This is a genomic window from Rhizobium sp. SRDI943 (genome assembly GCF_057653695.1).
Window position 1 is genome coordinate 563,099 of record NZ_CM172787.1, and the last position, 56,198, is coordinate 619,296.

Consider the following 56,198-nt stretch of genomic DNA (forward strand, 5'->3'; position numbering starts at 1 on the left):
TCGAACGTCTGGATCACCATGGGTCTTCGCGAAGGCAAGAACCGCGAAATCAAGAACGTTCTCGGTGCGCTCGGCCTCGACGTCAATCGCCTGATCCGCATTTCCTATGGCCCGTTCCAGCTTGGCGACCTGCCGGAAGGCCATGTCGTCGAAGTGCGCGGCCGCACACTGCGCGACCAGCTCGGCCCGCGCCTCATCGAGGAAGCCAAGGCGAATTTCGACGCGCCGATCTACAATACGACGGCGGTCGCTGCCGAGGAAGAGGCAGAGCCGGCAGCACCGGAAAAGCGCGAGCGTCCGCGTCGCGACGAGGACAAGCGCGAACGGGCGCTGAGCCGTCTCGATACGAAGCGCGACGACCGCCACGGTGGGGCGCGCAAAGAGGACGATCGCCGCGACGGCGGCCGCAGGGACGACGAGAAGCCGAAGCGTCCCCAGCCGCTCGGCCAGCGCCGCAGCGCCAATGTCTGGATGGCGCCGGGCGCCCGGCCGCTCGGCGAAAAGGCAGCGGCGAAAGCCGCCAAGAATGCGCAGACTGCGCGCCGGCGCGGCGAGCAGGCGCCGGCAAAGAATGATCGCATCGAGGATCGCCCGCGCACGCAGGTGAACCGCGTGCGCGAAGAGGATGGCGAATGGATCCGCTCGAGCGAGCAGCCCCGCGGCAAGGATGAGGGCGAAGGCTTCGGCCGCAAGCGCGGCTTTGGTGATCGCCCCGCCCGCGAAGACCGCGGTTCTGGCGACCGCCCGGCGCGCGGCGACCGGCCGTTCGGTGATCGTCCCCCGCGTGGTGATCGGCCCTTCGGCGACAAGCCGCGCGGCGATCGCAAGCCGCGTGCGGATGGCGACGAGCGTCCTCGTGCCGCGAGAAGCCCTGCCGGTGAGGGCCGTTCTGAGCGTCCGCGCGGCGACCGCCCCTTCGGCGACCGTCCTTCGCGTGGAGACCGCCCCTTCGGCGACAAGCCGCGCGGTGATCGCAAGCCGCGTGCGGATGGCGACGAGCGTCCTCGCGCCGCCAGAACCTCCCCCGGTGAGGGCCGTTCTGAGCGTCCGCGCAGCGACCGCCCCTTCGGTGATCGTCCTTCACGTGGAGACCGGCCCTTCGGTGATAAGCCGCGTGGCGATCGCAGGCCGCGCGAGGACGGTGATGAGCGTCCGCGGGCAGCCAGAAGCTTTGCCGGCGAGGGCCGCTCCGAGCGTCCGCGCGGTGACAAGCCTTCGGGTGACAGGCCTTCTGGAGACAGGCCGCGCGGCAAGGGCTTTGCGGCCAAGCCCAGCGGGGCGAAACCTGGTGGGGCCAAGAGTTTTTCCGGCAAGCCGAAAGGCACCAAGCCGGGCGGGGACAGACCGGGCGGCGACAGGCCTGCGGGCGGGCCGTCCAGAGGTGGTGCTAAAGGAAAAGGAATGACGCGCGGTGCGGATCGTCGGCGGTGAGTTTCGCGGACGGCCTCTCGCCGTGCCAAAATCCAACGAGATCCGGCCGACCGCCGACCGGACGCGCGAGAGCCTGTTCAATATATTGAGCCATGCCTATCCGGAATGCGTCGATGGCACCCGGATTCTCGACCTTTTTGCCGGCACCGGCGCCGTCGGCCTCGAAGCCGTCTCACGCGGCTGTCGCCATGCGCTCTTCGTCGAAAACAGTGTCGAGGGCAGGGCGCTGCTCTGGGAGAATATCGATGCGCTCGGCCTGCATGGTCGAACGCGCATCCTGCGCCGGGATGCGACCGATCTCGGCAGCGTCGGCAATCTCGACCCCTTCGACGTGCTCTTTGCCGACCCACCCTATGGCAAGGGTCTCGGTGAGAAGGCGATGGCTGCGGCGGCCGAGGGCGGCTGGCTGCGGCCAGGCGCAATCGCGGTGCTCGAAGAACGGGCCGATATTGTCGTTTCCGTCCATCCTTCCTATGTCTTCCTCGAAAGCCGCATCTTTGGCGATACGAGGGTGCATTTCTTCCGATATCAGCCGCAATAAGCGGGGGCGGGCGTGCAGCAGGCAGAGATCATCAGCCCGAAATTGCCTGCTATCAGCGATGTGCCGACGGTCGCCGTCGCTTTTGGCGGCGGCGGTGCGCGCGGACTTGCCCATATCCATGTCATCGAGACGCTCGATGAACTCGGCATCCGCTCGGTGGCGGTATCAGGCTCGTCGATCGGCGCGATCATGGCGGCCGGCATGGCGGCCGGCATGTCAGGCGCCGAAATCCGCGAACATGCGCTGACGACCGTCGGCAACAAGACGGCCGTCGTCGCCCGCATCTGGGGCCTGAGGCCGGCGACGGTGCGCGATGCGGTGGCCAAGGGTATCCGCATCGGCCAGTTCAATCTGGAGCGGATCCTCAAGGCTTTCCTGCCCTCCGAGCTGCCGGCCCGCTTCGAGGATCTGCTGGTCCCGATGAAGGTGATCACCACGGATTATTACGGGCAGTGCGAAGTCATCATCGAACAGGGCGAGCTGTTTCCCGCACTTGCGGCCTCTTCCGCCATCCCCGCCGTCTTCATGCCGGTGCGCCTGCACGACCGCGTGATGATCGACGGCGGCATCAGCAATCCGGTGCCCTATGAATGCCTGATGGATCTTGCCGACATCGTCGTCGGCATCGATGTCGTCGGCGCGCCGGAAGGCGACGGCACCCATATTCCGAACCGCATGGAGAGCATCTTCGGTTCCGGCCAGTTGATGATGCAGACGGCGATCTCCTTGAAGCTGAAGCTTCGCCCGCCGCATATCTTCCTGCGCCCGACGGTCGGGCGCACCGGTGTCATGGATTTCCTCAAGGCCCGCGAAGTCCTCGCCATGTCCGTCGGCGTCAAGGACGACCTGAAATTCGCCCTTGACCGGGAAATCGAGGCTCGGCTGAAGCGCTAAGGGTTCCTTCGCTTCATTGGGCATGGGCCTCATGGCCGGCGTGACCGGCGCCGTTTGAAGTCTCATTCATCATCACCGTGCCCTTGAAGCTTGAGAACAGCGCAAGCGCGGAAGAATCGAGGCCGGCCTCGGCATCCTTCAGTTTCGCAGCCAGCCCGGCGGCGTCATCTGCGGAGAGCCCGATCGTCTCCAGCGTCCCGATATCCTTCAGGCTGTCGCCGCTGCAGAGATAGATGCTCCAGCCATGATGCGTCTTCTTCATCAGGGCCCGTCCGCCGCGTCCGTCCTGCCGCCAGCCGACGATCGCCCAATCGGCCTGAACGACGACCGGCGCGATATCGAGTGGCTTGTCTGGCCGTTCGAACATCACCTTCAGCCTTGCCGGGATCGCCTGTTGCGGATCGTCATCCGCAGATGCCATGGAAGCAAGCAGCACGCTGGCAACAATAGCGATGATCTTCTTCATCTGATGACTCCCTCAAGCGAGAACACGTTTCAGCAACGGTACGAACCGCACGACGATCTGGTCGAAGGCGATCATGGCGACAATCGCGAGCCCGCTCATCGGGAAGCTGACTGCGAAGATCCCCACAATCACCCAGAGGCCATAATAGATCGAAGGCTTTGGCGGCATGGGTGGCACGCCGAGGCGGCCAGCCGGGCGCCGTTTCCACCACATGAGGACGGCGGTCACGCAGCTGAGCACAATTGCGAGGCATGTTGCGAGCATCAGCAACTGGTTGAAACGCCCCCATTCCTGTCCTTGGTGGACATTGATGCCCCACTCGATTGCTTTGCCGAGGAACGGATATTGATCGAAGCCGATATCGATCAGCGGTTTGCCGGAATACTGGTCAATATGGAGCGTGCGTTCGTCAGTAAGATCGTCGGGAAAGAGCGAAGCGGTATAGACGCCCGTCTCGTCGGAGGGGATCGCTAGGTCGAAGCCCGGCGCCATGCCCAGCCGTTTGGCGGTCTCCACGGCTTTGTCGAGGCCGATTGGCCTGGCTGATTGCGCTGCGGCGATATCGGAAAGCGGAACGGGCGCCTTCTCGACGATCCAGCCGCTGTTCGGAAGGATATCCTCGGTGACTTTTCGCGACTTCGGCACGTCGTCCCAGAGCTGGACCGGATAGCCGAGGCCATGTTCGGTCAGCCAGGCATTGGCGTTCGCCCCCCAATAACCCGACCATGGCATGCCTGACATCGCAAGGAAGAAGATCAGGACACCGGCGAAGGCACCGGTCACCGCATGCAGGTCGCGCCAGAAAACGCGGCGGCCGGGCGTTCCCCGCACGCTGACAACGCCGCCCGTCTGGCGTCGCGGCCACCAGAGATAAATGCCGGTGACGACGAGCACCATGGCAAAGCCGCCGGCAATTTCGATCAGCCGGTTCGTTATGGTGCCGAAATAGGCGAGGCTGTGGATACGCTTGACCACATAATTGAACTCGTCGGTCGACCCGACCACATCGAGCACCTTGCCGTCATAGGGGTTGACGAAGACCAGCATCGAGCCGGCATCGCCGGAGAGGGTGACGATGGCTGATCGCTCGGGCAGGACCGGGTCTTTGTAGGATGTCGCCGTTGAGCCCGGCACGGCGGAGGCGGCGATCTCTGCGATCCGCTCCGCCGACAGCGCTTCGCCAGCCGGCCGGACACTATAACGGTAGCCGAAGAAGGTGCTGTTGATCTCGTCCTTGAAGAGATAGAGCGATCCGGTAACGGCCAGATTGAGCAGGAAGGGTATGACGAGAAGCCCGGCAAAGAAATGCCAGCGCCAGATGGCACGGTAGAGCGAAACGCCGTTTGCGGCATTCGCCGCCGGTTCGGCAGCAGTAATGGTCGACATGAGAATGGATCCGTATCCATGACCGACGGCACGCATGCAGGTCGGCCGGCGTTGAAAGGCGCATCACGGCGCCTGCCGCAACGCGAAGTTCAGGCAGGGATCGGATCGGAAGGCGGAGCCCGAGGACCGGTATTGGGCGGGAAAAGCTGGCGATGGAAGGCCTCGGTCCGAATCGGCAGTTCAACCGTAGCCGCAAAGTGTATGGCGGAACCGGCGATGTCCGTCGGCGCCGGCAGGAGGATGGAGACGCTGATCCGGCAGGCTTCGCAACCGTGCGAATGCGCCTTGTCGTGTTGGTCCTGACCGGATGTGTCCGTCGTGGTGACGCAAAGCGTCGGCAGCGTCCCGTCCGGAAGCACAAATTGGGCGAGTTCAGCCGGATCAAATTCGCCGGCCGCTGCGACGGGAACCTGATGGGCGAAGCCGACGAACACCAGTGCGACCGCGCACAGGATGCGCAGCGCCCATTGTTCGATCTGTGTCGTCCGTCTGATCAAGATTCCCTCTTGAATCGCTCCGATCGGACGTTTGATAAACGCCACTCCCCTCATATTCAATGCGTCAATTTCGCGAGCCGCTCAGGGGTGATCAGGCGTCCGCCGTTGCATCCACGGTTCCGGCCAGCGGATCGTCCTCGAAAGGATCGGCGGCGCGCTTCGGCTTGACCAGCGGTTCGGGGCGGACGGGATGGGAAAACAGCATGTCGCGCCCGGCCTGCAACCCTTCGGACACCTGCAGCACCAGGCGTGCCTCGTCGCGCTTGCGGATATCCTCGCCGATTTCGTAGGCGTTGACCTCGGAAACACCGAGCGCCTCCAGCGTTCGCCGTCCAAAGAGCAGGCCCGATTCCAGCGTTTCGCGTAGTTCGTAGTCGACGCCCTTGTTGCGCAGTTCGATCGAATGGATGCGGTCGTAGGAGCGCACATAGAGGCGGGTGTGCGGATAGTCGGCCTGCACCAGTTCCACCACCTTGTCGGTGATTTCCTTCTTCTGCGTGCAGACCAGCACGATCTTCGCCCGGTCGATGCCGGCCGAGCGCAGCACATCCTTGCGGGCGCCGTCGCCGAAATAGATGCGGAAGCCGAAGGAGGAGGCCTGGCGGATGCGGTCGGCGGAAAAATCGATGACGGTGACGCTGCGCCCGCCGGCAAGCAGGATCTGGGCGGCGATCTGGCCGAAACGCGAAAAGCCGACCATCAGCACGTCAGCGCCGGCTCCCTCGAAATCCTCGTCCAGCTCCTCCTGCTCGTCGCGGTTGAGCAGCCGCTTCGAAAGCGCCGACCCGATCGGCGTCAGCGCCATGGACAGCGTGACGATTGCGACCAGCAGCGAGGCCGTGCTCGTCGACATCAGCCCGGCCGCCCCCGCCGTGGTGAACAGCACGAAGCCGAATTCGCCGCCCTGCGGCAGCAGGAAGGCGATGCGGATCGCATCGTTGTGCGGAGAGCCGGAGATCCGGCAGATCCCGTAGATGACGATCGCCTTGACGGCCATGACGATCGGCACGGCGACGATGACGAAGAGCGCATTTTCGGCGAGAACGTCGAGCTCCAGCGACAGGCCGACGGCGATGAAGAAGATAGCGAGCAGCACGCCGCGGAACGGCTCGATATCCGCCTCCAGCTCGTGCCGGTAGGAGGATTCGGCAAGCATCACGCCGGACAGGAAGGCGCCCATCGCCATCGAAAGCCCGGCCAGCTGCATCAGGCTCGCCGATCCCATGACAACGAAGAGGGCAGCCGCGATCATTGCTTCGCGCGCACCGGTCCGGGCGATGATCTGGAAAAGCGGCGTCAGCAGGTAGCGCCCCATGACAATCATCGCCGCAACCGCGCCGACGGCAACGGCAAAATCCAACAGCGGCGCGCTGCTGCCCTTGTCGCCGCCGTCGAGGATAGTGATCAGCGCCAGCAGCGGCACGATCGCCAGGTCCTGGAACAGCAGCATCGAAAAGGAGCGCTGCCCGTATCGCGTATTGACGTCGCCGTCGCCCTCGAGGATCTGCATGGCGAAGGCGGTCGACGACAGCGCCAGGCCAAATCCGGCAACGATGCTGCCGCGCCAGTCGAGAACCTCAGAAAACCAGGCAAGCGCGGTCAGCGCCAGCCCTGTCAGCACCACCTGCGCGGTGCCGAGGCCGAAGATGTCGCGCCGCATCTGCCAGAGGCGGGTGGGTTTCAGCTCCAGTCCGATGATGAAGAGCAGGAAGACGACGCCGAGTTCGGCGACGGCGAGGATCTGTTCGCCATCGGTGATGCCGTGGAAGACCGGGCCGATGACGATGCCGGCGGCGAGATAGCCGAGCACCGTGCCGAGCCCGAGTTTCTTGAAGATCGGCGCGGCGACCACCGCCCCGCCAAGCAGCAGGATCGTTTCGGAAAAAAAGGCATTGGACGCTGACATGCTGGCAATTTCTCTCGACGGCGGGGAGCAAGCACGCAGCCCCGATAAAGAATCGGTGACGGCGGCCTTGATGCTTGGGAGAGTGCACAATAAATGGAAGCCGAAGGAAAGGCCAAATCATGTCCTCTGAAATTGATTCCTCGACACTTCTTTCCCGCGCAAGTCAATTGATCGATCTGGCAAGGAAGGCAGGGGCCGATGCCGCCGACGCCGTCGTCGTCCGGTCGCGCTCGCAATCGGTGAGCGTCCGCCTCGGCAAGGTCGAGGGCACGGAATCCTCCGAAAGCGACGATTTCTCGCTGCGTGTCTTCATCGGCAAGCGTGTCGCCAGCGTCTCGGCCAATCCGGGCTTCGATCTTCAGGCGCTGGCCGAACGCGCCGTCGCCATGGCCAAGGTTTCTCCGGAAGACCCCTTCGCCTGCCTGGCGGATGAGGCGAGTCTTTCGAGATCCTATCCCGACCTGCAATTGCTCGATACCACCGAGGTCTCCTCCGAGATGCTGCGCGAGGCGGGTCTTGCCGCTGAAGCAGCAGCCCTTGCGGTCAAGGGGGTTACCAATTCCTCCGGCGCCGGCGCGTCGGCCGGCATGGGCGGCCTCGTTCTTGCCACCTCGCACGGTTTCGAAGGCAGTTACATGGCCTCGCGTTTCGGTCATTCCGTCAGCGTCATCGCAGGTGAAGGCACCGGCATGGAGCGCGACTATGATTATGACAGCCGTCTCTATTATGCCGAGCTCGACGATCCCGCTGAAATCGGCCGTCGCGCCGGCGAACGGGTGATCAAACGGATCAATCCGCGCCAGGTGCCGACCGGCAAGGACATCACCGTCATCTTCGATCCGCGTGTCGCCCGCGGCTTCGTCGGCCATATCGCTGGTGCGATCAATGGTGCTGCCGTCGCCCGCAAGTCCAGCTTCCTGCGCGACAAGATGGGTCAGCAGATCCTGAAGTCAGGCCTGTCGATCACCGACGATCCGCTGATCGTGCGCGGGCCTTCCTCGCGGCCCTTCGACGGCGAGGGAGTGTCCGGCGAGCGGCTGGTGATGATCGAGGATGGTGTTTTGAAGCACTGGTTCCTCTCGACCTCGACCGCGCGCGAGCTCGGCCTCGAAACCAACGGCCGCGGCGTGCGCGGCGGCACCGCCGTCTCGCCTTCTTCCACCAATCTTGCGCTGGAACCCGGCGATATCTGGCCGGAGGATCTGATCCGCAGCGTTGGCAACGGTTTTTATGTGACCGAATTGATCGGCCACGGCGTCAACATGATCACCGGCGAATACAGCCGCGGCGCCACCGGCTTCTGGATCGAGAACGGGGAGCTCACCTTCCCGGTCTCCGAGGTGACGATCGCCTCGAACCTCAAGGAGATGTTCATGCGCCTGACGCTGGCAAACGACATCGATCGCAAATTCGGCGTCGCGGCTCCCACGTTTGCCATCGAAGGCATGACGCTCGCGGGGCGCTAGAGCATGTCTCGCAAACGTGTGCAGCGGTTTTGCGATAAAGACATGCGGAAAAGCAAAGACCTAAAGCGTGGCAAGCGAATCTGAAAGATCGCGACGCGCTTTAGAGCATGATGCCGAAAAGTGTGAGCGGTTTTCGGGCGAAATCATGCTCTCACTATTTGAATTGAGAAATGGATTGATCTGATGAGCGACATGGAGAAAGCCCGCTGGCAGAGCGATCTCACGCTGATCGCCGATGCTGCGAAAGAGGCGGGCGCCGTCGCTTTCGGCTTCTTCAACCAGTCGCCTGAGGTCTGGTGGAAGAACGAGGACCGTTCGCCCGTCAGCGCCGCCGATTTCGCCGCCAACAAGACGCTCGAGACCATCCTGCGCAAGGCCCGGCCGGATTATGGCTGGCTGTCGGAAGAAACCGACGACGATGCCGACCGCCTTTCACGCGAAACGCTGTTCATCATCGATCCGATCGACGGCACGCGCGCCTTCCTCGGCGGGCAGAAGGTCTGGTGCGTCAGCGTCGCGGTGGTTCATCGCGGCCGGCCGGTCGCTGGCGTGCTCTATGCCCCGGCGCTCGAGGAGCTCTATGAGGCGGTCGAGGGCGGCGTGGCGCTGAAGAACGGCGTCCCCTTCACTGTCTCGGCGGCCGGACCGGAAGAGATGAGCCGCCTTGCAATCGGCGAAGACCTGCTGAAGACCTTTCCGACGGAATTCCGCGATCGGGTGACGCGCGAGAAATACATTCCCTCGCTGGCCTATCGCATCGCCATGGTGGCGGACGGGCGTCTCGAAGGCACCTTCGTCAAGGGCAATTCACATGATTGGGACCTTGCCGCCGCCGACCTGATCCTTGTCTGTGCCGGCGGCGGCCTCGTCGATATCGAAGGCCGGCCGATTGTCTACAACCGCGCCGAAGTCACCCACAAGGTCCTCTGCGCGGCCCCAACGCCCCGCCTCGGTGAGTTCCTCGCGGCCTTTGCGGGGCGACGAGACAGTTGACGTTTCCGTCAAAATCCCGCAGATGGGTGGCGGAGGAGAATAGGCAGAAAGAGAAGAAAAAATGACTGACTCCGGTGACAAGAAGCAGCTTCTGCATCTCGTTTTTGGCGGCGAACTGGAAAGCCTCGATGACGTCCAGTTCCGTGACCTGCAGGGTCTCGATATCGTCGGCATTTTCCCGGATTATGCCGCGGCGCTGACGGCCTGGAAGGCGAAGGCGCAGCAGACGGTCGACAATGCGCATATGCGCTACTTCATCGTCCACATGCATCGTTTGCTCGATCCGCAGGAAAAGCCCAAGGGCTGAGCTTGGCAAGTTCCGCCGGCCGGCCGCTCCTCGAGCGGGCCTTTGGTGCATCGGGCGCGCCCGTCGATCCGGATTGTTTGACGCATTCTGAACAAATTAATCGGCCATTGCGGCCGCAACGATAATTAGGGAATGGGTTTGATGTCGATCGGTTTTGATCGGAGGCTGGCGCGATGAGTTCCCGGATGGCGCGGTTCGGTCTGAACGCATACCGTCTGGCGGGAACCGTGGCCTCTCCAGTCGTCGGCCTCTATATCACCTACCGCACGGCCAAGGGCAAGGAAGACCGGGCCCGCCGCCTGGAGCGCTTCGGCTATCCGAGCGCCAACCGGCCGCAGGGCCCGCTCATCTGGTTTCACGCCGCAAGCGTCGGTGAAACCAACGCCGTCATCCCGCTGATCCGCGAAATCCGCCGCCGCGACATCCATGTCATCCTGACGACCGGCACCATCACCTCGGCCAAGCTCGCCGCCGAGCGCCTCGGCCAGGAAGCGATCCATCAATATGTGCCGCTCGACCTGAAGCCCTCCGTCAGCCGCTTCCTCGATTATTGGCAGCCCGATTGCGCCATCATCGCCGAATCCGAGATCTGGCCGGCAACGGTGCTGGAACTCGGACGCCGCCGCATTCCGCAGATCCTGATCAATGCCCGCATGTCGGACCGCTCCTTTGCCCGCTGGCGCCGCCGCCCGGCGATCGCCGAAGCCTTGTTCGAGAATCTTGCCCTCGTCATCGCCCAGTCGGATGTCGATGCCGAACGTTTCCGCGATCTGGGCGCCGTCCCTGTCATCACCTCGGGCAATCTGAAGGTCGATACCGACGCGCCGCCGTATGACAGCGCGGTCTTCGCTCGCTACAAGAAGCAGATCGGCGAGCGCAAGACCTGGGCGGCGATCTCGACCTTCGACGGCGAGGAGAATGCCGCCGCCATCGTTCACCGGGCGCTCAGGGAGCGCGACCATCAATTGACCATCATCGTGCCGCGCCATCCCGAGCGCAGCGACGAGATCGAGGCAGCCTTGGTCAAGCAGGGGCTGAAGGTCGCCCGCCGCACCCGCGACGATGTCTTGTCTGCCGATGTCGATATCTTCCTCGGTGATACGATCGGCGAAATGGGCCTCTATCTCCGCCTGACGGAAATCGCCTTCGTCGGCCGTTCGCTCTTTGCCGAAGGCGGCCAGAACCCGCTGGAGCCAGCCATGCTCGGCTGCGCCATTCTCTCCGGCGGCCATGTGCAGAATTTCCGCGATGCCTATCAGAAGCTTGCCCGCAGCGGCAGCGCCCGCATGGTGCGCGATACTGAAATGCTGGCCAAGGGCGTGCATTATCTGCTGATCAACGACGACGCCCGCCGCAACATGATCGAGGCCGGCATCACCGCCGTGCACGAGATGCGCGGCGCGCTGACGGCAACGGTAAAGGGGCTGGAACCCTATATCAATCCGCTGACGGTGAAGGCGCGGCTGCTGCCCAAGGCCGTGGCCCAGGTCTGAGGAGCGAAGATGTCGGCAGCGTCCCCTATCAAAGGCATTCTCTTCGACAAGGACGGCACGCTGCTCGACTATGACGAGAGCTGGCTGCCGGTCAACCGCGAGCTTGCCCGCATCGCCGCCAAAGGGGATGAGCTTCTCGCCAACCGGCTGCTGTCGGCCTGCGGCATGGATCCGGTGACCGGCCATATCGTTCCCGACAGCCTGCTTGCCGCCGGCAATACCCGTCAGATCGCCTCAGGCCTTGTTGCCGCGGGTTCGATGGTGGATGTCGACGAACTGACGGTCCGCCTCGACGACCTGTTTTCCAGTGCCGCCGAATTTTCCGTGCCGGTGACCGACCTCGCCGGCTTCTTCGAGCGGCTGCATCGGCGCGGCTTCAAGCTCGGTGTCGCCTCCAGCGACAATGAGCGGTCGATCCGCCAGACGGCGGAACGTTTCGGTTTTGCCCGCTATATCGATTACATCGCCGGCTACGACAGCGGTTTCGGCGTCAAGCCGGAGCCGGGCATGGTGCTCGGCTTCTGCGCTGCGACCGGTCTTTTGCCTGAAGAGGTCGCCATGGTCGGCGACAACAACCACGATCTGCACATGGGCCTGAATGCCGGCACCGGTCTGAGGATCGCGGTGCTGACCGGCACCGGTTCGCGGGAGACGCTTGCCGCCGCGGCCGATCACGTGCTCGACGATATCACCGCCATCGAGATGCTGCTGCCCGACCTGCAGCCGGCCTGACCGGTAAGGGCTTGCATTTTTTCAGGTTTTGGCTTCTCAATCCGACCGGTCGAAAAGCAGGGGACTGGCTGTGGCTAAAGCAATTCCAGCAAAAGTGCACAGCGGTTTTGCCGGGAAAAGCGCGCAGCGACTTTCCCAAGGGATTGCGTGAGAACAAGCCGGACAGGGGAGCGGGACGGCAAGATGATATCTGAAGCGCCACCGTTCTGGTGGAGGAAAGCCGATTGGCGGGCCTGGCTGCTGCTGCCGCTTTCATTTCTCTATGGCCGTATCGCCGGCCACCGCATGGCCCATGCGCGCCGCGCCTCCGTTCCGGTTCCGGTCATCTGCGTCGGCAATTTCACCGTCGGCGGCGCCGGCAAGACGCCGACGGCGCTGACGATTGCCCGCGCCGCCAAGGCGAAGGGGCTGAAGCCCGGCTTTCTCAGCAGGGGTTACGGCGGCTCGCTCGATGTGACGACCGTCGTCGACCCTGATCATCACCGCGCGATAGCCGTCGGCGACGAGCCGTTGCTGCTTGCCCAGGAAGCACTGACGGTGATTTCCCGCCGACGTGTCGAAGGGGCTGCGCGGCTGGTGGCGGAGGGCGCCGATCTCATCATCATGGATGACGGTTTCCAGAGTGCCCGGCTGGCGATCGACTATGCCCTGCTCGTCATCGACGCGACACGCGGTCTCGGCAACGGCCATATCGTGCCGGGTGGCCCGGTCCGCGCGCCGATCCGCCAGCAGCTGCGTTCTGCGACCGCCCTGCTGAAGGTCGGTGGCGGCAACGCCGCCGACAGGATCGTCCGCATGGCGGCGCGCGCGGCAAAGCCCTATTTCACCGCATCGCTGAAAGTCCGTGGCGACAACACGCTGGCCGGCACCAAGGTGCTCGCCTTTGCCGGAATTGCCGATCCCGCCAAATTCTTCCGCACCGTTGAATCCCGCGGCGCCGAGATCGTCGTCGCCAAATCCTTCGGCGATCACGAGCACCTGACCGAGGAGGAGATCGACGACATCCTGACGACCGCCGAGCATCAAGGTCTCCTGATCGTCACCACCTCCAAGGATTTCGTCCGCCTCTCCGGCCATCAGGGCAAGGCGGCGCGGCTCGTCGAAAAGAGCCGGGTGATCGAGGTCGACATGGTCTTCGACGATCACCTCGCCCCCAGCCTCATCATCGACCGGGCGATCGTCGCCTGCCGCGAGCGGCGCCTGCGGGAGATGAAGGCCGGGGTTAAAGCAATTCCAGCAAAGGCTGAACCGCTCTAACAGGCTGCTGCAAAACGCCTCGTTCTGCGCACATCTGTACATGCAATGCGATCACGTGATCGAGTGAAGCAAAGTTTCGCGGGCGGAAGTCAGATGCAACCGGCAAGCGCGATCGATCAACGCTATATTGCGGCTTTCGAGGGCTTCGATCAGCGCGAGATGTTCCCTGATGGCGACCTCATTTCGCGCGCGTTCATCACGCTTGTTCCACTGATAGTGATAGTGGAAGACCATGGTTATCACGTCTTGGAAGCTTTCGATAAAGCGGTTTGGCGCGACTGCGGTAATCAGCCGGTGGAAACGGCTGTCCAGCTCCGAGAAATCCTGAAACCGAGCGTCGATATCCGCGAGCAGCTCCAAATGTGCCGCCCGCATAGTTTGGATCTGTTTCCAGACCGGCGACCCGTCGGGCAGGGCAGCGAAAAGCCGTGCGGAGCGCATTTCGAACATCTCTCTGATCTCAAACAGTTCGAGTGCGAAACTGGCTGTGAACCCTTTAAAAACCCAGCCTGCGTTCTGACGCTTCTCGATCAGCCCATATTTCTGAAATCGATTGAGAAACTCACGGACAATCGTTGTCGCGACGCCGAATTTCCGAGCTAATTCCGTCTCATTGATTTCTGTGCCCGGACAGGCATCACCGCGCAGCATCCATTCCATGAAGCTCGTCTCGACCTGTTCCGAAATTGCCAAGGTCTCTTTCTTCGGATAGCGCTCTTTTTGCCGCGGCTGCTCACGTATGATCCGCTTGTGCGCTTCAGATATGATGATCCCACGTGCGGACATCCCCGCCAGCACCTTCCGCACCGTTGTTCTACTCACGCCAAGCTGGGTGCGCAGTGCATTTTCGGACGGCAATTCCGCCCCAAGATCGAGCGTCTCAATGATATCGATCATATCATTGAATGCCCGCTTGAAAGTCGTATCCGTTCTCATGGCGCAACTCCCGGTATGATTAGGTATCCATAAAAAACAATTTGACGCACGTGTATCATATGTTTCTTATGTATAAAAAACGGGGGAGGCTAGGCGAATTTGGAAGACTCCGGGATTCTGCCTCAGAACTCGTCCCGGCCTGGTGGTTCGCAAGATGCAACCTTCCAGCCGAGACAATCCGGCATCACATTCGGGCTGAAGCTATTGAGCCTTGGCCCTCTATTGATCCTGATTATGCTCATCGCCGTCGTCAGTTTGATCACGCCGGCTTTTCTAAAGCCCGTTAACCTGGGGAACATCCTGGCGCAGACAGCAGTGATTGCTGTTGTGGCAATGGGGCAGCAACTCGTAATCCTGACGCGCGGCATCGACCTGTCTGTCGGCTCGAATCTTGCGCTGGCAGCAGTCATCGGCGGACTTGTCTATCAGCAGGTTGATTCCTCGATCGTCGTCATTATGGCCATGCTGCTTGCCGGCGCTGCTATCGGTGCGGTCAACGGCCTGGTCTTTGTCTATGGCCGGCTGCCACACCCCTTTATCATTACACTTGCGACCTTGAGTATCTGCCGCGGTCTGGCACTTGCCTTGGCGCCCGGCCACACCACCATGCGCGGCATGCCCGATGCAGTGACCGCGATCGGCGGCGGTACGACGCTTGGTGTGCCCAATTCCTTCTTTGCCGTTGCGATGTTCGGGCTTCTTTTTCTGATCCTGACGAAGTCGATGGTCTTTGGCCGATGGATCTATGCGGTCGGCGGCGCGCCGAATGCCGCCAGAAGCATGGGTATCCCGGTAAAGGGCGTTCTGCTCGCAACCTACATTATTTGCGGCTTTTGTGCAGGTGTCGGCGCGGTGCTGCTCGCAGGACGGACCGCCGCAGCCTCGCCAATCTACGGCAATCTTTTGGAACTCGACACGATTGCTGCGGTGATTATCGGGGGCGCCAGCTTCCTTGGCGGACGAGGCCATCTCGGCCACGCCCTGATCGGCGCCGTGCTGATCGGCGTCATCCGCAACGCCCTTAACCTTCTCGGCGTCGACGTGTTCTTTCAAATGATCGCGATTGGGCTCGTCATCGTCATAGCCGTAGAGGCCGACGTGCTTCGTAACCATCTCGAGGCGCGTGCACGCGTGCTTCAATCGGCGAGCGTACAATGAACCCGGCATCCACCACACCGGCACTTTCGGTTCGAAACGCCGAGAAGCGCTTTGGCGCGATCCATGCCCTGAAAAAAGTAAGCTTTGATGCGTATTCGGGTGAGGTAACCGCTCTCCTGGGTGACAACGGCGCCGGCAAGTCGACGCTCGTCAAATGCATCAGTGGGCTTCATAGTCTCGACGAAGGAGAGATCCTCGTGGATGGTGCGCCTGTTTCGCTCCATTCAACGGCGGCTGCCCGCCGCGCCGGTATTGAAACCGTCTATCAGGATCTGGCGCTTTTCGACAACCTGACCCCCGTACAGAATTTCTATTGCGGACGAGAAATCTCTTTCCCCTCCTGGCTGCCGCGTCCGCTCCGCTTCCTCAACACGGGCGCGATGAAGCGGGAGGCAGCAAGTGTCATCGATCGCCTGAAGGTTAAGCTGCCGAGATTCGACGCGCCGGTCGCGCTGATGTCTGGGGGGCAGCGACAGGCTATCGCGGTCGCGCGCGCCATTGTTTTTGCGCGCAAGCTGGTGGTCCTTGACGAACCAACGGCCGCCCTCGGTCTTCGCGAGTCTCGCCAGGTTCTTGACCTTATCAATCAGCTCAAAGCCGACGGCAATGCCGTGATCATCATCACGCACAATATGGAGCATGTCGTCGAAATCGCCGATCGGGCGGTTGTGCTGCGGCAGGGGCGCAAGGTGGGTGAACTGAAGCCAACGCAAGCGAACAAGCAGGACCTTGTCGCGATGATTGTCGGCGCCGAGGCTTAAGGGAGATCGCTGCTTCTTTGGGGCAGCGGACAAAGAGATCGCTCTAGAGGAGGGCGGTCGAAACATGGGAGGTGTATCATGAAACTGCAATCCCTGCTGGGAGCTCTTGCGCTCCTGGCCGTCGCTGTAGTCCCGTCCTTGGCGCAGGAGCCTGTCAAGCTCGGCTTTATAACCAAATTCCCAGTACCGTTCTTCGCAACAATGGAGAACGCCGCCAAAGATTATGCAAAGAGAAATCCCGGCGTCGAGATCATCTACGGGCAGGGTACGTCGGCAACCGACATCGAGGGCCAGATTGCACAGATCGAGTCCATGGTGACACGAGGCGTGCAGGGTATTGCCCTCACGCCCGTCGATCCCACCGTGTCCACTGCCCTGGACAAGGCGGTGGCGGCCGGTATCAAGGTCGTGCTGATGGATAACAATATTCCGGATTGGAAAGGCAGGACGGCGCTTGCCACGACCGATAACTTCGCCGCGGGCAAAATCGCAGGGGAATATCTCAAAACTGTTCTTCATGCCGGCGATACGCTCGGGATTCTCGAGGGCGTGCCTGGGGTGCCAGCGCTTGATGACCGTGTGACGGGAATGCTTGAAGGGCTGAAGGGACTTGATGTCAAGATCGTCGGGAAAGGCGCAACAAACTGCACCGAGGAGCTCGGGATCAGTGTCGCCGAGGATCTGCTCACGAAGAACCCGGATCTCAAGGCCATTTATGCCGCTTGCGGCCCGCCCGCTGCTGGCGCGGCGCGCGCAATCAAGAACGCTGGCACTGCCAATGACAAGATTGTGCTGGTCGGTTTCGACTTCTGCTGCGGCGAAGAGGAAGCGCTGAAGAGTGGAGTCGAGGATGCGTCGGTGGCGCAGTTCCCCGCCAAGATGGCAGAACTCGGTGTGGATGCGCTGGTAAAATCGATTCGCGGAGAGAAGGTTGAGTCTTTGATCGATTCCGGCGCTGCGCTCGTGACGCCTGAGAATATGGCAAAATTCAAGTGAACCGTTGCCCTATGTCGATCGCGTAGGCGGGGAGTCAAACCTCCCCGCTGTCGGGAATGATATCGTCCTGCGGCCCGGAGCCACGTTGGCCAGTCGATACGGACGTTGTCGGATGAGCCTATGATATTTCAAGTCGCCGGGCGACCGGAGCGGATATTCTCCCTGCAGCAGCTCCGGGCTGTAGACCGGAGAACCATCTCAGCCAGAACCTCCGACGCGGATCACAACATCTAACGCCGCTGGTTCGGCAGCACGCCGGCGCGTTTGTCGGCATCGATGGCCGAGATCACGTCGGCATAGGGCTCCTGCCGGGCGACGCTCCAGTAGCGCAATTCGTCGAGCGGGATCTGTTTCCCCGTCATCGCGCAGACGACATAGGAGCCGGGCGAGAGAATCTGGAAATCGCCATCGAGATACCGGATCTTCGCCTCGCGGTTTCCGTGCCCTTCGAACAAATTCATGCGCTCCGTTCCCTGCAGTCTGTCATCTGTTTGCCATACTCCCGAAAGGCTTGCTTTTCCAGCTTTTTTAGCTTCTGCCGAAAAGCCGCTCGATATCGCTGAGCTTCAATTCGATATAGGTCGGCCGGCCGTGATTGCACTGGCCGGAGCCGGGCGTCACTTCCATTTCTCTCAGCAGCGCGTTCATTTCCTCCGGCCGCAGCCGCCGTCCGGAGCGCACCGATCCGTGGCAGGCCATGGTTGCCGCTACATATTCGAGCTTGGCCGATAGGCCCGACGCCGTGTCCCACTCGGCGATCTCGTCGGCAAGCTGGCGGATCAGCCCATGCGCATCGACCTCGCCGAGCATCGCCGGCGTCTCGCGCACGGCGATTGCCCCTGGGCCGAAACGCTCGATCGCAAGGCCGAGTTCGGAAAGCACGGCCGCATGCTGCATCAGTCGGTCGCAATCCTCTTCCGGTATATCGACGATCTCGGGGATGAGCAGCACCTGCGAGGCCAGCCGCTTCGAATGCAGCGCCTTGCGCATCGCCTCGAAGACCAGCCGCTCATGTGCTGCATGCTGATCGACGATGACGAGCCCGTCCTCGGTCTGGGCGACGATGTAGTTTGCGTGGATCTGCGCCCGCGCCGCGCCGAGCGGATACCGCGCGGTCGGTTCGGCGCTTGCCGGCTGCGGCGAAAACTGCGGCTCGGCCCGCGCCGTCGGCATAGAAAGTCCGTCGAAGGACGCCTGTGGCCGCTCGCCGAAACCCGTTGTCGGCTGATAGGGCCGGGAGGGCGACGTTTCGGCCGACCATTGCGCCTGCGGCCGCTGGCCATTCGGCTGGAAGCCAGCGCGGAAGGAACGCAGCATGTCGCTCGCGCCGGTCGTCGCCGCCCGGCTGCCGTCGCGCGCCAAGGCCTCACGGATGGCGCCGACGATCAAGCCGCGCACCAGACCAGGGTCGCGGAACCGCACGTCGGATTTTGCCGGATGCACGTTGACGTCGACGAGAGCGGGATCGAGCCTGATCGCCAGCACCGCCACCGGATAACGGCCGGAAGGGATCGTCTCGGCATAGGCGCCGCGGATCGCCGAGAGGATCAGCTTGTCCTGCACCGGCCGGCCGTTGACGAAGGCATATTGATGGGCGGAGTTGCCGCGATTGAAGGTCGGCACGCCGGCAAAGCCGGTAAGCGCGATCTCTTCGCGCACGGCGTCGAGCGCAATGGCGTTGTCGCGGAATTCCTTGCCGAGCACCTGCGCCATGCGCGCCAGATGGTCGTCGCCGGTCGCCGGAAATTCCAGTGTCGTGCGGTCCGAGCCCGACAGCACGAAGCGCACGGCGGGAAAGGCAATCGCCATGCGCTTGACGATTTCGGTGATGGCGCCGGCTTCGGCTTTTTCCGTCTTCAGGAATTTGAGCCGGGCGGGTGTGGCGAAGAACAGGTCGCGCACTTCGACGATCGTCCCGGGATTGGCGGCGGCCGGGCGCAGATGCGCGATCTTGCCGCCGGCAACGGCAATCTCGTGGCCACCGGCACTGTCGCGCCTGCGGCTTGCAATGCTGAGCCTTGCGACCGAGCCGATCGAGGGCAACGCCTCGCCGCGGAAGCCGAGCGTGCGGATATCCTCGAGCGTCTCCGAGATCTTCGAGGTGCAGTGGCGCCTGACCGCCAGTTCCAGATCGGCCGCGTCCATGCCCGAGCCGTTGTCGCTGACGCGCAGCAGCGCCTTGCCGCCGCCTGACGTGGCGATTTCGATGCGCGTCGCGCCCGCGTCGAGCGCGTTTTCGATCAGTTCCTTGGCAGCGCTCGCCGGCCGTTCGATGACTTCGCCGGCGGCGATCTGGTTGATGAGCGTTTCGGAAAGCTGTCTGATGGCCATGGGCTATTTTCGGGGATTCGCGGGCCGGAGGGAAGGGGTTTCGACAGGCTTTCCCGAAACGTGATCCGGTCCTCCCCCAAAATTGGGAATAGGTAATGTTAAGCCGGTTTTAACATAAAAATGGCATTTCTAATCACATACCTCCGGAAGCTGCGAAATCGAACAGATGTGGGACGCAACAGAATGAGTGCCGGCTTCGAAAAGGCGGACACATCATCAGAAATCGATGGAGCTCCCGCCGAGGCCGATCTGCAGACGGCGCTTTTCGATGTGGTGTGCGACAGCCTTTCCGCAGCTTTCATCATCTACGACAAGAATGATCATCTGGTCTTCGCAAGCCGCCAGATACTTGAATTCTTTCCGCTGCCGTCCGAAACGCTGAAGCCCGGCACGCGGCTTCGCGATTTCCTCGGCGCGATGTACGACACCGGCATTCGCCAGCAGTATGATGTCAGGCAGGGCGGCTCGCTGAGCCGCGAAGACTGGCTGTCACAGAAAATCGCCTCGCATTGGCGCGAGCGCTTCGATGCCGTCGAGCGCCACGGCGCCGACCGCTGGGTCCGCTTCGTCAAGCGCAGGCTGCCGGGCGGTTACGGCGTCACCATCATCTCCGACATTTCCGAGAGCAAGAAGCGCGAAGAGCAATGGCGCTCCGATCTGGAGCGGGTGCAGCTCACCGAGGACATTCTCGACAATCTGCCGTTCCCGCTGTTCGTCAAGGATCGCAACCTCACCTATGTCGCGGTGAATCTCGCCTTCTGCGAGAAATATCAGACGAGCGCCGACGAGGTGCTTGGGCGCAAGAGCGGTGATCTTTTTTCAGAAGAAATCGCCAAGCGCTTCGAAGAAAGCGACCGCCATGTCCTGGAGACCGGCGAGATGTCCGTCTCCCGCCAGCGGCAGATCTCCCGCGACGGCATCGAGCGCGATATCGTCAGCCGCAAGCACCGCATCGGCAAGCCCGGCCGCTATTTCCTGGTGTCGACCATGCAGGACCTGCCGCGCGACGGCGCCGATCTCGATGAGTTCGGCCAAGCGTCCGCGATCACCGCCTCCAGCAATCAAAGCTATCGCCGGGCCTATGTGCCGGTGCCAAGCGGCCTCGAACGGCGCGAACCGGCGGCGATGGAAGCGATCGTTCCGGAGAATTTCTCCGGCCGCAAGGTCCTCGTCGTCACTGCCGACCTCGCCGCCGAGACCGCCGCGCTGCGGACGCTGACGAAATACGGCTTCGAATCCTGCTCGGTCCGAGGCGAGGACGAAGAGGAGCGGTTCCTGGAAATCGCCACCTCCTCCGGCATTTCGCTCGATCTGCTGATCATCGACAACCAGATGGGCATGCGTTGCCTCGAACTTGCCGAACAATACGGTATTCCGGCGCTCGTCATGGACGGTTTCCAGATCGCCAACGAGCTCACCTTCCAGATCGCCCGCCATTTCAATCGCAACAGCCGCAACGCCGCCGGTTCGGATGCGGATTGGGAAATCAGCACTTCCGACGACGCGATTGGCCTGCAAGTTCTCGTCGCCGAAGACAACGATATCAACCAGATCGTCTTTTCGCAGATCCTCGAAGGTCTCGGCTATCGCCATATGCTGGCGGCGACCGGCGACGAGGCCGTGCGCCTCTGGGCCGAGCACCGGCCGCAGATCGTGCTGATGGATATTTCCCTGCCGGGCTTTAACGGCTTCGAGGCCGCGCGCCTCATCCGGCAGATGGAGGAAACCGGCGGCGGCATCCGCACCCCGATCATCGGCGTGCTCACCCAGGCCTTCGAGCGCGACCGCGCCGAATGCGTCAAGTCAGGCATGGACGACGTCATCATGAAACCCGTCAGCCCCGACATGCTGGAGACCATATTTCAGAAATACCTAATGAATGAGGCCATGCGGGCCCGAAACTGAAGCATGTCGCGGAAAAGTGTGCAGGCGCCAAAATACCCGTCAACTCCCTAGATTTTGGGGACGTTCAGGCGGCTATGCCGCTGATTTACTATCGAATTGTTAAGACCTGCCGGTCATTCTTCTGCATGGCTCCGGAGGAAAGCTCGGGTTTGGATGATGAAATCGGCGGACATAGCTTTCTTGACCGTCGGTCAGAATGAGCTTCAGGCGATGGCCTATACCGATCCGCTGACCGGATTGGGCAATCGCAATCGCATGCGGGACAAGGTCTTGCAGATCTCCGCCGAGCGCGCCAGCGATCCGGCCCCCTTCACCATCGGTATCGTCAACCTCGACAGTTTCAAGCCGATCAACGATCTATTCGGCTCGACAGCCGGCGATGAAATCCTCTGCCAGGTCGCCCATCGTCTGAGGGCCTGTATTCCGGATGGCGCGCTGGTTACCCGCCACGATGGCGACGAATTCGCCTTCGTGCTGCCGTTGATCTTCGAGCGGGCGAGTGCCGAGAAATTCGGCCAGATGATCCGCGAGGTGCTGTCGGCGCCGTATGACCTCGGGGACCGCAATGTCCGTCTCTCCGCCTCCCTCGGCTTTTCCATCTATCCCTTCGCCGGAGAGGATTGCGAGGAACTGCTGAAGAGCGCCGAAACCGCGCTCTACCGTTCCAAGCGCCGCGGCCGCGGCCAGATCACCGTCTATTCACCCGAGATCGCCCAGGAGATGAAGCGCGCCACGCAGCTGGAGCAGGCGCTCAGAAACGCCATCATCTCGGATGCTATCGATGTGCATTTCCAGCCCATCGTCTCGCTGTCCAACAATCAGGTCGTCGGCTTCGAGGCGCTCGCCCGCTGGAACGATCCCGATCTCGGCTTCGTGTCGCCCGGCGTCTTCGTGCCGCTCGCCGAGGAGCGCGGCTTCATCGACGCGCTGTCGGAGGCGCTGCTGCGCAAAGCCGCCGAAGCCGCACTTTCCTGGCCGCGCGAACTCTTCCTGTCGTTCAATCTCTCCTCGGCCCAGCTGATGGATCCGGGTACGAGCAGCAGCGTCCTGTCGATCCTCGGCCGCGTCGGCTTCGATCCGCATCGCCTGGAGCTGGAAATCACCGAGACCGCGGTGATGAGTTCGGCCGATACCGCTCACCGCATCATCGCCGATCTGCGTGCCGCCGGTGTGCGCATCTCGCTCGACGATTTCGGCACCGGCCAGTCGAGCCTCGGGCGCCTGCGCGACTTCATCTTCGACAAGATCAAGATCGACCGCGCCTTCGTCTCGCGCATCAATTCCGACCGCGCCTCCGAACATATCATCAAGGCAATCCTCACCATGTGCGAAGGCCTTGAGCTGGAAGTCGTCGCGGAAGGCATCGAGGATTATGCCGAGGCGGTGAAGTTGCGCACGCTCGGCTGCGGCATGGGCCAGGGTTATCACTTCGGCCGTCCGGCCGATGGCATCGCCACGCTGCGCTTCCTGCACGAGAATTATTACGATCCGACCATGGTGGAGCGTGTCAGCGCATAAAGCCATGGCGCAGCATAAAGCGATGGCGCCCCTAGGAGCGCCATCGCCTACGCTATACTACCGCGCACGGATTACTTAGGCGTGGTCGAGCCGGTCGCCGTGGTATCTGTACCGGTCGCAGCCGGAGCCTTTTCTGCCGACTGCATTGCCAGCGTCTTGAACTCAGGTGCGGCCTTCAGCGATTCAGCCGTTTCACTGGTCGTCAGCTTGACGCTGCCGTCCTGGGTGTTTTGGGCGACGGTAATCTTTTCCATTGGCACGGCGACATTCTTTTCGCCGATGCCGAGGAAGCCGCCGACACCAACGATTGCAGCAACAAAGCCGCCGTCCTTCTTCAGGATAAGGTCGTTGACGCTGCCGATGCTTTCATTGTTGCCGTTATAGACCGACTGGCCGATATAGGTGTTGGCGCTGACCTGGTCGGGAGACTGCTCGGTCAGATAGCCGGCCTGCGCCGTGTCTGCTGTCGGTGCTGCGGCCGGAGCCTGTGCGGCATCGCCTGCGGGTTTGGTGACGTCGGGCGTCATCGGCTTCGGTGCTGCCGGATCGGCGGGAGCCGCCTGGGTCGGAGCGGCCGGATCCGCAGGCTGCGCTGCCGTCTGCGAGAATGCCGCCGGTGCGAAAGCCGTGGCAAACAGTGCGCCAGCGGCAACGGTCGTCAAGAGTTTGCGTGTCATTTCGAACCTACCTTCGTTTTTTCTACAGTGATCCCTGACCCGGGCAACACCTGTTTCTCAGGTCTCGTTACCGCGCCAGTTCGAAGGGAAAATGGCTGGTGGAGTGATTGGTTCCGGTTGAAAACACGGAAAATTTCTCGATTCTTACGGAACATTTATTGATGAGCGGCAACCAAAACGAGAAAAAGCGCCCCGGCCAGGAGCGCTTCTGATCACCGATGGCAAGCAAAAATCAGATCACATAGACGGGATCGAACACGCCTTTGACGTCGATGCCCAGCTCCAGCAGCGCGCCGGCACTGGGCTGCGCCGACCGCGCATCCTCGTCGAGCCCTTCCCAGGCAGTCGTCACCGCCAGCCGGTCGGCATTGACGCCGATGAAGGCAGGGCAGGACGGCTGGACGGCAGGAACCATATAGCGCGAGATGCGCAGACCGTCCGGACTATAGCGGTCGACGACGCCGGCGCCCCAGCGCGCATTCCACAGATAGCCGTCGGCATCGACCACCGAGCCGTCGATGCTGCCGGGGTCGTCCATGCTGTCGACGAGCACGATCGGCTCGCCCGAGGGCAGGCCGGTCAACGGATCGACCATGACGCGCATCAGCCGATTGATGCGGGAATCCGTATAATAGCCGACCGTGCCGTCAGGCGAGAAGCAGATCGAATTCGGGATGCTGATGCCGTTGAAGATCTTCGTCACCTTGCCGCTGGCGACGTGATAGATGGCGCCGGCCTGGTTTTCCGCCCGCTTGCTCATCGTGCCGATCCAGAGCGCACCGGACGGGTGGGTGCGGCCGTCGTTCGAACGGTTTTCCGGCCTGTCGTTTTCGAGGGCGGCGTAGAAGGTGAGGTTGCCGCTTGCCACATCGCGGACGAAAAGCCCTTCCTCCGTCGCGATCAGCTGCCGCCCGGCATCGATGCGGGCAAGCACGCTCGCCATCACAGGCAGCGGATGCACCTTTTTCGCGGCCGTCGAAAGATTGAGCTCGTGCAGTTCCTTGCCGAGGATGTTGAACCACCAAACGGTATTGCTGTCCGGATCATAGGTCGGACCTTCACCGAGAACGGAATTGGTATTGCAAAGTGTTTTGCCCTCGAACTCATAAATATCGGTCATACGTTCACGCTCCCAATGGCTGCATCATAGGCGTAAATGGTGGCCTTGGCGCGCTCGGCAACCTCTGATGCAGTCATTCCTGGCTTGTAGATGCTGGTGCCGAGACCGAAGGCGAAGATGCCGGCCTTGGTATAATCGCCGAAATTCTTGTCCGAGACACCGCCGACGGCGGCAATCGTCAGTTCCGGCGGTAGGATCGCCCGGATCGCCGTGATGCCGGAAGGGCCGAGCACGCTGGCCGGAAAGAATTTGAGACCGGTGGCCCCGGCGCGCGCTGCCGCCAACGCCTCGGTCGGTGTAAAGACGCCCGGCATCGTCACCATGCCGTAGTCGCGCGCCCGGATGATCACCTCGGGCTCGACATTTGGCGTGACCAGCAGCTTGCCGCCGGCCGCATGTAGGCTGTCGACCGCCTCGACGGTCAGCACCGTGCCGGCGCCGATCAGCACTTCGGCCGGCGCCATCTTCGCGGCGATCTCGATGGATTTGAACGGTTCCGGCGAGTTGAGCGGGATCTCGATCGCCGTCAGGCCATTGTCGATCAGAGCACCGACGACGCTTTCGGTCTCGTCGGGCCTGATGCCGCGAAGGATGGCGATCAGCGGGCGCTTCATGTCGGGGAAGGGGATACGGTTCATCGTGTCAGCTTTCTCAATTCGGCCAGATGGCTTCGGCAGCAGCCGAAAGCCCGCGGCGCACGGCGGCGTCGGCGTCAATGGCGGTGAAGGCAAGGGAGAGGGTTTTGAAGGCCTGTTCGTAGAGCGCCTGCAGGCGCCCGGAGGCGACGAGGGTGATGGTGGTGCCGTTTGCCGCATCCTGCAGCGCCCCGGCGATTTCAAGGCCGATCAGCGTACCGGAAAGCCGGGCTTGCGCGGCAGCGGCCGAAATCCCGTGCAGGAGCTGGCCGGAGCGGGCGGCAAAGAGCAGATTGGAGGCAAGGGCTGGGCGTGCGAAAGCGGCGGAGACGGCGGCGTCGAAGGCCGCCGCATCCGCCGGCTGCTCTGCCGCACCGGCAACGGCATGCGAAAGGATCGTGTGTTTGCTGATGACGTCGAAAAGCTCGCCGGTCATGAAGGTCGAAAAGCCGGTCACCTTGCTATCCGTCACATGCACCCATTTCGAATGGGTGCCGGGCATGCAGACCGCCTGCGCGCCCGCGCTTGCGCGGCCGAGCGCGCCGAGAAGCTGGGTTTCCTCGCCGCGCATGACGTCGGGCCTCGCGATGTCCCGCTGGGCAAGGCCCGGCAGAATGCGGATGTCGCGGCTTTCGCCGGGCACGGAGACCGCTCCGGTCAGGATCGAGGCAAGCGGCGCCGGCACGTCGATATAACCGGCCTCGACCCAGCCCTGCCTGGCGCCGGCCATGCCACAGACGATCACCGGCAGGTTTTCGGGTGCCTCGATGGCGGCGAGATGGCCGGCAAGCACCGCGGAAAAGCCGATCTTTGCCGCGCTCGTCATGCCTTCGCCGCTGCGGCGTTCGGCAAGGACGGTGCCGTCTCTGCTGATCAGCCAGAGCCGAAAGCTGCTGGTGCCCCAGTCCACCGCGACATAAGCGGGATTTGCCATTACAGAACACCTCCATCGACAATCAGAGACTGGGCGGTCATCGCCGCCGCGCAGTCGGATGCAAGAAACAGGCAGGGACCGACGATCGCATCGGGTTTGAGCGCGACTTTCAGGCACTGGTCCTCGACTGAGCGCGCAATGCTCTCTTCGGTGAGCCAGTGCTGCATCTGCCGCTCGGTGACGACCATGCCGGGCAGGATGCAGTTGACCCGGATGTTCTCCGGCCCGAGCCTGCCCGCCATGCTCTTCGTCAGCCCGACGACCGCCGCCTTGGCTGCCGCATAGGCGGGAAAGCCGCCCATGTTCAGCTTGAAGGCGATTGACGACATATTGATGATCGCCCCGCCGCCGGCCGCTCGCATCGACGGCACGACTGCCTGCGAGGTGAAGAACACATGTTTGAGGTTGACCGCCTGGTTGTTGTCCCAATAGGCCTCGGTCACCGCGTCGAATTCATGGCGGTCGTCCCAGGCGGCATTGTTGACCAGCACGCGGATCGGCCCTGAGCTGGCAATGACGCTATCGACCGTGCGCCGGATCGCCGCGATGTCGCGCAGGTCGGCATGGTGAAAGGAGACCGGATGCGTGGTCTCCCGCGACAGCCTTTCGGCGAGCTCGCGGCCGGCGGCCTCGGCGATATCGATGAACGAAACCTTGGCGCCTTGGCGCGCGAAACCTTCGACAATCGCAGCACCGATACCCGATCCGCCGCCGGTCACCAGTACGGTTCGGTCTTTGAATTCGGGAAATTGTGCTGCCATCGTGGTCACCGTCGCCTCCCGACTTGATTGTTCCATTATTTGGAACTTAATTTGACTATATGGAATTATCGAATTACAGTGCCCTTTCTGTCAAGGGTGAGTGACGCGATGAATTCAAACGGCGACGGCGCAGCACAGGCACGCGAAACCGGCACGCTCGGCAAACTGATGGTTCTGCTCGATCTCGTCACCCATGCCGATGCCCCCCTGCGTTTCACCGATATCCTGGCCCTTGCCGGCCAGCCGCGCGGCACGCTGCATCGCCAGCTGAGCCACTTGGTGGAGGAGGGGCTGCTCGAGCTCGATGGCGACGGCCGTTATGCGCCCGGCCTGCGCCTGCTCGATTTCGCTGCGCGCAGCTGGGCGCGCAACGAATTTCGTCTGATTGCCGAACCACACCTTAGAGATCTGCAGCAGGCGACCGGCGAGACGGTCCATCTCGGCGTCCTCAGGGGCCAGTCGATCATCTATCTCGATAAGGTCGAGGGCCGTCAGCCAGTGCGCATGTATTCGCAGATCGGCAATGCCTCGCCCTGTTATTGCACTGGCGTCGGCAAGGCCGCCCTGTCGCTGCTGCCGGCCGAAAGCCTCGTCGATCTCATCGCCGGCCTGAGCTTCACCAGCTTTACCGCCTCGACCCATCTCTCGGCCGAAACGCTGCTTGCCGAAATCCGCGAGATTGCCGATCAGGGTTATGCCTTCGACCGCGAGGAGCATGAGGCCGGCATCCGCTGCGTTGCCGCACCCGTTTGGTCGGAGGATCGGACCTTTATGGGGGGCATTTCGATTACCGGCCCGGCCTATCGGTTGTCGATGGAACTTCTGCATCAATGGACCGTTCCCGTTCAACTGGCGGCTGTCAGGATCATGGAAGGCATGCGCGTCCGGCTCGGTCCGCGCCGCTGACGGAAAAAATCGCCGTCGGCTGCTGCTGCTGGACGTAATCGCAGAGCATGCTTATGATAAGCGCGATATTGAGATTTTCCGGCGAATCACCACAACTAGAACGGTCCGCGAAATCTACAACCATTCACCGGCCGAACGCTCGACGCTGAAGCCGATTCCAACCAGCGATCTTCGTTCCCCGATGCAATCGAAACACCCATAGCGGGCAGGTTTCGCAAATGGTCTGCCGGCCGCTGTGCCGAAGATGAAGAAATGTGATGGCACCCTTGTCGCAAACATCCACGGAAGAAGACGACTACGTTCAGGAAATAGCGGGCCTGAAGACCCAGTTCGATATTTTCCGTTTCATGAAACGGGTGACGGAAGCCTATCGCAGCCGTGCCTTCATGGTTCTCAACCTGCCGCCGATCACCTCCTTCGATCTTCAGGGCAGCACCGTCATCACCAGCTGGCCGGCCGAGCTTCTGGCGCTCTACGACCAGGAAGGCCTGATGGTGAACAGCCCGGTCCTCAGGCGGCTGAGAACATCGGCGCGACCCTTCTTCTACGACATGTCACGCCAGAACTTGTCGCGGGACGACGGCAAGTCCATTCTCGTCGCCTCCCTGTTCGAACGTTTCAAGATGATGCGCTGCGCCTATTTCCCGACGCATGAGCCCTCCGGCCTGCGCGGCGCCATCTCTTTCGCCGGCGACCGCGAGCCCTTCAGTCCGGCCGAGATGCGTGAGCTCTGCTACATTTCCATCCATATCTTTGACAGGCTTGCCGAGATCCGCAACCTCGATACGCGCATGACGGATACGCTGACCGACCGCGAGATCGATTGCCTCAACTGGACGGCGGCCGGCAAGACCAGTGCTGAAATCGCCGAAATCCTCACCCTGTCCGAGCACACGGTCAATCACTACCTCAACCGTGCCACCAAGAAGCTCGACACGGTCAACCGTACCCAGGCGGTCGCCAAGGCGTTGCGCATCGGCCTGATCAAATAAGTTGCAAAAAACAACCGAGTGCTTTCGAAGCCGCCCAGCGCATAGGCAAGTCCTTCCCGTTGGAAGCCAGTCCCGAGCGCTTTTGCCCTGTTTTTCCTGATTTTCCATCTGGCACGCTTTCTGCATCTCTTCTGCGAGAGGTCCAGAGGGGACTTTGAGACCAGCGCCAGGAAATGGCGCGGCCGACACACCGCTGCCCGACGCCGATGCCGCTTTTCTTCCGGCCCTTCGGTGTCGGCGGCGGTTGTTGCGTTTTGGCACCGCTTCTTTCCCGGCTGTTGGCGATTTCATCTTCCGCGTTCACTTTTCGCTGGTCTTTTCTTCGGCTTGCTCTAGTTCGCCCCGGATTGCGCCGGTTCTCGGGGAGACCGTTGCGGCCATCAGGGCGAAAGCCCGGCGGACTTGATGGCCGCAACGGATTGCCAATTCTCCCCGGCGCTCTTTTGGCGCACCGGATTTTCCTCCCGATGATTTTGTTTGGCGAAGGCTTCCGTCTCCACTATCTGTGATCTGCAAGAAGCAGTGAGGGTGGAATGGCCGACGTCACCAAGGAACAAGTTCTCGAAACGCTGAAGACAGTGCGTGGACCGGATCTCGAGCACGATATCGTCGAGCTCGGCATGGTTTCCGACGTCTTCATCTCCGACGGCAAGGTTTATTTCTCCATCACCGTCCCGGCCGATCGCGCCAAGGAGCTGGAGCCGATGCGGCTCGCCGCCGAGCGCGTCATCAAGGAAATGCCAGGCGTCAAGGGTGCCCTCGTCACACTGACGGCGGACAAGAAGGCCGCCGCCGCCGCTCCGGCTGCCCGCCCTGCGGCGAACCCGCCTCACGGTCATGCCGGGCACGATCATGGGAGCCATGCTCACGCTCCTCAACAACCGCCGCGCGCCGGCAAGATCGGTGTGCCCGGCATCGGCGCGATCATCGCCGTCGCCTCGGGCAAGGGTGGGGTTGGCAAGTCGACCACCGCCGTCAATCTCGCACTCGGCCTGCTCGCCAACGGCCTTCGTGTCGGCATTCTCGATGCCGATATCTATGGTCCCTCAATGCCGCGGCTGCTGAAGATATCCGGCCGCCCGACGCAGATCGACGGCCGCATCATCAATCCGATGGAGAATTATGGCCTCAAGGTCATGTCGATGGGTTTCCTTGTCGACGAGGAGACGGCGATGATCTGGCGCGGGCCGATGGTCCAGTCGGCGCTGCTGCAGATGCTGCGCGAAGTCGCCTGGGGCGAACTGGATGTCCTCGTCGTCGACATGCCGCCCGGCACCGGCGACGTCCAATTGACCATGGCCCAGCAAGTGCCGCTTGCCGGCGCCGTCATCGTCTCGACGCCGCAGGATCTCGCGCTGATCGATGCCCGCAAGGGCCTCAACATGTTCCGCAAGGTTGAGGTGCCGGTGCTCGGCATCGTCGAGAATATGAGCTATTTCATCGCCCCGGATACCGGCACCCGCTACGACATCTTCGGCCATGGCGGCGCCCGCAAGGAGGCCGAGCGCATTGGCGTGCCCTTCCTCGGCGAAGTGCCGCTGACGATGAACATCCGCGAAACCTCCGACGCCGGCACGCCGCTTGTCGCCTCCGAGCCGAACGGCGTCGTCGCCGGCATCTATCGCGGCATCGCCGCCAAGGTCTGGGAGCAGGTCGCCGGCCAGCCCCAGCGTCCGGCACCGACGATCGTCTTCGAATAATGCATGCCGCCCGGAAGTGTGCAGCGGTTCCGGGATAAAGGCACGCATCACAACAAATGCATGTCGCCCGGAAGTGCAGCGGTTCCGGGATAACGGCATGCATAAAACAAAATGCATGTCACCGGGACGTGTGCAGCGGCTAAAGCGCGGCGCTTTAGCGGCCCGAATCGCCGCAGCGGATACCCCAAATTGTGGGGGAAACGTGGTGAAAAGCCGCGCTTCACGGAAGATGTCTTGATTATTTCACGGCTTTGCTTCATATGCCGCGGCGCCATGATGGCATTTTGCTGCAGATGCTCAATGACGGTCGTCTTCGTATCGAAGATGCCGGCCCGCCTGCAAGTTCGGAGTTGTCTTGTCGATCGAAGGATTGGGAACTGCGATGCGGTTGAGCACAACGCGCATGCCGGCCTTTAAGGTTGGATGCAGCCGGAGAGACGACCGGTGATTACCGCCTACTGTTCCAATTGCAAGTCGGTCGAGATCGGCGATCTGTCGCATGCTGCGTCCTTTCCCGAGGATGTCGTCTGGATCGACATGATCGAGCCGACCCGCGATGAGGAACTCTATGTTGAGAAGGTTCTTGGCATCGAGGTCCCGACCCGCGACGATCTCAAGGATATCGAGCCTTCCGCCCGTCTCTATGTCGAAAACGACGCCGTCTTCATGACCGCCTCGCTGCTCTGGAAGGCTGACACCGACGTACCGACGCTGACCGATGTTGCCTTCATCCTGGCTGGAAACCGCCTGGTCACCATTCGCTACGCCCATCCCAAATCCTTTGCGCTGTTCATCGCCGCCCTCCACCGGCTGCCGGAAAACTGGCGCAGCGGCGCTGCCCTTCTTGCCAAGCTCTTGGAGACGATCGTCGACCGCACCGCCGAGATCCTCGAGATCGCCGTCTCGCGCCTCGACATCCTGTCGATGCATGTCTTCGGCGAGCGGGCAAGGAAGGTGCGTAAGCCCTCGAACTATCTCGAGGAGAAGCTGCGCGATATTGCCGGCCATCACCGGATGATCAGCAAGGTGCGCGACAGTCTCGGTTCGCTTGCCCGCCTGCTGACGTTCTTTCACACGATTCCGGCGATCCAGCAGGACCGCGAGGCGAAGGAGCTTTGCCGCACCGTCTCGCGCGATATCCAGTCGCTGTCGGAGCATGCTTCCTTCGTCGCCGCCAACATCACCTTCCTGCTCGATGCTTCGCTCGGGCTGATCAACATCGAGCAGAACTCGATCATCAAGATTTTCTCGATTGCCTCGGTGGTGTTCTTGCCGCCGACATTGGTCGCCTCCGTCTATGGTATGAATTTTCAGGTCATGCCGGAGCTGACCTGGGCCGCGGGTTATCCCTATTCGCTGGCCTTGATGGTGATATCCGCCGTCATCCCCTTTTTCTTTTTCCGCTGGAAAGGCTGGCTCTAAGGAGCCTGTTGCAACTTCATGTCCGAAGAGAGCCATCCGAACGAACGCCATATGACGCCGCGAAAGCTGTTCTATCTCGCGCTGGGTTCAGTCGGTGTCGTCTACGGCGATATCGGTACCAGCCCGCTCTATGCCTTTCGCGAAGCGCTGAAGCCGGTGGCCCATGACGGCGTTACCCGTTTTGAAGTCATCAGCCTGATCTCGCTGATGATCTGGGCGCTGACGATCATCGTCACCATCAAATATGTGCTCTTCCTGCTACGCGCCGACAACGACGGCGAGGGCGGCACGCTGTCGCTGCTGGCCCTTCTGATGAAGACCGCCAACGGCCATACCGCCATCCTGATGCTGCTTGGCCTGATGGGCGCTGCCCTCTTCTTGGGCGACGCGATGATCACCCCGGCTCTGTCCGTGCTGTCGGCCGTCGAGGGCCTGAAACTCGTCACACCCAGACTCGCGGACTATATCGTGCCGATCTCGGTGGTGATCCTGGCGCTGCTCTTCGTCGTGCAATCGCGCGGCACTGGCGCCGTCGCGAGGTTCTTCGGCCCGATCACCGCTGTCTGGTTCCTCGTCATGGCCGCCGCCGGCATTTCCCATATCTCTGACGATTACGGCATTCTGGCCGCCTTCAATCCCTATTATGCCGTCAGCTTCCTGCTGCATGAGGGCTTCTACGGCGTCGTCGTGCTCGGCGCCGTCTTCCTGACGGTGACGGGTGCGGAGGCGCTCTATGCCGATCTCGGCCATTTCGGCCGTCGTCCCATCCAGTGGGCCTGGTTCATGCTGGTTTTCCCGGCGCTGACGCTGAATTATCTCGGGCAGGGGGCCCTCGTTCTCGGCAATCCGGCGACGATGTCCGATCCCTTCTATCTGATGTTTCCGAAATGGGCGTTGCTGCCGGTCGTCATCCTGGCGACCGCCGCGACGATCATCGCCAGCCAGGCGGTCATCACCGGCGCCTTCTCGATGGTGCGCCAGGGCATCAACCTCGGCTTCCTGCCGCGCATGGAAATCCTCTTCACCTCGGAAACCAATACCGGGCAGATCTTCGTGCCTTCGGTCAACGCCGTGCTGTTCATTGGCGTCATCTTCCTGGTCTTGAGTTTCAAGACTTCGGATGCGCTGGCGACCGCCTATGGCATCTCCGTCACCGGCGCCATGGTCGTCACTTCGATCATGGCCTTCGAATTCGTCCGCGCCCGCTGGAACTGGTCGCTTCCCGTCGCGGTGATCGCGCTCGCGCCGCTGGTGGTGCTGGAAATGATCTTCCTCGGTGCCAATCTTTTGAAGATCCACGACGGCGGCTATATCCCGATCATGATCGCCACCGCCTTTACCGTCGTCATGTGGACTTGGCGTCGCGGCACGGCGATCCTGATGGAGAAGACCCGTCATACCGATATTCCGCTCGCCTCCTTCGTCAGCTCGATCGAGCGCAAGAGCGAACATTCGCCGGCCCAGGTTCCGGGCACCGCGATCTTCCTGACCAGCGATCCGGAATCGGCCCCCGCCGCCTTGCTGCATAATCTCAAGCACAACCATGTGCTTCACGACCGCAACGTCATCCTGACGATCCGCACGATCAACAAACCGCGTGTACCGAGCCAAGACCGTTACAAGATAGAGCAGATTTCCGAGCGTTTCTCCCGCGTCGAACTGCTCTTCGGCTTCATGGAATCGCAGAACGTCTCGCAGGCTTTGGCGACGCTACGCAAGACCGGATTGAAGTTCGACATCATGTCGACCTCCTTCTATCTCGGCCGCCGCAAACTGGTGCCGGACGCCAAGTCGGGCATGCCTTACTGGCAGGACCGGCTTTACATCGCGCTCGCCAACGCCGCCGCCAACCCTTCGGACTACTTCCGCCTGCCGGCGAACCGGGTGGTGGAACTGGGCTCGCACGTTATTATTTGAGGGTGGGCAAAGACCCCGCCCCAAATCCCTCCCCACAAGGGGGAGGGGTTTAACCTGTTGGGCCGTCTGCCAACTTTTCGACATTTCAGATAAGCGAGGCGGTGCCGCAATAAGTCCCTCCCGCTTGTGGGGAGGGGCCTTTCGCGAGGCTACGACACATCTCATCCCTCGAACTATCCATCACATTAGAACATCCAAAAATTCTCATGGACACATTTCGGCACGGCCTGTTAACCGGACATCAAGGTTAATGCGGGATTTTCAATGGAATGTTCCAGCGTTCCATGCCCGGAGTCCGTGTTGCGTCGAAAGAGCCCTTCCCGTAGCAAGCTGCGTCTTTTTCCCGAGAATTGGGTGTCCCCCGTAATCTTCGGTCTTGCCGGCTGGCTGATTTTCCCGAGCGTCGCATCCCATGCCGATCTCGCCGCCATGCTCGCCGGCCTCGATCATGAGGGTGGGAACTGGCGTATGGTACTGACCAATTCTCCGGCCGGCTCCATCCACCAGGCCGAACTCGCCTTTGCCGAGCCGATGGTGACGGGTTCGATCGCAGCCGATGCCGGCATGGTGCTGCCCGACGGCCGCAAGGTCGCCTTCAATGCCAAGGACAAGGGCACTGCCAAGGATAGGGGCCATGAGGACACCCCGGACGAGGATCGCGTCAATCGCAGCGCCAAGAAGGGCCGCGTCGTCGCAGTCGAGAAGATGCAGCCGCCGAAGGATTTTTCCGCCGGCTCGATCCTCGAGCGCACCAAGATGCTCTTCACCCCGAGCTTCGATCTCAAGGACCGGTCGGCCTTCGTCAAGCCGAAGATCCAGGGCAAGGAAATCGAGATCGCCACATCTTTCTATAAGAAGCAGCCCGTTGTGACCGATAATGGCGTGCCGGCAATGCTTGCAAGCCTCGTCACCAACAACAAGGCCGATGTGCTGGCCACCGCCTATGCACCGGCAGCACCTGACTATGCCCGCCAATCGCCCTTCGATTCGATCCTGGCCGAGCCGGACAGCGGCCGCTTCGTTCCGGAGATCGGCCCGCGCGACCATGCCTGGGCCGCAAGCGTGCTGGCGCCCAGCGTCTTTTCCGCTCGCGAACAGCAGTGCCTTGCCTCCGGTATCTATTTCGAGGCGCGGGGGGAATCGGTGAAGGGCCAGGCGGCCGTCGCCCAGGTCATCCTCAACCGCGTCCGCAACCCTTCCTATCCGAAGACCATCTGCGGCGTCGTCTACCAGAACGAGGATTGGCGCAACCGCTGCCAGTTTTCCTTCGCCTGCGACAGCATCAAGGACAGGGTGAATTCGGAATATCACTGGCGAGTCGCCCGCGACGTGGCGATGGCGGTGACATCAGGCAAGATCTGGCTGCTGCAGGTGGGTTCGGCGACGCATTATCATGCCGTCTATGTCAGACCGAAATGGGCAAAGACCATGGAAAAGGTCGGCCGCATCGGTCTTCACGTCTTCTATCGCACCTATGGTGGCGGCTGGAGCTGAGATAAATCGCCAGGGCAAGCCGATTTTCGGCCCGGAAAAGCGGATTCTTTCCGTCGAATTTGCGCGATCGACCCAGAGTCGATTTATCTCTTTGATTTGATGGAATTATTTTCTCGCTGGACAGAAGCTGTCTACGCCTTGACTATGCTAATCCCTAAAACTATGTTGCGCGCGACTTCAGAACGGGCCGGAAGGGTCTCAACCTTCGCGTCCGGGGTCCGAATGACCGGGGTAGCGGGAGTGCGGGCGACGGGCAGGCGAGGAGAGATCCATGGCGGACGACCGCGAGGAAAGTCTAGAAAAGCGCCGTGCGCAATTGGGAGCGAAACTCGCGACCAAGGGCGTCGAGACGGGAGAAGACGAGGCTAGGGAAGCCCGCGCCGAGGTAAGCCGCAAAGGTTATGCCCAGGCGATGAAGCTTTCCAGCGAGTTCATTTCCGCAATCGTCGTCGGTGCTCTGCTTGGCTATCTCCTCGACCGTTTTGTTGGCACGGCGCCTTGGGGTTTGATTGTTCTTCTGCTTCTTGGATTTTGTGCCGGCGTTCTGAACGTGCTGCGTTCTGCGGGGGTGGTTGCCCATCCCCTGGACGACAAGGACGACAAGAAATAAGGACCGGTTCCGGTCCAGTGCAATGACCCCGCGTCCTGCGGGCCAAAGAGAGAGAACAAGCGGTGTCTAACGATCCGACTCATCAGTTCCTGATCCAGAAGATTGTGCCGATCGAAATCGGCGGAATTGATTTTTCGTTTACCAATGCATCGCTCTTCATGGCCGTTTCGGCTGCCGCTGCCGCAGGCTTCCTCTATTTCGCGACCTCGAACCGGGCCATCGTGCCGGGCCGTTCGCAGTCGGTTGCGGAAATGTCCTATGAATTCATCGCCAACATGCTGAAGGAAGGCGCGGGCAAGCAGGGAATGAAGTTCTTCCCGCTGGTCTTCTCGCTCTTCATGTTCGTCCTGACGGCGAACCTGCTCGGCATGTTCCCGTATTTCTTCACTGTCACCAGCCAGATCATCGTCACCTTCGCTCTGGCGATTCTGGTTATCGGTACGGTTCTCGTCTACGGTTTCTATAAGCACGGCTTCCACTTCCTGAATGTCTTCGTGCCCTCCGGCGTGCCGGGCCTTCTGCTGCCGCTGGTCGTCACGATCGAAATCATCTCCTTCCTGTCGCGTCCGATTTCACTCTCGGTTCGTCTTTTCGCCAACATGCTCGCCGGTCACATCACGCTCAAAGTGTTCGCAGGTTTCGTCGCCTCGCTCGGAACCATGGGTGCTCTCGGTATCGGTGGCGCCGTTCTTCCCCTCATCATGACCGTCGCCCTGACCGGTCTCGAGTTCCTCGTCGCCTTCCTCCAGGCTTACGTCTTTGCGGTGCTGACTTGCATGTACCTCAACGACGCAATCCATCCGGGCGGGCACTAAGGATAACGACATCGACGTCAAAGGGCGTCAGTCATTCGCCGCAACAACCATTTCAAAGGAGTTCAACATGGAAGCGGAAGCAGCAAAGTACATCGGTGCAGGCCTGGCTTGCTTTGGTATGGCCGGTACGGCTCTCGGCCTCGGCAATATTTTCGGCAGCTACCTCTCCGGCGCACTGCGCAATCCGTCTGCCGCTGACAGCCAGTTCGGCCGTCTGGTATTCGGCTTCGCCGTTACGGAAGCTCTGGGCATCTTCTCGCTGCTCGTCGCTCTCCTCCTCCTCTTCGCCGTCTGATATCGGCGAATAGATGGATCACGGCCTGCGACCGCAAGCCGTGATCCTTTGCATTTGCAGTCCACCTGGAGGTGAGCATGTTTTTTGTGACCCCGGCTTACGCTGAGGAAGCACCGGCGGCAGCGACGGGTACGGATGCGCACGCCGCTCCGGCCGCAGGCGAGGTCCATACCGAGACTGGTGTCGCCGAAGGCGAACACGCCCGCGGCCCTTTCCCGCCTTTCGATTCGACGACCTTCGCGTCCCAGCTGCTCTGGCTGGTGATCACGTTCGGCGTCTTCTATTTGCTCATGCAAAAGGTCATCGCGCCGCGCATCGGGACCATCCTCGATCAGCGTCACACGCGCATTTCCCAGGATCTGGAAGAAGCAGGCCGCCTGAAGGCCGAAGCCGACGCCGCCGTCCGGACCTATGAAGGTGAACTGGCCGCTGCCCGCGCTAAATCCAACGCGATCGGCTCCGCCGCACGCGACGCCGCCAAGGCCAAGGCCGAAGAGGAACGCCGCGCTGTCGAGGCGAGCCTTTCGGAAAAGATCAAGGCTGCCGAGCTGCGTATCGGCGAGATCAAGGCCAAGGCTTTCGCCGACGTCGGCACCATTGCCGAGGAAACGGCGGCTGCCGTGGTCGATCAGCTGATCGGCGGCACCGTCGCCAAGGCCGATGTCGCCGCCGCCGTCGCGGCTGCCAAGAAGGAGGCTTGATCGATGGAATTTGCCTTTGACGCGACTTTCTTCGCCTTTGTCGGCCTCGTCCTCTTCCTGGCGCTGGTCGTTTATCTGAAGGTTCCGGGAATGATGGCACGGTCGCTCGATGACCGCGCCGATCAGATCCGCAACGAATTGGCCGAAGCCAAGCGTCTGCGCGAAGAGGCCCAGCACCTGCTCGCCGAATACCAGCGCAAGCGCAAGGAAGCGGAAGCCGAAGCGGCCCACATCGTTGCCGCCGCTGAGCGCGAAGCCGAAATGCTGACCGCCGAAGCGAAGAAGAAGACGGAAGAATTCGTCGCCAACCGCACGGCGCTGTCCGAGCAGAAGATCAAGCAGGCCGAGGTCGAGGCGATGAAGGCGGTGCGTTCCGCTGCTGTCGATCTCGCAATCGCGGCAGCTGAAACCGTGCTTGCCAAGCGGGCCGACACCAAAATCCAGTCCGAACTCTTCGGCAATGCCGTCGGCCAGGTCAAGACCCGGCTGAACTGAGCGGTTTTGAAAAGATTTGAGAGGAGGCCGGGCATGTCCCGGCCTTTTCTCTTGTCGATTACTCGGTCTCGTGCCGGGTATCTGCCGCAGATAAACCGACTGCAGACGTTCTGGCAAACCCGCTGCGGTCCGCTGCTCTCACCCGGCGCCAGCCCCTTGCATGTTCAATTTGCACTGATTGTTGGATGATTGGTGCGCACTCCGGCGGATGGCCATCCGCCGGAGTGCGGACGGCCGGGACCGCAGGCCCCTTGGCTTGAACCGGGGATGAGATTGGTCCGGCCGTCCTCGCGTTTGTCCTGAACAGATGATGGGGAGCAAGTCCCGCATGCAAGGCAAGGTTTCGTTCCAAGAAGACGCGATGCCGGTAGTTTATGCCGGTGTGGACGTGAGTAAAGAGTGGCTCGATATTCATCTGCATCCGCTGGGCGAAAGCCGGCGGTTTAGCAATGACAAGACCGGCATCCGCCAGCTGAAACGGCTGCTGGCCAGGCATCGGCCCAAAAGCATCGTGATGGAGGCAACCGGCAAGTTCCATCGCCCCGCCCATCGCTCGCTTTGGCTCGATGGCTTTGCCGTCGCCGTGGTCGATCCGCTGCGCGCCCGCATGTTTGCCCGTGCCTGCGGCTATCTCGCCAAGACCGACCGTCTCGATGCCCGTTTCCTGGCGCTCCTGGCCGAGAGCCTGCGCCCGCCGGCCGACACGCCGCCAAGTCCTCACGTTGAGGCCTTGCAGGAGCTGGTCAATGCACGATCGGCAGCCAAATGCGACATCACCGCCCTGCAGAACCGCAGCAAGACTGCCACCACCGCCCTTCTGCGCGGCGAACTCAACCGCCTCGTGCGTCGGCTGGAACAGCATGTCGAACGTCTCGACAAAGAGATCGAGCGACGTGTCGGCGAGGATCCGCAGCTCTACCGCAAGGCCGAGATCCTCACCTCCATTCCCGGCATCGGCCGCGTCACGGCCCTGGCATTGATGGCCGGCATGGACGAGTTGGGCAGTTGTTCGGGCAAGCAGGCCGCCATGCTGGCAGGGCTTGCCCCAATCGCTAACGACAGCGGTGCCCGAACCGGACGTCGTTCCATCCGCGCCGGCAGGCCCGCACCCCGGCGCGCGCTCTACATGGCCGCCTTGTCTGCCTGTCGCTACAATCCCACCCTTGCTCGTTTCGCAGACACACTCAAAGCCGCAGGAAAACCAGCGAAGGTCATCTTGGTCGCCGTCATGCGTAAATTGCTCGTTCTGGCAAACTGCCTTCTATCTCAGGATCGCCTCTGGACCCCAAATCCCCCTTGACAACCAACACAGATTCTCATCCGGCTGCCGCCACCTTCTCCCCGCAGGCGGGGAGAAGGGATATGCCGCGGCCTTCTCCGTCCCCCGCCTATCTCTCGCAGGGCACGTCCCCTCGCCCCGTTTACGGGGAAAGGGTTAGGGTGAGGGGCAGCCTTCGGCGTGAACCGGACAGCATTGGGACAAGCTCGGGCATATCCCGGTCTTTGAATAACCTACTCGGAAAGCAGCTCGTCCGTCTCAGGAGCGCCCTCGGTCTTACGCAATGGCCTGAAGCTCATCCGGTGCAGCGAGCAGGGGCCGTGTCTCTCGATGCCGGCGCGGTGTTGCGCCGTGCCGTAGCCCACATGCGCGGCAAAGCCGTAATCCGGAAACACGCTGTGGGCCCGCGCCATCATTCGGTCACGCGTCACCTTGGCGACGATCGAGGCGGCGGCGATCGAGACCGAGCGGGCATCGCCCTTGACCACCGCCTGTCCGGGGCAATCGAGGCCGGGCGGCACGTCGAGCCCGTCGGTCAGCACGTAACTTGCCGGAATGGCGAGGCTGCAGATGGCCCGGCGCATGGCGTCGAGGCTTGCCTTGCGGATATCCGTCTCGTCGATGCGCGTCGAGCTGGAGGAGGCGATGGAGACGGTCGCAGTCGCCAGAATCTGCACGAACAGTTCCTCGCGCCGTTGCGCCGAAAGCTGCTTGGAATCGTTCAGACCCTCAGGGATGCGCCTCGGATCGAGAATAACGGCGGCCGCCACGACGGGTCCCGCCAGCGGCCCGCGGCCTGCCTCGTCGGCGCCGGCGACCGGCCAGTGGCCAGCCTTGCGGGCTTTGAGTTCCAGTCGGAAATCCGGCACGAGCGGAGCCGTGTCGAAAAGCAGGGGAGAATCGGGTGACGTGCGAGGTTTCATGCGGCTGAACCTCGCACGCCAACCCGATTGCCCGCAAGTCCCCGGATCAGGGCGGCGGCCGGGGACGCTCCGGCGGATGGTGGCGGTCAGGGCCATCCGCGGGAATTGCGCTCGGGCTCGAAAACAGGCGGTTTCTCGAGAGCCGATGCGCAAGCTCAAAAATCAAAGAAGCGACAGCTGCACGCCGCTGCCATCGGGCGGCACGAACAGATCGTCGCGCAGCGGCATGCTGCGGCGCGTCAGCTCGAAACGTCGGGCGGCCATTTCAAAGCGCCGGGCAATCTGCCAGGCATAGGGGCCGGCGCCCTTCATGCGCTTGCCGAATTCGGCATCGTAATCCTTACCGCCGCGCATCGAGCGCACCAGCGACATCACATGCCGGTAACGATCGGGGTAATGCTGCAGCAGCCAGTCGCGAAACAGCGGGCTGACCTCGAGTGGTAGCCTGAGGATGACGTAGCTCGCCTCGGCGGCTCCGGCAGCCTTGGCCGATTCGAGGATGCGCTCCAGTTCGTGGTCGTTCAACGCCGGGATGAGCGGGGCGGCCAGCACAGCCGTCTGGATGCTTGCTTCGGCAAGCGTGTGGATCGTCGCCAGCCGCCGCGGCGGCGTGGCGGCTCGCGGCTCCATCGTCCGGGCAAGCTTGCGATCCAGCGTGGTCACCGAGATGCCGACGCGCACCAGGTTCTTAGCTGCCATCTCCTGCAGAATGTCGAGATCACGCAGGATCATCGCCGACTTGGTGACGATCGATACCGGATGGTTCGCCTTGTTCAACACCTCGAGAATGCCACGCATGATGCGCCATTCCTTCTCGATCGGCTGATAGGGATCGGTATTGGTGCCGATCGCGATCACCCGCACCTTGTAGCCGGGCTTGGCGAGTTCCCGCTCCAGGAGTTTTGCCGCATCGGGCTTGGCAAACAGCTTCGTCTCGAAATCGAGCCCTGCAGAAAGCCCCATATAGGCGTGTGTCGGTCGGGCGAAACAATAGATGCAGCCGTGCTCGCAGCCGCGATAGGGATTGATCGAGCGGTCGAAGGGAATGTCCGGCGATTCGTTGCGGGTGATGGCCGTGCGCGGCTTCTCGACCTGCACTTCGGTCTTGAATGGCGGCAGCTCTTCCCACGTCTGCCAGCCATCGTCGACGGTTTCGCGTTGCTGCGCCTCGAACCGACCTGTCGGGTTCAGTCCCGCTCCACGTCCACGCCGCCGATCGACCTCGACTCTCAGACCGGAGGAAACGATCATCGCATCGGCAATATCTGCCGTATTGGCAGGCGCGAATGCGGCCTGCCCTGCCAGGGACTGCTCTCTCATCGGATTCTCCCGCGGCGAAAAGCCATCGCCTTCGCCCGTTTTGCTGATTAAATTCCTATCCGCAAAACGAGAACAATGCAAGAACAAAATGAGGAAAACGGTGCTGGCAAAAATTTGTGCGGCGCATTATAAATAGTCAATGTTGACGGTTGTTCTCGAATGTCAGGATCAGGAATCTGAGCTGGCACAGACTTTATCGGTATTGGTGGCAGGCGCGGTGGAGGGGCTGGTGAGCGATGTGGTCGTGCTCGATCACGGCTCGCGCGACGGCACCTCGCGGGTGGCCGACGCCGCCGGCTGCCGCTTCCATTCGCAGTGGGATATCAAGGACATCGTCCGCTCGGCGCGCGGCGAATGGCTGCTCTTCGTCGAGCCGGGCGCCAGACCCCAGGCCGGCTGGATCGATGAGATCGCCGAATATGTCGCGCTGAACAAATTGCCGGCGCGCTTCACCGCATCGCGTGCCTATAGGCGCCCTTTCTTCCAGCGTGTCGGCCGGGCCGTGCCGCCGCTGGAACTCGGCTTTCTCCTGCCGAAGAAGCAGGCGCTCGCCATCGCCAAAAGCGGGATGCGGTTGACTGAATTCGTCAAGGGCCAGAAGCCGCGCAAGCTCGCGAGCGAACTGATTCCGTCCTGGGTTGCCCGCGCTGCGCGATAGGTGCCGCAACCCTCTCCATGAGCAAAAGATGGCGCCCAATAGGATTTCGCGCTATAATTCAAACATGGCGCCGTCGAAGCGCCTCGCTTCGCAACGGAATGGCCATGGAATGCCGGTGAACGGCAGAACAGGTCAGCGAAAATCTCCTCTTCTGCCGGGTTCCCGGCGAAAGGAGGTGCGTCATGGCACGCGGTAGGATCTACGGCGTACGCAGTATGATCTACGGCCTCGTAGCCGTCATATTGCCGACATTGGTGATCGCGCATCCGCATTCGGCTGCATCGCAGATGATGCGCAGTTGCGCAGGCCGACCCGAAATCGTCAATTTCCTGGACAAGAACTTCGCCGAAAAGCTCACGGCAGTCGGACTAATCAACGAGAACGCCATTCTTGAGGTCTATGCCGCCGAAAGCGGCACCTGGACCCTCATCGTCACGGATGTTCACGGCATAAGCTGTGTTCTGCTGTCGGGTGACAGCTGGGACACGATGCCCGTCCTGCCAGGCCTGGCCACATAGTGCCCCTGTGCGCCAGGGGCAACCATGCCTTACTTCGTCGCGCCGCGTTTCAGGTGCTCGTCCAGCCGCGGCATGATCTCGACGAAATTGCACGGCGCGCTGCGATAGTCGAGCTGTCCTTTCAGAATGCCGTCCCAGGCATCCCGGCAGGCGCCGGGCGAACCCGGCAGCACGAAGATGAAGGTGGCGTTGGCAACACCTGCCGTGGCGCGCGACTGGATCGTCGCCGTGCCGATCTTCTCGTAGGAGATCCGGTGGAAGATGGCGGAAAAGCCGTCCATGCGCTTTTCGAACAAAGGCTCCAGCGCCTCTGGCGTCACGTCACGGCCGGTAAAGCCGGTGCCGCCTGTGGTGATGACGACGTCTATGTCTTGGTTCTCAGTCCAGGCCTTCACCCGCGCGGCAATCTTTTCGCGATCATCGGGCACGATGCCCCGGTCGACCAGCCTGTGCCCCGCCTCCCTGATCCGCGCCGCCAGCGTGTCGCCTGATTTGTCCGTCTCCGGCGTGCGGGTATCCGAGATCGTCAAAACCGCAATGCCGACCGCGATGAAGGGTCGCTTTTGGTCCAGACCTGCCATCACGCGCCTCCCGAAACCGTTTCTGTCGCCTGGAAATACCAGTCAGGGCGCTTGTCGTGAAGAGCTGCCGCCGCACCTTCGGCAGCAGTCATGCTCGCAAAGATGCCGAAACAGGTGGCGCCGGAACCGGACATGCGGGTCAACAGGGCGCCGCGAGCCTGCAGCATCGCCGAGATCGCCGCAATCTCGGGCACGAGTCCGCGCGCCGGCGGCTCCAGGTCGTTGCGGGCAGCAGCAATCGCCGCGAGCCAGTCGGCAGCCTGAGACCCGCTCAAAGCCAGGCTCAGGGCCGGATTGTTCTTTGTCGCCAGCCGGCGGAAAACCTCAGGTGTCGCGACGCCCTTCAGCGGATTGGCAAGCACCATGGCAAAGGCCGGCAGATCAGGCACCGGTTCGATCTTTTCGCCGATGCCGCGGGCAATCAGCGGCCGGCTCTCCAGGCACATCGGCACGTCGGCGCCGAGCTTCAGAGCCAATGCTGCGAGCGTCTCCGCAGATAACGTCGTGCCCCAGAGCCGCATCAGCCCGCGCAGCGTCGCGGCCGCATCGGCCGAGCCGCCGCCGATGCCGGAGGCGATCGGCAGGTTCTTTTCCAAATGGATGCGGACGGGAAAGGCGAGGGGACCGACCACCTCACGCAGAAGGTCGCGGGCCTTCAGCACCAGGTTGGTGCCGCCGTCGCCGGCAAGCGTTTCGCCAAAACGGCCGGACAGGGTCAATGCGTCGGTCGGCGACCGCATGAAGTCCAGCCGATCGCCGTGATCTGCGAAGGTCACCAGCATATCGAGCAGATGATAGCCATCCGGCCGTTGGCCCGTCACATGCAGGGCGAGGTTGATTTTCGCGCGTGCTTCCTCGGAAAAGCTAGAGCATGATGCCGAAAAGTGTGAGCGGTTTTCGGACGACATCATGCTCTATTTCTTTGATCTCACGCCGGCCACGCCCTCATCAGGCATGGTCCGTCAGGATTTCTTGTCGACCGGCGGCGGGGTGACGGGCGCCGGATCCGGCTGCTTCTTGTCGGCCGCCTTGGCATCGTCACTGGCGGGAGGCAGGCCGTTGGCGACCTTGTCCTTGATCTTCGGGATCTCGGCAGCTTCGGGCTCGGAGGCGAGCGCCCGGTTCCACTGGTAGACGGCCTCGAGCTTGCGCCCGACGCGCCAATAGGCATCGCCGAGATGGTCGTTGATCGTCGCGTCGCCGGCCTTGATCTGTGCGGCCCGCTCCAGCTCGTCGACGGCATCGTCGAAGCGGTTGAGGCGGAAATAGGCCCAGCCGAGCGAATCGATGATGTAGCCGTCGTCAGGGCGAAGGTCGACGGCCTTCTTGATCATGCCGAGACCTTCATCGAGGTTCCGGTTCATGTCGATCCAGGAATAGCCGAGATAATTCAGCACCTGCGGCTGGTCGGGATTGAGCTCCAGCGCCTTGCGGAAGTTCGGTTCCGCCTGGTCCCACTTCTTCAGCCGCTCATAGGCGATGCCGCGCTGGAAGAAGACGCTCCAGTTGGCGCGGCCGGGAATGGGGCCGATCGTTTCGACGGCCTTGTCGTAATTCGTGGCCATCGCCTGGTAGTCCTTGGCGTCGGAGAGCACGCTGCCATAAGCGAGGTAACTGCGGATGTCCTTCGGGTCGGAGGTGATCAGCGCCTGCAGGTGCTTGCGCGCCTCATCCACCTTGCCGCCCTGGGCAAGCGCAAGGCCGAGCTGCAGCTCGGAGATGCGCCGCATCGGCGAATTCTCCGGCACCTTCTTGTAGAGCGCGATGGCGCGGTCCATCTGGTTCTGCTTCTCGGCAATGCCGCCAAGCAGCACCAGCGTATCGGCGCTGTTCGGATCGAGCGCATTGGCCGTCTGCAGATACAGCGAGACGATGTCTTCGGCGCCGTCGCGGTTCAGCGCGCCGCCGACCGAAAAGAGCACGCCGGCAGCACCCTCTTCGGCCGTCTTGACCTGCTGGTCCTGCTTCTCGTTCTTCTCGATACTGTCGCGCAGCGCGTTCAGCGGCGCATAATTCGGCAGCAGGTTGTCGCCGACGGAAACGGCGTCGAGCGCCTTCTGCTTATTGCCTTGTGTTGCTTCGAGGCGGGCAAGCGCCATCACGGCGCGCATGAAGGTGTCGGGCGCCGTCGCGCCGCCTTCCTTGTCGAGCACGGCATCGTTCAGATGCTGGCGGGCGGATTTCACGTCGCCGGTGACGATGGCGATCGCGCCGGCATTGTAATTCTGGAAGATGCGGAACCAATCCGGGCCCTTCATCTTCTCGACCATGGTGAGCGCTTCCTTACCGCGGCCGGCGCCGACGCGGGCCCAGGCGAGCAGCAGGTCGTTCATCATCCGGTCGAGATCGTTTGGCCCCTTATATTTCAGGATGGCCTCGGCGGACTTATAGTCGTCGCGGCGCACGGCATCCATGCCGCGCACGATCGTGGTGATGCGCTCGACGGAAGGATCGCCCTTCAGGTCGTTGGCATATTTGACGCCGTCCTTGATATCGCCATTTAGCAGCAGCGAGATCATCAGCCGCTGGCGAATCTCGGGATTGCCGGGCTCGATCTGCAGCGCCTTCTTGTAGAGTTCGATCGCGGTTTCGTAGTCATGATCGACATCGGCCGTGCGCGCGGCGAGGAAGGCGCCGGAGAAAGTGGTGACGCTGTCCGCATCAAAGTGAACGGCCGTGCCGGCATCGTCTGTCTTGGCCGCATCCTCGGCGTTCGCGCCGCCGACACCGCTGAGCGAAAGGACAGCGGCAAGCGCTGCGCTCGTAAGAAGACGGATGGCAAGTCTCTGCCGCATTTAGGAAACCTTTCTTCGACAGCGTCCCGGACAATGTGCCGGTCGCAAAACAAGTTGCGATCACTGATTCATAACAGGATGGCTTTTTTGAAGCGGCGCCGCAAGAAAATCAGCCTGCGATCAAGGACGTTTGATCAATTGACGCGCTCGATGCAGAAGTCGATCACTTCCATCAGGGCGGATTTCCAGACCGTATCGGGAAGGGGCGCAAGCGCATCCCGTGCGATCGTGCCGTAATGGATCGCGCGGCCGATCGTGTCGCTCAGCGTGCCATATTTGGTGATCAGCCCCAGCGCTTTTTCGAGGTTTGCGTCGGTGCTGTTGCCGGCTTCGATCGCATCGCGCCAGAAGGCGCGCTCGTCCTCGGTGCCGCGGCGATAGGCGAGAATGACCGGCAGGGTGATCTTGCCCTCGCGGAAATCGTCGCCGACATTCTTGCCGAGATCGGCCGCCTTGCCGCCATAGTCGAGCGCGTCGTCGACCAGCTGGAAGGCGAGCCCGAGATTCATGCCGTAGGATTTCAGCGCATTGCGGCCGGACCGGCCGGCCTCGGCGACGATTGGCCCGACTTCGGCGGCGGCGGCAAAGAGAGCCGCCGTCTTGGCGCGGATGACGGAGAGATAATCGTCCTCCGTCGTCTCCATGTTCTTGGCGACGGAAAGCTGCAGCACCTCGCCTTCGGCGATCACACAGGCGGCGGAAGACAGCACATCGAGTGCATCGAGCGAGCCGACATCGACCATCATCCGGAAGGCCTGGCCGAGCAGGAAGTCGCCGACCAGCACGCTTGCCTGGTTGCCCCAGATCATCCGCGCCGTCGATTTGCCGCGGCGCAGATCGCTTTCGTCGACGACATCGTCGTGCAGCAGCGTTGCCGTGTGCATGAACTCGACCGATGTGGCGAGCTTGACGTGGTTTTCGCCCCTGTAGTCGAACAGCGAGGCGGAAGCCAGCGTCAGCATCGGCCGTAGCCGCTTGCCGCCGGACGAGATCAGATGGTTCGCCACTTCGGGGATCATCTGCACGTCGGAGCCGGCCTTAGACAGAATGAGCTGGTTTACTCGCTCCATATCCGCCCTGGTGAGATCGACCAGCGGCTTTATGGATGCCAGTTTGTTTTTGCTTTCTTCAAGCGGTATGACCACGCCCAACGACCCGGACTCCTATTCATTCATTGCACCTGACAATAGAAAGGGGCGATGGACGCGGCAAGGGGTGAATTGTCGCGCCGAGCGAAATTGGAAGGAAAACGACGGCAAATGCATGAGCTTATCCGCGCCAACGACCCCGTTCTGCTCTCCTTTGCCGAGAGTTTGATGAAGGATGCCGGAATTCACTGCTTCATCGCCGATCAGGGCATGAGCGTGCTGGAAGGCTCGCTCGGCATGCTGTCGCGCCGCCTGCTGGTGGATGAGGAGATGGCCGATCAGGCGCGCCGCATCCTCACCGATGCCGGTCTCGGCGGCGAGCTGCGCGAGCGGAAGTGAGCTCCGATGACCGCCACTGACACTGTCGATGCCTTTCATCGCGGCGGCTTCCATGTGGTGCAGCCGAAGGGCAGGGGTCATCGCTCCGGCATGGATGCGATGCTGCTTGCGGCGCTCGTCGCCGACGATCGTCCGGTCAGGGTCGCCGATCTCGGCGCCGGCGCCGGCGCTGCCGGCCTTGCCGTCGCCTCGCGGCTTGCCAATACGCAAGTCGTGCTTTTCGAGCGCTCGGCCGAGATGGCCGATCATGCCCGCCGCAGCATCCTGCTGCCCGAGAATGCCCATCTCGCCGGCCGCGTCAGCGTCGTCGAGGCCGATGTGACGCTGACCGCCAAGGCGCGCAACGATGCCGGGCTCACCGATGAGAGCTTCCACCACGTCATCATGAACCCGCCCTTCAACGACGCCGGCGACCGGCGCACACCGGACGCGCTGAAGGCCGAAGCCCATGCGATGACCGACGGCCTGTTCGAAAGCTGGATCCGCACCGCCGGCGCCATCATAATCCCAGGCGGGCAATTGTCGCTGATCGCCAGGCCACAGTCGATCGCCGAGATTATCAGTGCCTGCGGCCGGCGCTTCGGCGGCATCGAGATCACCGCCATCCATCCGCGTCAGGGTGAAAACGCCGTGCGGATACTGGTGACTGGTATCAAGGGATCGCGGGCGCGGCTGTCACTGCGTGCGGCCCTCATCATGCACGAAGAGGGGAGCCACAAGTTCTCCCCTCTCGTTGATGATTTCAATAATGGCCGGGCGGCCTATGCCAGGCTTTAGACTGGCGCCACACTTTTCCTGAAAAATGCTTCAGCCGGTGACGAAGTCGAAGAGCAGCTTGACGTTCAGCCCGGCGATGACGATCGCGATCAGATACGCAACCCCACTCAGCCAGCGCGGTGCCACGAGTTCACCCATCTTGGCTTTGTTGGCGGTGAACATCACCAGCGGGAAGACGGCGAAGGAAAGCTGCAGGCTGAGCACCACCTGGGTCAGGATCAAAAGCTCTGCCGTGCCCTGGTCGCCATACCAGATGGTGACGATCGCTGCCGGCACGATGGCGATGGCCCGGGTAATCAGGCGGCGCACCCACGGCTTCAGCCGAATCTTGAGGAAGCCTTCCATGACGATCTGGCCGGCAAGCGTCGCCGTCACCGTCGAGTTGAGACCGCAGCAGAGAAGCGCGATGCCGAACAGCGTCGGCGCGATGGCGAGGCCGAGCAGCGGCGACAGCAGCGAATAGGCATCGCCGAGTTCGACGACGTCAGTCTTGCCGTGCGCATTGAAGGCGGCGGCAGCCAGGATCAGGATCGAGGCGTTGATCAGCAGCGCGAAACAGAGCGCGACGGTCGAGTCGATCGTCGCAAAGGTGAGCGCCTCCCTCTTTTCGGGAACCGTATGGCCATAGGCCCGCGTCTGCACGATACCGGAGTGGAGGTAGAGATTGTGCGGCATGACGGTCGCGCCGAGAATGCCGAGCGCCAGATAGAGCATCTCGGGATTGGTGACGATCTCCGTCGTCGGGAAGAAGCCGGTGAGGACCGCGCCCCATTGCGGGTCGGCCAGCAGTATCTGCACGCCGAAGCAGACGGCGATAACGCCGAGCAGCGCGATGATGAAGGCTTCCACCCAGCGGAAGCCGAGCTTCTGCAGGAAGAGGATCACGAAGACGTCGAGCGCGGTGATCAGCACGCCGAGTTCGAGCGGGATGCCCATCAACAGGTTGAGGCCGATCGCCGTGCCGATCACCTCGGCGATATCGGTGGCGATGATGGCGATTTCCGCAAAGGCCCAGAGCGGCAGCGAGACATATTTCGGAAAGGCGTCGCGGCAGGCCTGGGCGAGGTCGCGGCCGGAGGCGATCGCCAGGCGCGCGCAGAGCGATTGCAGCACGATCGCCATCAGGTTGGAAAGCAGAGCGACGGTGAGCAGCGCATAGCCGAATTTCGAGCCGCCGGCGAGCGAGGTCGCCCAGTTGCCGGGGTCCATATAGCCAACGGCGACCATGTAGCCCGGTCCGGCGAAGGCTGCCGCCCTTCGCCATCTCGAGCTGTGACGCCCAGTACCGACGGTGCGGTAAACATCCGACAGCGACGCTTCTCCGCGTTCGTGCCGCCAGCCGTTCTTTGCATTCGGATTGAGGGCGTCCATGCGATTTCCACCTGTTTTATCGTCAGCGCACTATGACGAATTAGAATGATAATGCAAGTCATTCGCAATAACAAATCCAAACCCGCTATTTTCAGGAACGCGGCCATTGCGTTTGCCGTTCCAGCGCATACATGGAGGCGATCGTGCGACCCGAAGCGAAGGATGGAAAATGGCCGGATTCTTGAGAAAACTGCTGCCGAAACGGTTCCGCAAGGACGGCATCACCATTCCGGTCGTCCGGCTGCAAGGGGCGATTATCAGCGGCGGCGGCCAGTTCCGACCGACCCTCAATCTCGCCAATGTCTCTCCGGTTCTGGAAAAGGCCTTCGCCATGAAGGACGCGCCGGCGGTCGCCATCTCCATCAATTCGCCGGGCGGCTCGCCCGTCCAGTCGCGCCTGATCTTCACCCGCATTCGCGAGCTCGCCCGTGAGAAACAGAAGAAGGTTCTGGTCTTCGTCGAGGATGTCGCTGCCTCCGGCGGTTACATGATCGCGCTTGCCGGCGACGAGATCATTGCCGACGCCACCTCCATCGTCGGCTCGATCGGCGTCGTTTCCGGCGGTTTCGGCTTTCCCGAACTCTTGAAGAAGATCGGCGTCGAACGCCGCGTCTATACGGCGGGCGAAAACAAGGTGATCCTCGATCCCTTCCAGCCGGAAAAGGAAAAGGATATCGAGTATCTGAAGAGCCTGCAGCTCGAAATCCACCAGGTCTTCATCTCCATGGTGCGCGAACGTCGCGCCAGCAAGCTGAGGGACGATGCGACGGTATTTTCCGGCCTGTTCTGGAGCGGCACGCGCGGCCTCGAACTCGGCCTCATCGATGGCCTCGGCGACATGCGCCAGGAGTTGAAGAGGCGCTACGGCCAGAAGACCAAACTGGAGCTCGTCACCGCCGGCCGCGGCCTGTTCGGCCGCCGGATTCCAGGTGTGTCGCCGGTTTCGCTCGAGGGCGCTGCATCCGGTCTCGCGACAGGGCTTGTCGAAGCGGCGGAAGAAAGAGCATTGTGGAGCCGGTTCGGGCTTTGAAGGGAGTAAGAGAGGGGCATGCCGCAGTTAATTACTATTCTGATCCTGGTCTTCTCAGCCTGGTGGCTTTACCGCCGCTTCGTCTCCGATGCCCGCAAGCTCGCCGAAAAGTCGCGCCGTGCTGAAAAAGAGCGCCAGACCGGCGCGATCGGCACGCTGGTCAAGGACCCGGCGACGGGAGAGTACCGGCTGAAGCGCGAGGGAGAATAAGAGGCGTCGCCACTCATTGGCCTCTCATCCGGCAATGGCTCCGGGCGCTCTGCAGGTGGAAGCCCCGCTCTGCCCTGCCGGGCATCTCCCCCACAGGTGGGAGATCGGCAAGTGGCTAAGGCTTCCCCAAACAACGGAACGCCTGCGCGGAGCCGTTATGAAAGCCGGCACATTCCCCCCAGCCGATCTCCCCCTTTGTGGGGGAGCTGTCCGGCAGGACAGAGGGGGGCACCCCCCACAGCACAAGAAAGAATTCCTCTTCCATATCGGCATTCGATGGCTCTCCGCCGCTGCAAAAGTCTTGACCCCCGCCGCCCTCCATGGCACCTGTCGCGCCGATAAATCCCAAGCAATCGGTGCCGTTCGATGTCAGCTATCCCAGACCATATGAACCCGAAGCGCTCCTTCCAGGCGCTGATCCTGACCCTGCATAACTACTGGGCGGACAAGGGGTGCGCGGTGCTGCAGCCCTATGACATGGAAGTCGGCGCCGGCACCTTCCACCCTGCCACCACGCTGCGCGCCCTCGGCCCGAAGCCGTGGAAGGCGGCTTACGTCCAGCCGTCGCGGCGCCCGTCCGACGGCCGCTATGGGGAAAACCCGAACCGGCTGCAGCATTATTACCAGTACCAGGTGATCCTGAAGCCGAACCCTGCAAATCTGCAGGAACTCTATCTCGGCTCGCTGGCGGCGATCGGTCTCGATCCGCTGCTGCACGACATCCGCTTCGTCGAAGATGACTGGGAAAGCCCGACGCTCGGCGCCTGGGGCCTCGGCTGGGAATGCTGGTGCGACGGCATGGAAGTCTCGCAGTTCACCTATTTCCAGCAGGTCTGCGGCATCGAATGCTCACCGGTCGCTGGCGAACTGACCTATGGTCTCGAACGCCTCGCCATGTATGTCCAGGGTGTCGATAATGTCTACGACCTGAACTTCAACGGCCGCGACGGCGACGAGAAGATCAGCTATGGCGATGTCTTCCTGCAGGCCGAGCAGGAATATTCGCGCCATAATTTCGAATTCGCCAATACCGAAATGCTGCATCGCCACTTCGTCGATGCCGAGAAGGAATGCCGGGCGCTGCTCGATGCCGGCGCCCCCGGCGACAACGCCAACCAGCGCCTGCACAAATGCGTCTTCCCGGCCTATGACCAGTGCATCAAGGCCAGCCACGTCTTCAACCTGCTCGACGCCCGCGGCGTCATCTCGGTCACCGAGCGGCAGAGCTATATTCTGCGCGTTCGCACGCTTGCCAAGGCCTGCGGCGAAGCCTTCCTGCTGACCGACGCCGGCGGCGTCAATCTCTCGAAAGAGGCGGCGTAAAAGCCGTCTCGAAAATTTCCGTCGCTTCCGTCGCTCCGCTTCTTTTGTATTGCGCAAACCGCCCCCACATTGTCTTGTGGGTGTTGCGATCACGTATGGCTTCGGTATCTCTTTTGAAGAGCGGTATTCTTTACTTTAAACTTTTGTATGAAAATTCCGCCCCCAGGATGTTGCGCCTTTTAGCATGGCCCATCTTATGCGCCATGCTGTTCGTCCTGACTTCGTGCAGCAATTTCGACAAAGAATTCACCGTCTATTCGGCAAACACTACGATCGAAGTCTATACCGACGGCAGTGCGTTTGTGTCGGAACACTTCGACATTTTGGTCAAAAAGGCGGAAAATTACGGCGGCGTCTACGTTGATATCCCTCAACGTTTCACGGATGCGTCAGGTGGTGTTCACTGGCGAGATTTCGAACTGGCCGCAGCCCGGCGTGACGGAATCGACGAATATTATTTCAAAGAAAACAATGTGCCGGGCTATTCGGTTTACATAGGAACAGAGCACTGCAAAGGTTGTTCTGCAGATCTGCTCACCGGTGTTGCAAAGATCCAGATCGCTTACTGGCTCGGACGCCTGGTTCGTCAGGAAGGCGATCGCGAGGTTGTCTTCCTGCCGGCCTATATGGGCCGCGTGCACGGCCAGGGAGCGAAAAAAACGCTTACTCTAAAAACTGCCGCCGGGCGGAACGGTACGCCCCTCGCAACAGGATCGGGCGTTGGCCTATGACATTACGCGGCGCGCACCGAATGAGATCTTGGTATCTATTCCAGTAGGTAAAGCGGATCGAAAGCTGCCGGACATCGAGATCGAATATCCCGCAGGGACCTTTGTGACCGTAACGAGCGGCGAGCGGGTGCAGTGGTGGCTTTCCGATCACTTTCTCCCATTCATAAGCATTTTGGGACCGCTCATCGCCGGTCTGTTTGTCCTCATGAGATTGGGGCAGGGCTGGCGATTGCCTGCACCTTCAATTGCTGGCGATAGCAGGAAGACGGAGAGCATCTCGCCTGCTTTAGCCGCCTATGTGTTTTGGAACTGGAAGCCGGATACTGCAAAGGCGGCCTTCATGGCGTCTGTCTGCCATCTCGCAACGAAGAGACTGCTTCGCATTTCTGGCCTTGGGGAGAATGCTGAAGCTTCGGATTTGTCTGCCAGGCAGGTGCGCAAGAAGGGCAAGGTGGCGCGCGCCAGATGGTATGGTCTTCCAGCTGTGACACGTTCGGTATTTGGTCGAATTGAAGGAGAGCGGCCCGTCAATGATCGGCGCACCGTCGTATATGCCCTGTATGGTTTCGAACGTGACTTGCACCAGATAGTCGCCGAGGAATATTGGAAAGTTAGAGGCGGCGCAGATCGAGCAGCGTTGACGACTTCGGCTACAATTCTAGTTCTTGGCATTGCCACTGCCTATTTGTCGGGCCTCTTGATTTTTTCCGCGGCCATCTGCGGGATATTGTTCATTGTTTTTCTGGTGGTAACAATGTTCCGCCATCCAGAGCGGTTTCCCGTGACCACCGGCACCTCCGAGCAGTTCAAACAGGCGATTAGTTTGTTTGTGGGTCTTCCGGCGATACTGATTGTTGCACTTGGCTATATCGGCACAACCGAGGTGATCGGCGAACAGCAGCCATATCTGGTGGCGATCTTGCTGCACATTGCCGGCATTATCGCCGTTTTGGCGATGCTGCGCATGCCAACGTTGAAGCAGCGGCAGATCCGCAATAACATCCTCAGTTTGCACCGTTATTTCCACGGTGAGATCGATGGCCCGCCAATGTCGATCGAATGCTACGAGCACCATCTGCCCTTCGCCGTCGCGCTTGGTGTCGAGCAACGCTGGACCGAACGTTTCAACCTCTGGCGAGAGAGCGAGAAGATGGATGCCTATGCTCCGGATTGGCGAACAAGTTCTTAGACGAGCGGTATTTTCAAAGTCTGATCGAAATCAGTCAAAGAATGACTGCGCCAAGATGACTTTGTTATGCCGAATCACTAACGTGCGATCATCAAATCGGGGGAGCTCATCTGCATGTATGTGATACTCGCTATTATCGTTGTCATCGCTCTCTATCTCGTCTTCATTTACAACGGCCTGGTTCGCGCGCGACAGATGGCGGAAGAAGCCTGGTCGGGCATCGACGTCCAGCTCAAGCGCCGCGCCGACCTGATCCCGAACCTTATCGAGACGGTCAAGGGTTATGCCGCCCACGAAAAATCGACGCTCGAAGAGGTGGTTGAGCTCCGCAACAAGGCGCAGGCCGTGCCATCGGGCGATGTGGCCGGCAGGGCGCAGGCAGAAGGTCTGCTCGGCCAGGCGCTCGGCCGCGTCATCGCGCTTGCCGAGGCCTATCCGGATCTCAAGGCCAACCAGAACTTTGCCGAGCTGCAGGCCTCGCTGGAAACCATGGAAGGCGAACTGCAGATGGCGCGGCGTTATTACAATGGTGCGGCCCGCGACCTGAACGTCAAGGTCGAAAGCTTCCCGTCCAATCTCGTCGCCGGCCAGTTCGGCTTTGCCAAGCGGGAATATTTCGAAATCACCAACGAAGCCGACCGCGCCGTCCCCACCGTGAAATTCTGACGATCCGGCATTTTGCCTTTGCGAGAAAGCGATTAAGAGCAGGGGGCGGATCGCGGCCGGCTAGAGCATGTCGCGCAAAACCAAAGACCTGAAGGGTGGGCCAAGCGAATCTGAAAGATCGCGACGCGCTTCAGGGTCGCCCCATGGACGGAAGAACAGCATGACACGCACAGCCAAACTCACGATCATTCCGCCGGGCAGGCCGCTTTCGGGCCGCGCCATGCCGCCCGGCTCCAAGTCGATCACCAATCGCGCGCTGCTGCTTGCCGGCCTTGCGAAGGGCACGAGCCGGCTGACCGGGGCGCTGAAGAGCGACGATACGCGTTATATGGCCGAAGCGCTGCGTGCCATGGGTGTTACGATCGACGAGCCTGACGATACCACCTTCGTCGTCACCGGCAGCGGCAGGCTACTGCCGCCGAAGGCGCCGCTCTTCCTCGGCAATGCCGGCACGGCGACACGTTTCCTGACGGCGGCTGCGGCTTTGGTCGACGGCACCGTCATCGTCGATGGCGACGAACATATGCGCAAGCGCCCGATCGGGCCGCTGGTCGAGGCGATGCGAACGCTCGGCATCGACGTGAGTGCCGAGACCGGCTGCCCGCCGGTCACCGTCAAGGGCACCGGCCGCTTCCAGGCCGACCGCATCCGCATCGATGGCGGCCTGTCCAGCCAGTATGTTTCGGCGCTGCTGATGATGGCGGCCGGCGGCGACCGGCCGGTCGACATCGAACTCGTCGGCGAGGATATCGGCGCGCTCGGCTATATCGATCTGACCACGGCGGCGATGAAGGCTTTCGGCGCCAAGGTCGAGAAGACCAGCCCGGTCACATGGCGCGTCGAGCCGACCGGCTACCACGCTGCCGACTTCATCGTCGAGCCGGATGCCTCG

Annotated in this window: 54 protein-coding genes and 1 pseudogene (2 of these 55 running past the window's edge); 36 read left to right on the plus strand and 19 right to left on the minus strand. The window is 61.8% G+C overall.

The window, feature by feature from the left end:
• The 3 genes in view from AC245Y_RS02770 to AC245Y_RS02780 are tightly spaced (at most 12 nt apart) and all read left to right on the plus strand, a layout consistent with a single transcriptional unit that may run on beyond the window.
• Window positions 1-1,431: the 3' portion of a pseudouridine synthase gene (locus AC245Y_RS02770; RefSeq protein WP_017993068.1), read on the plus strand. 666 nt of this gene lie to the left of the window's left edge; 1,431 of the gene's 2,097 nt are visible here — the last part of the coding sequence; its start codon lies off the left edge, out of view; the stop codon is at window positions 1,429-1,431.
• Window positions 1,412-1,972, plus strand: coding sequence for a 16S rRNA (guanine(966)-N(2))-methyltransferase RsmD (rsmD, locus tag AC245Y_RS02775; RefSeq protein ID WP_011650636.1), 561 nt, complete (start codon window positions 1,412-1,414; stop codon window positions 1,970-1,972). Before AC245Y_RS02770 ends, rsmD begins: the two co-directional genes overlap by 20 nt.
• Window positions 1,973-1,984: 12 nt before the next feature.
• Window positions 1,985-2,866: a patatin-like phospholipase family protein gene (locus AC245Y_RS02780; RefSeq protein WP_017993069.1), complete on the plus strand. Its 882-nt coding sequence runs from the start codon at window positions 1,985-1,987 to the stop codon at window positions 2,864-2,866.
• A 13-nt stretch (window positions 2,867-2,879) separates the two neighbouring features.
• On the opposite strand, the gene AC245Y_RS02785 is transcribed toward AC245Y_RS02780, so the two are convergent.
• The 4 genes from AC245Y_RS02785 to AC245Y_RS02800 all read right to left on the minus strand — a co-directional run bounded on the left by AC245Y_RS02785 (window position 2,880) and on the right by AC245Y_RS02800 (window position 7,121).
• Window positions 2,880-3,332 carry a copper uptake system-associated protein gene (locus AC245Y_RS02785; protein ID WP_017993070.1) on the minus strand — a complete coding sequence of 151 codons (453 nt, stop codon included), beginning with the start codon at window positions 3,330-3,332 and terminating at the stop codon, window positions 2,880-2,882.
• 12 nt (window positions 3,333-3,344) lie between these two features.
• Window positions 3,345-4,718, minus strand: a complete 1,374-nt coding sequence (locus tag AC245Y_RS02790; protein ID WP_017993071.1) for a PepSY-associated TM helix domain-containing protein — start codon at window positions 4,716-4,718, stop codon at window positions 3,345-3,347.
• An 89-nt stretch (window positions 4,719-4,807) separates the two neighbouring features.
• Window positions 4,808-5,215, minus strand: a complete 408-nt coding sequence (locus AC245Y_RS02795) for a hypothetical protein (RefSeq protein ID WP_026157261.1) — start codon at window positions 5,213-5,215, stop codon at window positions 4,808-4,810.
• 91 nt (window positions 5,216-5,306) lie between these two features.
• Window positions 5,307-7,121, minus strand: a complete 1,815-nt coding sequence (locus AC245Y_RS02800; protein WP_017993073.1) for a monovalent cation:proton antiporter-2 (CPA2) family protein — start codon at window positions 7,119-7,121, stop codon at window positions 5,307-5,309.
• A 119-nt stretch (window positions 7,122-7,240) separates the two neighbouring features.
• On the opposite strand from AC245Y_RS02800, the gene AC245Y_RS02805 reads away from it, so the two are divergent.
• From AC245Y_RS02805 to lpxK, 6 genes are all read left to right on the plus strand, one after another.
• Entirely contained in the window at window positions 7,241-8,587 is a 1,347-nt protein-coding gene (locus AC245Y_RS02805; RefSeq protein WP_017993075.1) for a TldD/PmbA family protein, read from the plus strand.
• Window positions 8,588-8,770: 183 nt separating this feature from the next.
• A complete protein-coding gene (locus AC245Y_RS02810; RefSeq protein ID WP_017993076.1) occupies window positions 8,771-9,580 on the plus strand; it encodes a 3'(2'),5'-bisphosphate nucleotidase CysQ in 810 nt (269 codons plus the stop codon).
• 61 nt (window positions 9,581-9,641) lie between these two features.
• On the plus strand, window positions 9,642-9,887 hold the full coding sequence (locus AC245Y_RS02815) for a DUF4170 domain-containing protein (protein WP_017993077.1): 246 nt from the start codon (window positions 9,642-9,644) through the stop codon (window positions 9,885-9,887).
• 173 nt (window positions 9,888-10,060) lie between these two features.
• Window positions 10,061-11,380: a lipid IV(A) 3-deoxy-D-manno-octulosonic acid transferase gene (waaA, locus tag AC245Y_RS02820; protein WP_017993078.1), complete on the plus strand. Its 1,320-nt coding sequence runs from the start codon at window positions 10,061-10,063 to the stop codon at window positions 11,378-11,380.
• Window positions 11,381-11,389: 9 nt separating this feature from the next.
• On the plus strand, window positions 11,390-12,112 hold the full coding sequence (locus tag AC245Y_RS02825; RefSeq protein ID WP_017993079.1) for an HAD family hydrolase: 723 nt from the start codon (window positions 11,390-11,392) through the stop codon (window positions 12,110-12,112).
• Between the two features lie 183 nt (window positions 12,113-12,295).
• Window positions 12,296-13,369 (plus strand): tetraacyldisaccharide 4'-kinase, encoded by a 1,074-nt coding sequence (lpxK, locus tag AC245Y_RS02830; protein ID WP_017993080.1) that lies wholly within the window; start codon window positions 12,296-12,298, stop codon window positions 13,367-13,369.
• A gap of 51 nt (window positions 13,370-13,420) precedes the next feature.
• Here lpxK and AC245Y_RS02835 read toward each other — a convergent pair whose 3' ends face one another.
• Window positions 13,421-14,305: a GntR family transcriptional regulator gene (locus tag AC245Y_RS02835; RefSeq protein WP_017993081.1), complete on the minus strand. Its 885-nt coding sequence runs from the start codon at window positions 14,303-14,305 to the stop codon at window positions 13,421-13,423.
• Between the two features lie 99 nt (window positions 14,306-14,404).
• Here AC245Y_RS02835 and AC245Y_RS02840 point away from each other — a divergent pair, with 99 nt between their 5' ends.
• The 3 genes from AC245Y_RS02840 (at window position 14,405) to AC245Y_RS02850 (ending at window position 17,220) form a co-directional block, all read left to right on the plus strand.
• A complete protein-coding gene (locus AC245Y_RS02840; protein WP_017993082.1) occupies window positions 14,405-15,463 on the plus strand; it encodes an ABC transporter permease in 1,059 nt (352 codons plus the stop codon).
• Window positions 15,460-16,224: an ATP-binding cassette domain-containing protein gene (locus AC245Y_RS02845; protein WP_017993083.1), complete on the plus strand. Its 765-nt coding sequence runs from the start codon at window positions 15,460-15,462 to the stop codon at window positions 16,222-16,224. Before AC245Y_RS02840 ends, AC245Y_RS02845 begins: the two co-directional genes overlap by 4 nt.
• Before the next feature lie 78 nt (window positions 16,225-16,302).
• Window positions 16,303-17,220, plus strand: a complete 918-nt coding sequence (locus AC245Y_RS02850) for a sugar ABC transporter substrate-binding protein (protein WP_017993084.1) — start codon at window positions 16,303-16,305, stop codon at window positions 17,218-17,220.
• 230 nt (window positions 17,221-17,450) lie between these two features.
• Here AC245Y_RS02850 and AC245Y_RS02855 read toward each other — a convergent pair whose 3' ends face one another.
• Window positions 17,451-17,681: a DUF2093 domain-containing protein gene (locus AC245Y_RS02855; protein WP_003545832.1), complete on the minus strand. Its 231-nt coding sequence runs from the start codon at window positions 17,679-17,681 to the stop codon at window positions 17,451-17,453.
• Window positions 17,682-17,748: 67 nt separating this feature from the next.
• Window positions 17,749-19,551, minus strand: a complete 1,803-nt coding sequence (gene mutL, locus AC245Y_RS02860) for a DNA mismatch repair endonuclease MutL (protein ID WP_017993086.1) — start codon at window positions 19,549-19,551, stop codon at window positions 17,749-17,751.
• Window positions 19,552-19,734: 183 nt separating this feature from the next.
• Here mutL and AC245Y_RS02865 point away from each other — a divergent pair, with 183 nt between their 5' ends.
• Window positions 19,735-21,456, plus strand: coding sequence for a response regulator (locus AC245Y_RS02865; protein WP_017993087.1), 1,722 nt, complete (start codon window positions 19,735-19,737; stop codon window positions 21,454-21,456).
• Between the two features lie 153 nt (window positions 21,457-21,609).
• On the plus strand, window positions 21,610-22,974 hold the full coding sequence (locus tag AC245Y_RS02870; protein WP_017993088.1) for a putative bifunctional diguanylate cyclase/phosphodiesterase: 1,365 nt from the start codon (window positions 21,610-21,612) through the stop codon (window positions 22,972-22,974).
• A gap of 71 nt (window positions 22,975-23,045) precedes the next feature.
• On the opposite strand, the gene AC245Y_RS02875 is transcribed toward AC245Y_RS02870, so the two are convergent.
• The 5 genes from AC245Y_RS02875 to AC245Y_RS02895 all read right to left on the minus strand — a co-directional run bounded on the left by AC245Y_RS02875 (window position 23,046) and on the right by AC245Y_RS02895 (window position 27,101).
• Complete coding sequence (locus AC245Y_RS02875; RefSeq protein WP_017993089.1) at window positions 23,046-23,651, minus strand: PRC-barrel domain-containing protein; 606 nt, start codon at window positions 23,649-23,651, stop codon at window positions 23,046-23,048.
• 232 nt (window positions 23,652-23,883) lie between these two features.
• The gene (locus tag AC245Y_RS02880; protein ID WP_012756229.1) at window positions 23,884-24,771 is read right to left on the minus strand and encodes an SMP-30/gluconolactonase/LRE family protein; all 888 of its coding nucleotides are present in this window, start codon (window positions 24,769-24,771) and stop codon (window positions 23,884-23,886) included.
• Complete coding sequence (locus tag AC245Y_RS02885; protein ID WP_012756230.1) at window positions 24,768-25,409, minus strand: 2-dehydro-3-deoxy-6-phosphogalactonate aldolase; 642 nt, start codon at window positions 25,407-25,409, stop codon at window positions 24,768-24,770. Before AC245Y_RS02885 ends, AC245Y_RS02880 begins: the two co-directional genes overlap by 4 nt.
• Before the next feature lie 13 nt (window positions 25,410-25,422).
• Window positions 25,423-26,340: a 2-dehydro-3-deoxygalactonokinase gene (locus tag AC245Y_RS02890; RefSeq protein WP_017993091.1), complete on the minus strand. Its 918-nt coding sequence runs from the start codon at window positions 26,338-26,340 to the stop codon at window positions 25,423-25,425.
• Window positions 26,340-27,101, minus strand: a complete 762-nt coding sequence (locus AC245Y_RS02895; RefSeq protein WP_017993092.1) for an SDR family NAD(P)-dependent oxidoreductase — start codon at window positions 27,099-27,101, stop codon at window positions 26,340-26,342. Before AC245Y_RS02895 ends, AC245Y_RS02890 begins: the two co-directional genes overlap by 1 nt.
• 108 nt (window positions 27,102-27,209) lie before the next feature.
• Between AC245Y_RS02895 and AC245Y_RS02900 the strand changes: the two genes are divergently transcribed.
• The 12 genes from AC245Y_RS02900 to AC245Y_RS02955 all read left to right on the plus strand — a co-directional run bounded on the left by AC245Y_RS02900 (window position 27,210) and on the right by AC245Y_RS02955 (window position 39,748).
• Entirely contained in the window at window positions 27,210-28,007 is a 798-nt protein-coding gene (locus AC245Y_RS02900) for an IclR family transcriptional regulator (protein ID WP_017993093.1), read from the plus strand.
• Between the two features lie 257 nt (window positions 28,008-28,264).
• Entirely contained in the window at window positions 28,265-28,999 is a 735-nt protein-coding gene (locus AC245Y_RS02905) for a helix-turn-helix transcriptional regulator (RefSeq protein WP_012756234.1), read from the plus strand.
• Window positions 29,000-29,532: 533 nt separating this feature from the next.
• Window positions 29,533-30,699, plus strand: coding sequence for an Mrp/NBP35 family ATP-binding protein (locus tag AC245Y_RS02910; protein ID WP_012756235.1), 1,167 nt, complete (start codon window positions 29,533-29,535; stop codon window positions 30,697-30,699).
• 444 nt (window positions 30,700-31,143) lie between these two features.
• Complete coding sequence (locus tag AC245Y_RS02915; protein ID WP_012756236.1) at window positions 31,144-32,121, plus strand: magnesium transporter CorA family protein; 978 nt, start codon at window positions 31,144-31,146, stop codon at window positions 32,119-32,121.
• Between the two features lie 18 nt (window positions 32,122-32,139).
• On the plus strand, window positions 32,140-34,038 hold the full coding sequence (locus AC245Y_RS02920; RefSeq protein WP_017993097.1) for a potassium transporter Kup: 1,899 nt from the start codon (window positions 32,140-32,142) through the stop codon (window positions 34,036-34,038).
• Window positions 34,039-34,302: 264 nt separating this feature from the next.
• Window positions 34,303-35,532 carry a cell wall hydrolase gene (locus AC245Y_RS02925; protein ID WP_012756238.1) on the plus strand — a complete coding sequence of 410 codons (1,230 nt, stop codon included), beginning with the start codon at window positions 34,303-34,305 and terminating at the stop codon, window positions 35,530-35,532.
• A gap of 271 nt (window positions 35,533-35,803) precedes the next feature.
• The gene (locus AC245Y_RS02930) at window positions 35,804-36,142 is read left to right on the plus strand and encodes an AtpZ/AtpI family protein (RefSeq protein ID WP_012756239.1); all 339 of its coding nucleotides are present in this window, start codon (window positions 35,804-35,806) and stop codon (window positions 36,140-36,142) included.
• Between the two features lie 62 nt (window positions 36,143-36,204).
• The gene (locus AC245Y_RS02935; RefSeq protein ID WP_012756240.1) at window positions 36,205-36,957 is read left to right on the plus strand and encodes a F0F1 ATP synthase subunit A; all 753 of its coding nucleotides are present in this window, start codon (window positions 36,205-36,207) and stop codon (window positions 36,955-36,957) included.
• Window positions 36,958-37,024: 67 nt separating this feature from the next.
• Entirely contained in the window at window positions 37,025-37,252 is a 228-nt protein-coding gene (locus tag AC245Y_RS02940) for a F0F1 ATP synthase subunit C (protein WP_003545854.1), read from the plus strand.
• Window positions 37,253-37,329: 77 nt separating this feature from the next.
• Window positions 37,330-37,953 carry a F0F1 ATP synthase subunit B gene (locus tag AC245Y_RS02945; protein ID WP_012756241.1) on the plus strand — a complete coding sequence of 208 codons (624 nt, stop codon included), beginning with the start codon at window positions 37,330-37,332 and terminating at the stop codon, window positions 37,951-37,953.
• Between the two features lie 3 nt (window positions 37,954-37,956).
• Window positions 37,957-38,448 carry a F0F1 ATP synthase subunit B gene (locus tag AC245Y_RS02950; protein ID WP_012756242.1) on the plus strand — a complete coding sequence of 164 codons (492 nt, stop codon included), beginning with the start codon at window positions 37,957-37,959 and terminating at the stop codon, window positions 38,446-38,448.
• Between the two features lie 328 nt (window positions 38,449-38,776).
• Window positions 38,777-39,748 (plus strand): IS110 family RNA-guided transposase, encoded by a 972-nt coding sequence (locus AC245Y_RS02955; protein WP_017992870.1) that lies wholly within the window; start codon window positions 38,777-38,779, stop codon window positions 39,746-39,748.
• A 212-nt stretch (window positions 39,749-39,960) separates the two neighbouring features.
• Here AC245Y_RS02955 and rnhB read toward each other — a convergent pair whose 3' ends face one another.
• A complete protein-coding gene (gene rnhB, locus AC245Y_RS02960) occupies window positions 39,961-40,650 on the minus strand; it encodes a ribonuclease HII (protein ID WP_012756244.1) in 690 nt (229 codons plus the stop codon).
• 162 nt (window positions 40,651-40,812) lie between these two features.
• Complete coding sequence (locus AC245Y_RS02965; protein ID WP_017993098.1) at window positions 40,813-41,970, minus strand: PA0069 family radical SAM protein; 1,158 nt, start codon at window positions 41,968-41,970, stop codon at window positions 40,813-40,815.
• Window positions 41,971-42,109: 139 nt separating this feature from the next.
• Here AC245Y_RS02965 and AC245Y_RS02970 point away from each other — a divergent pair, with 139 nt between their 5' ends.
• Window positions 42,110-42,628 carry a glycosyltransferase family 2 protein gene (locus tag AC245Y_RS02970; RefSeq protein WP_017993099.1) on the plus strand — a complete coding sequence of 173 codons (519 nt, stop codon included), beginning with the start codon at window positions 42,110-42,112 and terminating at the stop codon, window positions 42,626-42,628.
• Between the two features lie 182 nt (window positions 42,629-42,810).
• The gene (locus tag AC245Y_RS02975; protein ID WP_017993100.1) at window positions 42,811-43,146 is read left to right on the plus strand and encodes a hypothetical protein; all 336 of its coding nucleotides are present in this window, start codon (window positions 42,811-42,813) and stop codon (window positions 43,144-43,146) included.
• 29 nt (window positions 43,147-43,175) lie between these two features.
• Here the strand turns inward: AC245Y_RS02975 and moaB are convergent, their stop codons facing one another.
• From moaB to AC245Y_RS02995, 4 genes are all read right to left on the minus strand, one after another.
• Complete coding sequence (gene moaB, locus AC245Y_RS02980) at window positions 43,176-43,727, minus strand: molybdenum cofactor biosynthesis protein B (RefSeq protein ID WP_017993101.1); 552 nt, start codon at window positions 43,725-43,727, stop codon at window positions 43,176-43,178.
• Window positions 43,727-44,638, minus strand: a complete 912-nt coding sequence (locus tag AC245Y_RS02985; protein WP_012756249.1) for a 4-(cytidine 5'-diphospho)-2-C-methyl-D-erythritol kinase — start codon at window positions 44,636-44,638, stop codon at window positions 43,727-43,729. Before AC245Y_RS02985 ends, moaB begins: the two co-directional genes overlap by 1 nt.
• A 51-nt stretch (window positions 44,639-44,689) precedes the next feature.
• Entirely contained in the window at window positions 44,690-46,522 is a 1,833-nt protein-coding gene (locus AC245Y_RS02990) for a tetratricopeptide repeat protein (RefSeq protein ID WP_012756250.1), read from the minus strand.
• Window positions 46,523-46,656: 134 nt separating this feature from the next.
• On the minus strand, window positions 46,657-47,673 hold the full coding sequence (locus tag AC245Y_RS02995) for a polyprenyl synthetase family protein (RefSeq protein ID WP_003556922.1): 1,017 nt from the start codon (window positions 47,671-47,673) through the stop codon (window positions 46,657-46,659).
• Window positions 47,674-47,781: 108 nt separating this feature from the next.
• On the opposite strand from AC245Y_RS02995, the gene AC245Y_RS03000 reads away from it, so the two are divergent.
• Together AC245Y_RS03000 and AC245Y_RS03005 are read left to right on the plus strand one after the other, a co-directional pair.
• Complete coding sequence (locus AC245Y_RS03000) at window positions 47,782-48,009, plus strand: putative signal transducing protein (RefSeq protein ID WP_003556924.1); 228 nt, start codon at window positions 47,782-47,784, stop codon at window positions 48,007-48,009.
• Window positions 48,010-48,015: 6 nt separating this feature from the next.
• Entirely contained in the window at window positions 48,016-48,786 is a 771-nt protein-coding gene (locus AC245Y_RS03005; RefSeq protein WP_017993103.1) for a tRNA1(Val) (adenine(37)-N6)-methyltransferase, read from the plus strand.
• 30 nt (window positions 48,787-48,816) lie between these two features.
• On the opposite strand, the gene AC245Y_RS03010 is transcribed toward AC245Y_RS03005, so the two are convergent.
• Window positions 48,817-50,157 (minus strand): Nramp family divalent metal transporter, encoded by a 1,341-nt coding sequence (locus AC245Y_RS03010; protein WP_012756252.1) that lies wholly within the window; start codon window positions 50,155-50,157, stop codon window positions 48,817-48,819.
• A 169-nt stretch (window positions 50,158-50,326) separates the two neighbouring features.
• Here AC245Y_RS03010 and AC245Y_RS03015 point away from each other — a divergent pair, with 169 nt between their 5' ends.
• The 6 genes and pseudogenes from AC245Y_RS03015 to AC245Y_RS03040 form a co-directional block, all read left to right on the plus strand.
• Window positions 50,327-51,187, plus strand: a complete 861-nt coding sequence (locus AC245Y_RS03015; protein WP_017993104.1) for a S49 family peptidase — start codon at window positions 50,327-50,329, stop codon at window positions 51,185-51,187.
• 18 nt (window positions 51,188-51,205) lie between these two features.
• On the plus strand, window positions 51,206-51,397 hold the full coding sequence (locus AC245Y_RS03020) for a membrane protein (RefSeq protein ID WP_003556931.1): 192 nt from the start codon (window positions 51,206-51,208) through the stop codon (window positions 51,395-51,397).
• A 366-nt stretch (window positions 51,398-51,763) separates the two neighbouring features.
• On the plus strand, window positions 51,764-52,720 hold the full coding sequence (locus tag AC245Y_RS03025; RefSeq protein WP_017993106.1) for a glycine--tRNA ligase subunit alpha: 957 nt from the start codon (window positions 51,764-51,766) through the stop codon (window positions 52,718-52,720).
• A 167-nt stretch (window positions 52,721-52,887) separates the two neighbouring features.
• Window positions 52,888-54,640: pseudogene (locus AC245Y_RS03030) on the plus strand (DUF2207 family protein).
• A 114-nt stretch (window positions 54,641-54,754) separates the two neighbouring features.
• Window positions 54,755-55,306 (plus strand): LemA family protein, encoded by a 552-nt coding sequence (locus AC245Y_RS03035; RefSeq protein WP_012756255.1) that lies wholly within the window; start codon window positions 54,755-54,757, stop codon window positions 55,304-55,306.
• Between the two features lie 160 nt (window positions 55,307-55,466).
• A protein-coding gene (locus AC245Y_RS03040; RefSeq protein ID WP_017993107.1) for a 3-phosphoshikimate 1-carboxyvinyltransferase crosses the window boundary here: on the plus strand, window positions 55,467-56,198 show its 5' portion. It continues 531 nt past the right edge of the window; 732 of the gene's 1,263 nt are visible here — the first part of the coding sequence; its start codon is at window positions 55,467-55,469; the stop codon falls past the right edge of the window.

Coding starts and splice junctions, on each gene's coding strand:
- AC245Y_RS02785 (WP_017993070.1), bottom strand. CDS start 3,332: ATGAAGAAGATCATCGCTATTGTTGCCAGCGTGCTGCTTGCTTCCATG.
- AC245Y_RS02790 (WP_017993071.1), bottom strand. CDS start 4,718: ATGTCGACCATTACTGCTGCCGAACCGGCGGCGAATGCCGCAAACGGC.
- AC245Y_RS02800 (WP_017993073.1), bottom strand. CDS start 7,121: ATGTCAGCGTCCAATGCCTTTTTTTCCGAAACGATCCTGCTGCTTGGC.
- AC245Y_RS02805 (WP_017993075.1), top strand. CDS start 7,241: ATGTCCTCTGAAATTGATTCCTCGACACTTCTTTCCCGCGCAAGTCAA.
- AC245Y_RS02810 (WP_017993076.1), top strand. CDS start 8,771: ATGAGCGACATGGAGAAAGCCCGCTGGCAGAGCGATCTCACGCTGATC.
- AC245Y_RS02815 (WP_017993077.1), top strand. CDS start 9,642: ATGACTGACTCCGGTGACAAGAAGCAGCTTCTGCATCTCGTTTTTGGC.
- waaA (WP_017993078.1), top strand. CDS start 10,061: ATGAGTTCCCGGATGGCGCGGTTCGGTCTGAACGCATACCGTCTGGCG.
- AC245Y_RS02825 (WP_017993079.1), top strand. CDS start 11,390: ATGTCGGCAGCGTCCCCTATCAAAGGCATTCTCTTCGACAAGGACGGC.
- lpxK (WP_017993080.1), top strand. CDS start 12,296: ATGATATCTGAAGCGCCACCGTTCTGGTGGAGGAAAGCCGATTGGCGG.
- AC245Y_RS02835 (WP_017993081.1), bottom strand. CDS start 14,305: ATGAGAACGGATACGACTTTCAAGCGGGCATTCAATGATATGATCGAT.
- AC245Y_RS02845 (WP_017993083.1), top strand. CDS start 15,460: ATGAACCCGGCATCCACCACACCGGCACTTTCGGTTCGAAACGCCGAG.
- AC245Y_RS02850 (WP_017993084.1), top strand. CDS start 16,303: ATGAAACTGCAATCCCTGCTGGGAGCTCTTGCGCTCCTGGCCGTCGCT.
- AC245Y_RS02855 (WP_003545832.1), bottom strand. CDS start 17,681: ATGAATTTGTTCGAAGGGCACGGAAACCGCGAGGCGAAGATCCGGTAT.
- mutL (WP_017993086.1), bottom strand. CDS start 19,551: ATGGCCATCAGACAGCTTTCCGAAACGCTCATCAACCAGATCGCCGCC.
- AC245Y_RS02865 (WP_017993087.1), top strand. CDS start 19,735: ATGAGTGCCGGCTTCGAAAAGGCGGACACATCATCAGAAATCGATGGA.
- AC245Y_RS02870 (WP_017993088.1), top strand. CDS start 21,610: ATGATGAAATCGGCGGACATAGCTTTCTTGACCGTCGGTCAGAATGAG.
- AC245Y_RS02875 (WP_017993089.1), bottom strand. CDS start 23,651: ATGACACGCAAACTCTTGACGACCGTTGCCGCTGGCGCACTGTTTGCC.
- AC245Y_RS02880 (WP_012756229.1), bottom strand. CDS start 24,771: ATGACCGATATTTATGAGTTCGAGGGCAAAACACTTTGCAATACCAAT.
- AC245Y_RS02885 (WP_012756230.1), bottom strand. CDS start 25,409: ATGAACCGTATCCCCTTCCCCGACATGAAGCGCCCGCTGATCGCCATC.
- AC245Y_RS02890 (WP_017993091.1), bottom strand. CDS start 26,340: ATGGCAAATCCCGCTTATGTCGCGGTGGACTGGGGCACCAGCAGCTTT.
- AC245Y_RS02895 (WP_017993092.1), bottom strand. CDS start 27,101: ATGGCAGCACAATTTCCCGAATTCAAAGACCGAACCGTACTGGTGACC.
- AC245Y_RS02900 (WP_017993093.1), top strand. CDS start 27,210: ATGAATTCAAACGGCGACGGCGCAGCACAGGCACGCGAAACCGGCACG.
- AC245Y_RS02905 (WP_012756234.1), top strand. CDS start 28,265: ATGGCACCCTTGTCGCAAACATCCACGGAAGAAGACGACTACGTTCAG.
- AC245Y_RS02910 (WP_012756235.1), top strand. CDS start 29,533: ATGGCCGACGTCACCAAGGAACAAGTTCTCGAAACGCTGAAGACAGTG.
- AC245Y_RS02920 (WP_017993097.1), top strand. CDS start 32,140: ATGTCCGAAGAGAGCCATCCGAACGAACGCCATATGACGCCGCGAAAG.
- AC245Y_RS02925 (WP_012756238.1), top strand. CDS start 34,303: ATGGAATGTTCCAGCGTTCCATGCCCGGAGTCCGTGTTGCGTCGAAAG.
- AC245Y_RS02930 (WP_012756239.1), top strand. CDS start 35,804: ATGGCGGACGACCGCGAGGAAAGTCTAGAAAAGCGCCGTGCGCAATTG.
- AC245Y_RS02940 (WP_003545854.1), top strand. CDS start 37,025: ATGGAAGCGGAAGCAGCAAAGTACATCGGTGCAGGCCTGGCTTGCTTT.
- AC245Y_RS02945 (WP_012756241.1), top strand. CDS start 37,330: ATGTTTTTTGTGACCCCGGCTTACGCTGAGGAAGCACCGGCGGCAGCG.
- AC245Y_RS02950 (WP_012756242.1), top strand. CDS start 37,957: ATGGAATTTGCCTTTGACGCGACTTTCTTCGCCTTTGTCGGCCTCGTC.
- AC245Y_RS02955 (WP_017992870.1), top strand. CDS start 38,777: ATGCAAGGCAAGGTTTCGTTCCAAGAAGACGCGATGCCGGTAGTTTAT.
- rnhB (WP_012756244.1), bottom strand. CDS start 40,650: ATGAAACCTCGCACGTCACCCGATTCTCCCCTGCTTTTCGACACGGCT.
- AC245Y_RS02965 (WP_017993098.1), bottom strand. CDS start 41,970: ATGAGAGAGCAGTCCCTGGCAGGGCAGGCCGCATTCGCGCCTGCCAAT.
- AC245Y_RS02970 (WP_017993099.1), top strand. CDS start 42,110: ATGTTGACGGTTGTTCTCGAATGTCAGGATCAGGAATCTGAGCTGGCA.
- AC245Y_RS02975 (WP_017993100.1), top strand. CDS start 42,811: ATGGCACGCGGTAGGATCTACGGCGTACGCAGTATGATCTACGGCCTC.
- moaB (WP_017993101.1), bottom strand. CDS start 43,727: ATGGCAGGTCTGGACCAAAAGCGACCCTTCATCGCGGTCGGCATTGCG.
- AC245Y_RS02985 (WP_012756249.1), bottom strand. CDS start 44,638: ATGATGTCGTCCGAAAACCGCTCACACTTTTCGGCATCATGCTCTAGC.
- AC245Y_RS02990 (WP_012756250.1), bottom strand. CDS start 46,522: ATGCGGCAGAGACTTGCCATCCGTCTTCTTACGAGCGCAGCGCTTGCC.
- AC245Y_RS03000 (WP_003556924.1), top strand. CDS start 47,782: ATGCATGAGCTTATCCGCGCCAACGACCCCGTTCTGCTCTCCTTTGCC.
- AC245Y_RS03005 (WP_017993103.1), top strand. CDS start 48,016: ATGACCGCCACTGACACTGTCGATGCCTTTCATCGCGGCGGCTTCCAT.
- AC245Y_RS03010 (WP_012756252.1), bottom strand. CDS start 50,157: ATGGACGCCCTCAATCCGAATGCAAAGAACGGCTGGCGGCACGAACGC.
- AC245Y_RS03015 (WP_017993104.1), top strand. CDS start 50,327: ATGGCCGGATTCTTGAGAAAACTGCTGCCGAAACGGTTCCGCAAGGAC.
- AC245Y_RS03020 (WP_003556931.1), top strand. CDS start 51,206: ATGCCGCAGTTAATTACTATTCTGATCCTGGTCTTCTCAGCCTGGTGG.
- AC245Y_RS03025 (WP_017993106.1), top strand. CDS start 51,764: ATGTCAGCTATCCCAGACCATATGAACCCGAAGCGCTCCTTCCAGGCG.
- AC245Y_RS03035 (WP_012756255.1), top strand. CDS start 54,755: ATGTATGTGATACTCGCTATTATCGTTGTCATCGCTCTCTATCTCGTC.